The sequence below is a fragment of the Halobacillus sp. ABR2_026 genome (assembly GCF_056158545.1).
The window spans coordinates 952,501-1,010,171 of the sequence record NZ_JBSWTM010000001.1; the positions used below are offsets into that span (position 1 = coordinate 952,501).

General features: G+C 43.8%; 46 protein-coding genes, 1 tRNA gene, 2 pseudogenes and 1 riboswitch (2 of these 50 only partly in view). Of the genes and pseudogenes, 42 read left to right on the forward strand and 7 right to left on the reverse strand.

The genetic code is table 11. The features are described 5' to 3' along the window. Positions 1-1,322, reverse strand: a pseudogene (gene ade / locus ACXADE_RS04895) (adenine deaminase) (it extends 416 nt beyond the left edge of the window). Positions 1,323-1,382: 60 nt separating this feature from the next. Then, a riboswitch (purine riboswitch) is annotated at positions 1,383-1,484 on the reverse strand. Positions 1,485-1,618: 134 nt separating this feature from the next. On the opposite strand from ade, the gene ACXADE_RS04900 reads away from it, so the two are divergent. The 13 genes from ACXADE_RS04900 to ACXADE_RS04960 all read left to right on the forward strand — a co-directional run bounded on the left by ACXADE_RS04900 (position 1,619) and on the right by ACXADE_RS04960 (position 11,876). Next, positions 1,619-2,791, forward strand: coding sequence for a TraB/GumN family protein (locus ACXADE_RS04900; RefSeq protein WP_474979376.1), 1,173 nt, complete (start codon positions 1,619-1,621; stop codon positions 2,789-2,791). Positions 2,792-2,923: 132 nt separating this feature from the next. Beyond that, a complete protein-coding gene (locus ACXADE_RS04905; protein WP_474979377.1) occupies positions 2,924-3,445 on the forward strand; it encodes a hypothetical protein in 522 nt (173 codons plus the stop codon). Positions 3,446-3,469: 24 nt separating this feature from the next. After that, positions 3,470-3,907 carry a hypothetical protein gene (locus tag ACXADE_RS04910; protein WP_474979378.1) on the forward strand — a complete coding sequence of 146 codons (438 nt, stop codon included), beginning with the start codon at positions 3,470-3,472 and terminating at the stop codon, positions 3,905-3,907. Positions 3,908-4,061: 154 nt separating this feature from the next. Continuing rightward, positions 4,062-4,514 carry a hypothetical protein gene (locus tag ACXADE_RS04915; RefSeq protein ID WP_474979379.1) on the forward strand — a complete coding sequence of 151 codons (453 nt, stop codon included), beginning with the start codon at positions 4,062-4,064 and terminating at the stop codon, positions 4,512-4,514. A 682-nt stretch (positions 4,515-5,196) separates the two neighbouring features. Then, positions 5,197-5,270 (forward strand) — tRNA-Gly (locus tag ACXADE_RS04920). A 129-nt stretch (positions 5,271-5,399) separates the two neighbouring features. Further along, positions 5,400-6,392, forward strand: a complete 993-nt coding sequence (locus ACXADE_RS04925) for a P-loop domain-containing protein (RefSeq protein ID WP_474979380.1) — start codon at positions 5,400-5,402, stop codon at positions 6,390-6,392. After that, positions 6,328-7,110 carry a P-loop domain-containing protein gene (locus ACXADE_RS04930; protein WP_474979381.1) on the forward strand — a complete coding sequence of 261 codons (783 nt, stop codon included), beginning with the start codon at positions 6,328-6,330 and terminating at the stop codon, positions 7,108-7,110. The genes ACXADE_RS04925 and ACXADE_RS04930 overlap by 65 nt, the downstream gene beginning before the upstream one ends. 17 nt (positions 7,111-7,127) lie before the next feature. Next, positions 7,128-8,261, forward strand: coding sequence for a tRNA epoxyqueuosine(34) reductase QueG (gene queG, locus ACXADE_RS04935; protein WP_474979382.1), 1,134 nt, complete (start codon positions 7,128-7,130; stop codon positions 8,259-8,261). Between the two features lie 68 nt (positions 8,262-8,329). Further along, a complete protein-coding gene (locus ACXADE_RS04940) occupies positions 8,330-8,878 on the forward strand; it encodes a methylated-DNA--[protein]-cysteine S-methyltransferase (RefSeq protein ID WP_474979383.1) in 549 nt (182 codons plus the stop codon). Positions 8,879-8,963: 85 nt separating this feature from the next. Then, the gene (locus ACXADE_RS04945; RefSeq protein ID WP_474979384.1) at positions 8,964-9,833 is read left to right on the forward strand and encodes an amidase domain-containing protein; all 870 of its coding nucleotides are present in this window, start codon (positions 8,964-8,966) and stop codon (positions 9,831-9,833) included. Between the two features lie 51 nt (positions 9,834-9,884). After that, a complete protein-coding gene (gene trmL / locus ACXADE_RS04950) occupies positions 9,885-10,361 on the forward strand; it encodes a tRNA (uridine(34)/cytosine(34)/5-carboxymethylaminomethyluridine(34)-2'-O)-methyltransferase TrmL (RefSeq protein ID WP_474979385.1) in 477 nt (158 codons plus the stop codon). 293 nt (positions 10,362-10,654) lie between these two features. Continuing rightward, positions 10,655-11,125 (forward strand): transposase, encoded by a 471-nt coding sequence (locus ACXADE_RS04955; protein WP_474979386.1) that lies wholly within the window; start codon positions 10,655-10,657, stop codon positions 11,123-11,125. 469 nt (positions 11,126-11,594) lie between these two features. Continuing rightward, positions 11,595-11,876, forward strand: coding sequence for a hypothetical protein (locus ACXADE_RS04960; protein WP_474979387.1), 282 nt, complete (start codon positions 11,595-11,597; stop codon positions 11,874-11,876). A gap of 42 nt (positions 11,877-11,918) precedes the next feature. On the opposite strand, the gene lipA is transcribed toward ACXADE_RS04960, so the two are convergent. After that, complete coding sequence (lipA, locus tag ACXADE_RS04965; protein WP_474979388.1) at positions 11,919-12,863, reverse strand: lipoyl synthase; 945 nt, start codon at positions 12,861-12,863, stop codon at positions 11,919-11,921. A 19-nt stretch (positions 12,864-12,882) separates the two neighbouring features. Then, positions 12,883-13,698, reverse strand: coding sequence for a lipoate--protein ligase family protein (locus ACXADE_RS04970; protein ID WP_474979389.1), 816 nt, complete (start codon positions 13,696-13,698; stop codon positions 12,883-12,885). Between the two features lie 192 nt (positions 13,699-13,890). Here ACXADE_RS04970 and ACXADE_RS04975 point away from each other — a divergent pair, with 192 nt between their 5' ends. From ACXADE_RS04975 to ACXADE_RS05085, 23 genes are all read left to right on the forward strand, one after another. After that, positions 13,891-14,070 carry a hypothetical protein gene (locus ACXADE_RS04975; protein WP_474979390.1) on the forward strand — a complete coding sequence of 60 codons (180 nt, stop codon included), beginning with the start codon at positions 13,891-13,893 and terminating at the stop codon, positions 14,068-14,070. 754 nt (positions 14,071-14,824) lie between these two features. Beyond that, positions 14,825-16,720 (forward strand): PrkA family serine protein kinase, encoded by a 1,896-nt coding sequence (locus tag ACXADE_RS04980; protein ID WP_474979391.1) that lies wholly within the window; start codon positions 14,825-14,827, stop codon positions 16,718-16,720. Between the two features lie 87 nt (positions 16,721-16,807). Further along, the gene (gene ppx / locus ACXADE_RS04985) at positions 16,808-18,343 is read left to right on the forward strand and encodes an exopolyphosphatase (RefSeq protein ID WP_474979392.1); all 1,536 of its coding nucleotides are present in this window, start codon (positions 16,808-16,810) and stop codon (positions 18,341-18,343) included. A 155-nt stretch (positions 18,344-18,498) separates the two neighbouring features. Next, a complete protein-coding gene (locus tag ACXADE_RS04990; protein ID WP_474979393.1) occupies positions 18,499-20,598 on the forward strand; it encodes an RNA degradosome polyphosphate kinase in 2,100 nt (699 codons plus the stop codon). Positions 20,599-20,853: 255 nt separating this feature from the next. After that, complete coding sequence (locus ACXADE_RS04995) at positions 20,854-23,673, forward strand: 2-oxoglutarate dehydrogenase E1 component (RefSeq protein WP_474982196.1); 2,820 nt, start codon at positions 20,854-20,856, stop codon at positions 23,671-23,673. After that, a complete protein-coding gene (gene odhB, locus ACXADE_RS05000; RefSeq protein WP_474979394.1) occupies positions 23,660-24,976 on the forward strand; it encodes a 2-oxoglutarate dehydrogenase complex dihydrolipoyllysine-residue succinyltransferase in 1,317 nt (438 codons plus the stop codon). Before ACXADE_RS04995 ends, odhB begins: the two co-directional genes overlap by 14 nt. Before the next feature lie 263 nt (positions 24,977-25,239). Then, the gene (gene yhbH, locus ACXADE_RS05005; RefSeq protein WP_474979395.1) at positions 25,240-26,403 is read left to right on the forward strand and encodes a sporulation protein YhbH; all 1,164 of its coding nucleotides are present in this window, start codon (positions 25,240-25,242) and stop codon (positions 26,401-26,403) included. 136 nt (positions 26,404-26,539) lie between these two features. Next, entirely contained in the window at positions 26,540-28,045 is a 1,506-nt protein-coding gene (locus ACXADE_RS05010; RefSeq protein WP_474979396.1) for a potassium/proton antiporter, read from the forward strand. Positions 28,046-28,259: 214 nt separating this feature from the next. Further along, positions 28,260-29,075 carry a pyrroline-5-carboxylate reductase gene (gene proC / locus ACXADE_RS05015; RefSeq protein ID WP_474979397.1) on the forward strand — a complete coding sequence of 272 codons (816 nt, stop codon included), beginning with the start codon at positions 28,260-28,262 and terminating at the stop codon, positions 29,073-29,075. A 102-nt stretch (positions 29,076-29,177) separates the two neighbouring features. Further along, the gene (locus ACXADE_RS05020) at positions 29,178-29,657 is read left to right on the forward strand and encodes a PH domain-containing protein (RefSeq protein ID WP_474979398.1); all 480 of its coding nucleotides are present in this window, start codon (positions 29,178-29,180) and stop codon (positions 29,655-29,657) included. Beyond that, on the forward strand, positions 29,650-30,609 hold the full coding sequence (locus ACXADE_RS05025; protein ID WP_474979399.1) for a PH domain-containing protein: 960 nt from the start codon (positions 29,650-29,652) through the stop codon (positions 30,607-30,609). The genes ACXADE_RS05020 and ACXADE_RS05025 overlap by 8 nt, the downstream gene beginning before the upstream one ends. After that, entirely contained in the window at positions 30,599-31,135 is a 537-nt protein-coding gene (locus ACXADE_RS05030; RefSeq protein ID WP_474979400.1) for a PH domain-containing protein, read from the forward strand. Before ACXADE_RS05025 ends, ACXADE_RS05030 begins: the two co-directional genes overlap by 11 nt. A 384-nt stretch (positions 31,136-31,519) precedes the next feature. Then, the gene (locus tag ACXADE_RS05035) at positions 31,520-32,815 is read left to right on the forward strand and encodes an NCS2 family permease (protein ID WP_474979401.1); all 1,296 of its coding nucleotides are present in this window, start codon (positions 31,520-31,522) and stop codon (positions 32,813-32,815) included. Between the two features lie 135 nt (positions 32,816-32,950). Beyond that, positions 32,951-34,540: a spore germination protein gene (locus tag ACXADE_RS05040; protein ID WP_474979402.1), complete on the forward strand. Its 1,590-nt coding sequence runs from the start codon at positions 32,951-32,953 to the stop codon at positions 34,538-34,540. Next, positions 34,464-35,630, forward strand: coding sequence for a GerAB/ArcD/ProY family transporter (locus ACXADE_RS05045; RefSeq protein ID WP_474979403.1), 1,167 nt, complete (start codon positions 34,464-34,466; stop codon positions 35,628-35,630). The genes ACXADE_RS05040 and ACXADE_RS05045 overlap by 77 nt, the downstream gene beginning before the upstream one ends. After that, complete coding sequence (locus ACXADE_RS05050; protein ID WP_474979404.1) at positions 35,627-36,748, forward strand: Ger(x)C family spore germination protein; 1,122 nt, start codon at positions 35,627-35,629, stop codon at positions 36,746-36,748. The genes ACXADE_RS05045 and ACXADE_RS05050 overlap by 4 nt, the downstream gene beginning before the upstream one ends. A gap of 82 nt (positions 36,749-36,830) precedes the next feature. After that, the gene (locus ACXADE_RS05055; RefSeq protein WP_474979405.1) at positions 36,831-37,328 is read left to right on the forward strand and encodes a hypothetical protein; all 498 of its coding nucleotides are present in this window, start codon (positions 36,831-36,833) and stop codon (positions 37,326-37,328) included. 156 nt (positions 37,329-37,484) lie between these two features. Beyond that, positions 37,485-38,096 (forward strand): SafA/ExsA family spore coat assembly protein, encoded by a 612-nt coding sequence (gene safA, locus ACXADE_RS05060; RefSeq protein ID WP_474982197.1) that lies wholly within the window; start codon positions 37,485-37,487, stop codon positions 38,094-38,096. 122 nt (positions 38,097-38,218) lie between these two features. Further along, on the forward strand, positions 38,219-39,175 hold the full coding sequence (locus ACXADE_RS05065; protein WP_474979406.1) for an ABC transporter substrate-binding protein: 957 nt from the start codon (positions 38,219-38,221) through the stop codon (positions 39,173-39,175). Positions 39,176-39,777: 602 nt separating this feature from the next. After that, positions 39,778-40,797, forward strand: coding sequence for a FecCD family ABC transporter permease (locus tag ACXADE_RS05070; RefSeq protein WP_474979407.1), 1,020 nt, complete (start codon positions 39,778-39,780; stop codon positions 40,795-40,797). After that, positions 40,794-41,786 (forward strand): FecCD family ABC transporter permease, encoded by a 993-nt coding sequence (locus tag ACXADE_RS05075; protein ID WP_474979408.1) that lies wholly within the window; start codon positions 40,794-40,796, stop codon positions 41,784-41,786. Before ACXADE_RS05070 ends, ACXADE_RS05075 begins: the two co-directional genes overlap by 4 nt. A gap of 262 nt (positions 41,787-42,048) precedes the next feature. Continuing rightward, positions 42,049-43,236, forward strand: coding sequence for a NupC/NupG family nucleoside CNT transporter (locus ACXADE_RS05080; RefSeq protein WP_474979409.1), 1,188 nt, complete (start codon positions 42,049-42,051; stop codon positions 43,234-43,236). A 123-nt stretch (positions 43,237-43,359) separates the two neighbouring features. Then, positions 43,360-44,784 carry an aldehyde dehydrogenase family protein gene (locus ACXADE_RS05085; protein WP_474979410.1) on the forward strand — a complete coding sequence of 475 codons (1,425 nt, stop codon included), beginning with the start codon at positions 43,360-43,362 and terminating at the stop codon, positions 44,782-44,784. A gap of 1,185 nt (positions 44,785-45,969) precedes the next feature. On the opposite strand, the pseudogene ACXADE_RS05090 reads toward ACXADE_RS05085, so the two are convergent. Beyond that, a pseudogene (locus ACXADE_RS05090) lies at positions 45,970-47,336 on the reverse strand (MATE family efflux transporter). A gap of 110 nt (positions 47,337-47,446) precedes the next feature. Between ACXADE_RS05090 and ACXADE_RS05095 the strand changes: the two are divergent. From ACXADE_RS05095 to helD, 4 genes are all read left to right on the forward strand, one after another. Beyond that, positions 47,447-48,523, forward strand: a complete 1,077-nt coding sequence (locus ACXADE_RS05095; protein ID WP_474979411.1) for an undecaprenyldiphospho-muramoylpentapeptide beta-N-acetylglucosaminyltransferase — start codon at positions 47,447-47,449, stop codon at positions 48,521-48,523. Positions 48,524-48,724: 201 nt separating this feature from the next. After that, positions 48,725-49,147 (forward strand): ATP-binding protein, encoded by a 423-nt coding sequence (locus tag ACXADE_RS05100; protein WP_474979412.1) that lies wholly within the window; start codon positions 48,725-48,727, stop codon positions 49,145-49,147. A gap of 5 nt (positions 49,148-49,152) precedes the next feature. After that, the gene (locus ACXADE_RS05105) at positions 49,153-49,506 is read left to right on the forward strand and encodes a hypothetical protein (protein ID WP_474979413.1); all 354 of its coding nucleotides are present in this window, start codon (positions 49,153-49,155) and stop codon (positions 49,504-49,506) included. A gap of 242 nt (positions 49,507-49,748) precedes the next feature. Next, positions 49,749-52,016, forward strand: coding sequence for an RNA polymerase recycling motor HelD (gene helD / locus ACXADE_RS05110; RefSeq protein WP_474979414.1), 2,268 nt, complete (start codon positions 49,749-49,751; stop codon positions 52,014-52,016). Positions 52,017-52,070: 54 nt separating this feature from the next. On the opposite strand, the gene ACXADE_RS05115 is transcribed toward helD, so the two are convergent. Genes ACXADE_RS05115 through ACXADE_RS05125 form a run of 3 tightly spaced genes read right to left on the reverse strand, consistent with a single transcriptional unit; the run spans position 52,071 to position 55,782 of the window. Beyond that, positions 52,071-53,201, reverse strand: coding sequence for a Ger(x)C family spore germination protein (locus ACXADE_RS05115; protein ID WP_474979415.1), 1,131 nt, complete (start codon positions 53,199-53,201; stop codon positions 52,071-52,073). Then, complete coding sequence (locus ACXADE_RS05120) at positions 53,198-54,304, reverse strand: GerAB/ArcD/ProY family transporter (RefSeq protein WP_474979416.1); 1,107 nt, start codon at positions 54,302-54,304, stop codon at positions 53,198-53,200. Before ACXADE_RS05120 ends, ACXADE_RS05115 begins: the two co-directional genes overlap by 4 nt. Further along, the gene (locus ACXADE_RS05125) at positions 54,301-55,782 is read right to left on the reverse strand and encodes a spore germination protein (RefSeq protein ID WP_474979417.1); all 1,482 of its coding nucleotides are present in this window, start codon (positions 55,780-55,782) and stop codon (positions 54,301-54,303) included. Before ACXADE_RS05125 ends, ACXADE_RS05120 begins: the two co-directional genes overlap by 4 nt. A gap of 145 nt (positions 55,783-55,927) precedes the next feature. On the opposite strand from ACXADE_RS05125, the gene ACXADE_RS05130 reads away from it, so the two are divergent. Next, positions 55,928-56,944, forward strand: a complete 1,017-nt coding sequence (locus ACXADE_RS05130) for a TIGR00341 family protein (RefSeq protein ID WP_474979418.1) — start codon at positions 55,928-55,930, stop codon at positions 56,942-56,944. 470 nt (positions 56,945-57,414) lie between these two features. Continuing rightward, a protein-coding gene (locus tag ACXADE_RS05135) for an ABC transporter ATP-binding protein (protein WP_474979419.1) crosses the window boundary here: on the forward strand, positions 57,415-57,671 show its start. 1,492 nt of this gene lie beyond the right edge of the window; 257 of the gene's 1,749 nt are visible here — the first part of the coding sequence; it begins with the start codon at positions 57,415-57,417; the stop codon falls past the right edge of the window.

Here is a 57,671-nt window from a genome sequence, read left to right on the forward strand (position 1 = left end):
TTCCGGTACCGTGGTGTCTTTCCACAACGACTAGTTTAGCCTGATCTTTGTCTATGTTTGGTTGAAAATATCCTGACTTCACATCCACACGCTCAATCAGGTGATCGGTCCTGATTTGATTTTTGTTGATCTTAATGACATGAGCTCTGTCCTCCTCGCGAATGGGAATACAGAGGTGTTTCTTTGATAGTTGAGGGAGATGGATGCTGTTGGTCACTTGGGAAGGTTTGGGTGCTTCTGTCTGTATCTCATTCACCAATTTGCCGTTGGAAGCCACCTTTTTCCCGTTTTTGTATACATCATTGACAGTAAGGTTTGCTAAGTCATCGAAAAAAAGGAAGTCGGCGGTGTAGCCGGGGGCAATGGCTCCTTTGTTAGTAAGCCCATAGCATTCTGCAGCGTTCAAGGTGGCCATTTGGACGGCTGATATTGGGTTTAACCCTTCTTTCACCGCAAGGCGTATATGATGATCGATACTTCCTTCTTTCAAAAGGTCATCGATGTGCTTGTCATCTGTGCAAAATAAAAAGCGTCGGGCATTCGTTTCGTTCACCAGGGGAATCAGGGCTCTTAAGTCTTTGGCAGCAGAACCTTCACGTATACTTACGTACATGCCTCGTTGCAGACGGGTTAAAGCTTCTTCTGCTGTGCTGCACTCGTGATCCGTTTGCACGCCAGTCGTGCAATAGATATTGACAGCATCTCTCATCCAACCCTGCGAGATGACCGTCTATAATCCCTTGGGACTGGAGAGTTTGTTCCATTTTATTCAACAACAGAGGTTCTGCGTTTTGCAGAGACGGATAATCCATGACTTCTCCGAGTCCCAGGACCTGTGAATCCTTTAAAAATGGCTGAAGATCAGTTGCTTTCAATTCCGCACCTGATGTTTCGAAAGGGGTGGCGGGTACGCTTGAGGGGAGCATGAAATGAAAGTCAATGGGCTGGTCTTTGGCATCATCCAGCATATATTGAACGCCTGTTGTACCTGCAACATTTCCAATTTCGTGGGGATCTGTTATAACAGTCGTCACACCCCGTGGGCCAACCACTTTGGCGAACTCTGATGGGGGGACCATGGAGGATTCGATGTGAACGTGGGAATCGATGAAGGTAGGGGCCATGTACTGTCCTCGGGCATCAATCAATTCTATTCCCTCATACTGACCGAGCCCTACGATCGCCCCGTCTGAGATTGCTACGTCTTTTTGAATGATCTCTCCTGAAAATACGTCGATGATCCTAGCGTTCTTAATAACTGTATCTGCAGGAATCTCTTTATTGGCAACTTTTATTTTTTTCGTAATTTCTGTATGGTCCATTTTTTCCATTCCTCCTCAGTTTCGCTCATAAGTGTTTGCGTTTGATATAAAGTTGGAGAAGGATAGGAATACCCCTCTCGTAGTCAAACCATTTACGGTGGTTCGGTAGAGACATTTGGACCTTATTTCCAAATTTATACGTAAGGTTGATGTTTCTATAATTATAGGAGATTTTATCCTTCCTAAAGTAACTTGTCAACGGCATGTTTTTACACGAAAGCATTCTCATTTGGACTCATCTAGTTTAATATGAAAAGGGAAAGCAAATAAACCGGAAGTGAAAAAGGAAGGTTTTAATGTCTGCAGTGGAAGAGAATATTACAAGAATACATATAGATGATAAAGAATATGTTCTGATCGGTACGGCACACGTATCCAAAGCGAGTGCAGACCAGGTAAAAGCTGTCATTGAAGAAGAACGACCAGATGCGGTTTGTGTAGAACTCGATGAGCAGAGGTTTCAATCGATTCAGGACGGAGACCGGTGGAAGAACACGGATATATTTGAAGTGATTAAAAATAAAAAAGCCACGTTACTGCTCATGAACCTGGCGATTTCCTCCTTTCAACGCCGGATGGCTAAGCAATTCGGCATTCAGGCAGGTCAGGAAATGATACAAGGCATCCAATCGGCAGAAGAAACCGGTGCAGAGCTTGTATTAGCTGACCGGAATATACAAATTACATTTTCCAGGATATGGGGTAACATAGGCTTTGGTGGGAAGATGAAACTGCTATTGTCTCTATTCTATGGTATTTTCAGTAATGATAAGATTTCCGAGGAAGAATTAGAGAAAATGAAATCTCAGGATATGCTGGATGGCATGCTGCAAGATTTGACAGCCAATTTCCCGAAACTGAAGAAGCCTCTCATTGATGAGCGTGACCAGTACCTTGCTCAAAAAATTAAAGACGCACCGGGGAATAAAGTAGTTGCAGTCTTAGGTGCTGCCCATGTTCCTGGAATCAAACAAGAAATCCATAAAGAGCATGATTTGCAGCAACTAAAAAAGCGTCCCCCTAAATCAAAGCTTCCTAAAATTATCGGATGGAGCATTCCAGTCTTGATCGTATCGATCATTCTCTACACGTTCTTGTCCAATCCAGCTGCAGGCACGCAGCAAACGATCAGCTGGATTCTGTGGAATGGGTCGTTCTCTGCTTTGGGAGCAGCAGCTGCTTTAGCACACCCTCTCGCGATTTTATCAGCCTTTGTGATGGCACCGATTACCTCCTTAAATCCCCTGATTGCGGCAGGGTGGTTTGCAGGAATCGTCCAAGCTTATTTCCGGAGGCCCAATGTGGGGGATTTTGAAACCCTATCGGATGACGTAACGAGTGTCAAAGGCTTCTGGAATAATAAAGTCACACGAATTCTGCTCGTTGTAGTTCTTGCGAATATCGGTAGTTCATTAGGAACGTTCATAGGTGGAGCGGATGTCATTCGATTGTTCTTAGAAAACTTATAATGTCATGGGAAAGAGGAGCGGTTAATGCTCCTCTTTTTTATTTACAGTAATTTCATGTAATGTTACAATCACATTACAAAGAAGGAAATGTCGGAAAACATAAAATAGTTAGGATATAGAAAGGGATGGAAAATGAGTAAGTTTGTTAAAGGTACTTCCATTCTAGGCGTAGTAGCCTTAGGACTTGGGGTTTGGCAAATAACAGAAATCGATCAGGAGCAAGGTGCGGAGGTTGAGGCCTTCGTCAAACAGGAACAGCAATCTTATGAAACGGTGATTATCGATCAACAAGAACAAAAAGAAAATCCGTTAAAAAATAATCAGTGGGTTGATACCCGAACGCTCAGGTCCATTCAGGAAAGCATCCACAAAAATGATGAAATGAAGAAGCTGATCAAAAATCTTGGACGTGGGGTAGAAGCTGATTTAGAACAGCATCAAGTGGATACAGATGAAGAGTGGAAGGCGTTAGAAGAAGATACGAAAGATAAGAAAGCGATGATTAGGAAACTGTTGAAAAGTACGAACCACGAAGGGTTGGAAAATTTAGCTTCCAAGGCGCTTGAAAAATTCGAGCATACAATTCAGTCTCGTGAGTTTACCTCCTATAAGGAAGCCGTCGATTCCTTCAAAGCACTTTCTGATCAATTATAAATATTACATAAGGGAGGAACGTCCGTGCTTATCAATATCTTGGGAGTCGGCGCCCTGTTTATTGCCTTCGTTTTCGTCCTGCCGATTACGAGTGCACATATTGCCGGATATTTAGAAAGAAAGCTGTTCGTTCACCTTCCAAAATGGATCGTCGTCACAAGTACAATGCTTTTGGTATTAGGTTTGGAAGTGCTCGTGACCCTCATGATTTCCCGCCGTTTGGAATGGTCATTTGTAGATGCCCATTTTACGGTGGGTTTTTTAATTTTTATTCTCGTCTGGTTTATGCAATTCAACGAGTTCATCGGAAATCGTTACGCAAACCTTGAGAACAAAGGATATGGGAGCGGCAAAGACCTGTATGATATCGAGTTGTTCCGTTTTAAAGTCAATCCAATATCTATAGCTGCTCTTTTATATTTCCTAGTTTCCATAGCGAATGCCTTTCTCCTTTATTTGTAATTTTTAGGGAGCTTTGTCGAATCTATCAGACAATCGAACCCCTCTCCATGTACGGAGTGGTAAAATTTGTTTATTTTTCCTTAGATATGTTTTTTTCCGCATAAGGAAGGGGATGAGGAAAGTGTACAAAATTTTAAGGAGGGTACTAAATCGCATGTCCATTCTATTGAAAGAAAGATTGGGAACGGAAGAACTAAGTCATTTGAAGACGGCTGCTATTCTTGAGTTTACGGAAGAAGTGTTCGAGTCCGATCAGTACCGTTTACTTGAAGTGATCGAATCGAAAGACCAACAACTGTTTATCGTCAATCGTAATGATCGTACATTGACCGTGCTTACCCTTTCCCAGGACATGTCCTTGAAAAAGGAAACTTTATTTACGGACCGTATTATATCTATGAAAGAATACTTTGAAGATTACAGTCTGTCAGAGAATACACCTCCTAGAAAAATTGAAATCACCTTTATGGAAGGTCGTACGTTATTAATTGAACCAGAGAGTTCCAAAGAGCAAAGTAAAGATTACCAGCGGGAGGATATAAGGAAGCAAGTGGAAGAAGATTTTGAGCACTTGATTGCCGCATTGAAAAGTACTGTCATTTTATAAGAGTCATTAAGGGTATACCTTGAAGAAACCAGGGAGGCTTAAAGCCTTCCTGGTTTTTTATTACACTCCGAATCTGGCTCATGTATAAAAATAATCATTTGAGGAAGAGTATGAAGAAACCATCTAAGACTTTAGAAAACTTTTATTATTCATGACCTCCATTTCTATCATTGCATTCACCAACAGGCTGAAACAATCATTAAAAAGCTTGATAGGGGTGAAAATTATGGCGTCCTCTACTTTACTTGACCTCTTTAAGTTGTTCATCGACTCGGTCCATTTGCTGGCATTTCTCGTGTTCTCCATGATTTATGTATTTCAGTCTAAAAAAAGTTAGTCAAGTACTGACTGGATGCTTTGACACAGGCAGGAGCAGAGGAACTCGGGGTTGCTTCGAAGTGAAGGATCTCGGTTCAAGCTTCTTTTGGGTCCTGCCACATCTTCAACTTTTTAAGAGGGAAGGGAAAGACGCTTCTTGTTTAAGAGATCGGGGATACAGGGATACTAGTGGAAAGAATTCTATGAAGCTGGAAAAGTAAAGAACAAGTAAAATTCCGACAAAAAAACGTAAATTCTATGTTGCGTCGCTAGATTTCGAATGTTATGATTACAAATGTAAACGATAAGAGTTGTCCGAACAACTAATATTTGATCTTCAACAATGTAATCAATTGTTTTCCACGCGGGTGTAGTTTAATGGTAAAACCTCAGCCTTCCAAGCTGATGACGAGGGTTCGATTCCCTTCACCCGCTCCAATGCTATTATTTTATACTTATGTGAACCAACGCAGTGTTTCGTTAAATGGGTAACGAAGCATTGCGTTTTTTAATGATGAAATTTGGATAAACCCTATAATAGACAATCATTTGAGGGAGGAATCCATGATGAAAAAATTGCAGCAGCATCTAAAACAAATTGATGGAAAAAGTTATAAAGGTTATAAACAAATACAAGGGAAATATTCGTTCGATCGATATGATCTCATGATTGATTATGTTCAGGGAGATCCTTTTGCAGCTCCTTCAAAAATCAGAATTTACATTCCCGATACCGAACGGAAAATGGCCCAAGATTGGAAAAAAGGTGCACGTAGGCGCTACTATGCTGAAGATCAAGTGGCACGGATCGTAGCCAAAACGATCCACAAGACACAAACCAGTGTAAAAGGATCTGGTAAGAGCGGTATGATCGCCATTGATCAACCAGGCCAGGAGATCCTTGAACGGACGGCAGTTTCTCTGCACACTGAGGGGATGACGGTCTGTCTTACGGTGGGCCTCCCCGCTAATGGGAGAAGGATCAACGGGAAACAAGCGGAAAAATTGTTCTTTTCTATTATCCCGGAGATTATGAACCAGTCCGTTTTTTCTATGAAGGATAACGAGATCGAGTCCGTTTGCCAGCTTGCCGACCAGCACCAAACGATCCTTGATGAGATGAGAAAGAATGATTGGATATCATTTGTCGCTGATGGTGCCGTCCTTCCTAGGGAGAGCGGCATCAGTCAGAAACCGATGAGAGGTGCCGTCCCTTTTCAAAGTCCTGAAGCCAACAGGGTATCCATCACCCTTCCTTACCGGGATGAGCCGATCACAGGCATGGCATTAAAGCGTGGGATTGTATTAATCGTCGGCGGTGGTTATCATGGAAAAAGTACCCTGTTGAATGCTGTGGAGCGTGGTGTGTATACTCATATTGCAGGGGATGGACGAGAGTATGTTCTGACAGACCCTTCCGCTGTCAAAGTACGAGCAGAAGATGGACGACAAGTGTCCTCAGTGGATATTTCACCATTCATTAAAAATCTACCTCATGGTACAGATACTTCCAGATTTTCTACGGAGAGATGCAAGTGGAAGTACATCACAGGCTGCTAATGTTGTCGAATCGCTGGAAGCTGGGGCGTCAACCCTTTTAATTGACGAAGATACGAGTGCTACGAACTTCATGATCAGAGATGAGCGGATGCAGGAACTTGTCGTGAAAGAGAAGGAACCAATCACTCCATTTATTGATAAGATTAAACAGATGCGTGATGAACTCGAAGTTTCTACCATCCTTGTTATGGGAGGCTCCGGGGACTACTTCCACGTAGCGGATGATGTGATCATGATGGATCAGTATATTCCTTATAACGTGACAGAAAAGGCGCAGCAGATTGCGGATAAGTATCCAAATACCCGGAAGGAATCTTCTGATCTTTCTTTTGGATCCGTGCCGAAACGTTCGTTCGTTTCCCAAACTCTTCAAACACGTAAAGGGAAGAAAGAGAAAGTCCAGGCCAAAGGAAAGCATACGATTCTGATGGGCCGTGAGGATATAACACTGGATTATGTAGAACAGCTTGTCGATGGATCCCAAACGAGGATGATTGCGGATCTGCTTCTTTATCTAGATAAGCAGGGGATTTTGAAGCAGCAGCATTCTATGCATGAACTGCTTGATATCATAGAGGAACAATTCAACAACCGGGGACTTGCTTCATTTGCCCCATTTAAGGATCAGCATCCCGGTGAACTTGCCAGACCAAGGCGCTTTGAAATTGCAGCGACTTTAAATAGGATACGGACAGCGAAAGTGAAAGATATAAGATAGAAAGGAGGTGTGTCAGGGTGGATTTTCATCAATTCAAAGAGGAAGTTATCGCATATAGTAAAGAGATAGGGATTGATAAAATTGGGTTTGCATCTGCGGATGTTTTCGGAGAATTGAAGGCACGGCTGAAGAGACAGCAGGAACTTGGCTATCAGTCCGGATTTGAAAAAGGTTCCGTACAAGAGCGCACAGAACCCGGCAGGCTGGTTTCAGGTGCTCAATCCATTATCTCCATCGCCCTGGCTTACCCTTCCAAAATGCACGATGCCCCAAAAAGCAGAAAAGGTGACCGGCGGGGGATTTTCTGCCGGGCTTCCTGGGGGCAGGACTACCATCATGTACTCCGTGACCGTCTTAACCGTCTAGGTGCTTTCCTACAGGAAAAATTCCCCGAAGTGGAACTGAAATCCATGGTTGATACAGGAGAGCTCTCAGATCGTGCCGTAGCTGAACGTGCAGGGATAGGTTTCAGTGGAAAAAATTGTGCCGTGATCACTCCGGAATTCGGTTCATATGTATATCTTGGAGAGTTGGTTACAAATATCCCGTTTGCGCCGGATGAGCCGGTGGATGACAGCTGTGGAGACTGCAACATTTGTGTGGACGCCTGCCCGACAGATGCACTGGTGCAAGGAGGGCAACTGAACGCTCAGCGTTGCATTGCCTTTTTGACACAGACGAAAGACTTCCTGCCGGATGAATTTCGTACAAAAATCGGGAATCGGCTGTATGGCTGCGACACATGCCAGACCGTATGCCCGAAGAATCGGAAGAAAGATTTTCATAACCATGAAGAATTCGAGCCTGACCCTGAGATCGTAAAACCGAAGTTGACCCCACTTCTATCCATTTCCAATCGACAGTTCAAAGAGAAATTTGGCTTTATTTCGGGTTCATGGCGCGGGAAAAAACCGATTCAGAGGAATGCCATTCTCGCTCTTGCCCATTATCGTGATGAGACTGCGATTGATGATTTGATCCGTCTCATGAAGGAGGACCCACGACCGGTCATTCGTGGGACTGCTGCATGGGGGCTGGGTAAAATCGGAAAACCTGAATGTTATGAAGCCATTGAAATAGCGATGGAAAAAGAAGAGGATGAACAAGTGCTTTACGAAATGGAAAAAGGTGTCCAATTTCAAAACAAGTAAACCAATGTACCTTTTCAATGGGTAGAAGCTCTTGTATAATAGAAAAAACTGTAAAGAAGGGGTTGGATATGAACCATCAATCGTTCTTATACTATGACACTTTTGAAACTCCTTTAGGTTCAATGACTGTACTAGCGAATGATGAAGGGTTATGCCGAATTGATTTCGGTCATTATGAAGACCGGCTGCCAGCCTATCAATCTTGGAAAAAGAAACATTTCCTCAAAGGCGAATTGGTTTATGACCCCGACCACAAATATGTGGCGCAAACAAAGCAGGAACTTACCGATTACTTTGAAGGCCACCGGAATGAATTTCATGTCCCTTTAAACTGTTATGGGACGGATTTTCAGCGCCAAGTGTGGAGAGCGCTGATCAACCATGTTCCTTATGGGGAAACAAGATCCTATAAGGACATCGCTGTATCCATGCATGCCCCGAAAGCGATCCGGGCTGTAGGTGGTGCCGTTAACCAGAACCCTTTTTCCATCATTGTTCCCTGCCACCGTATCATTGGAAGCAATGGTAAATTAGTCGGTTACGCCGGCGGGCTTGATAAAAAGCAGAAGCTGCTTGAATTTGAAAAAGAACATCAATCCATCAAACAAAACCAATAAATGAGCAGCTCCTTTTGAAGGGGCTGCTTTATTCATGTTCATGTCCGACTTTGCTTCTCATATGATGTAAAAGGAGGGGTGAAGCATGGGCGATACATATCAGCTTCAACTTTATTGGGAAAGAATCATGGACCGTCTCTTTGATCAGGATGAACAGCCATGGTTGACGCAAAAATTAAAGGGGATAGAGGAAAGAGGTCACCGTCTGCAGCGTTTGACGTTTCACGTACATCCATATCGGCGGATGGCTTATGAAGATCAAACCCAAATCGAATATCTTCTGACCTTGTCTCTTCTTATAAAATCAGGCCGCCACTATTTTATGGAAGAAGGCCATTACTATGGTTATGCAGGGTTTTTAAAAGGGGAGTTGTTGAATCACCGTGTACTGACTGAAAAGAGCGGGGGAGAACGTATTTCAAAACCATTACTTGTAGAATTTTCAGACTCTCCTGATCGTGAAGGTTTCAGGTTCACCTATGACCGTCGGGAAGCCGTCCGATATGCCGATCGTTGGTGGGATAGCTATAATCCGGCATATCGGAGCTTTGACGTCGATTGTACGAATTACGTTTCTCAATGTATTCGAGCTGGAGGCGGACCGACGTGGGGGTCTCCGAACCGGACAAAAGGCTGGTGGTACGGGAGCAGGACCTGGAGTTACAGTTGGACAGTCGCTCATGCTCTCCGTTGGTATTTAGGAGGAGCAAGAAATGGACTGACAGCTACTGAAGTATCAGACGCCCACCTCCTCTCACCTGGCGATATCATTTGTTATGACTTTGAAGGGGACGGCAGGTTCGATCACAATACCTTTGTCGTCCGGAAAGATGCTAATGGCATGCCATTGGTGAATGCTCATACATCCAATAGCCGGCATCGATATTGGGCTTATGAAGATTCCACGGCCTATACCCCTGACATTAAATACAAATTTTATAAAATTGATGGCTGAAGAGTATGGTATAATAGCGTGGTTGACTAAGATTAGACTGAGGTGAGCCATATGCCTAACCATATTGTACTCTTTCAACCGGAAATTCCAGCGAATACGGGAAACATTGCTCGTACATGTCTTGCGACCAATTCAGAACTCCACTTAATCCGTCCTCTTGGCTTTTCAACAGATGATAAGATGGTCCGTCGTGCTGGCTTGGATTATTGGCATAAAGTACGTGTGCATTACTACGATTCCCTAGACGAGCTTTATGATGCTTTTCCAGAAGGAGAAATCTACTACATTGAAAACTTCGGGACGAAATCGTATGTGGATTTTGACTTTAGTCATACCGAGCAGGATTTATTATTCGTTTTCGGCAGGGAAAGTGATGGAATTCCTAAGGAGCTGCTGAGAGGCGTGGAAGATGGCTGCCTGCGGATTCCTATGACGGATGAAGTGAGATCATTGAACTTAGCGAATACAGCTTCCATCATCCTGTTTGAAGCGTTGAGGCAACAGGGATATCCGAACCTGATCAAATGAGCAGAAAGGCGGCCAACCGGCCGCCTTTTCTGATGGCGTGGGCCAGGTTCAGTGAGTTTCTTTTATGTACCAGGTACGAATAACTTTCTTCCGGGTACCAGGTACATAAAATTCTGTTCACGTACCTGGTACCATTCGTTATCATTTGTGTACCGGGTTTGATTTCAAAAAAATAGGTTCCGATAATTAAGAGGATTTTGCTGCTTTTTGCCGAATAATAGTTACATAAATGTTAGAGAGGAGGAGAGGGCGTTCGAAAACGACGTTATTGGTACCCGGGAGCGATCTTTCATGTGACAGCTCGTGGAAATCGAAAACAAAACATCTTTAGGAACGACTTAGATCGCGGAAAATATTTAGATTTGATAAAGAAAACAAAAGACCTCATCCCATTTAATCTTCATGCCTATTGTTTAATGAACAACCACGTTCATCTTCTGATCGAGACCATCGATCATTCCCCTGGTAAAATTCTTCACCGGCTGCACCTCATGTATTCTAAATACTTCAACAGGAAATACGAACTGGAAGGACATCTTTTTCAAGGGCGTTATCATGCCGAATTAATATTAAACCACCATTACTTTGTGTCTGCCTGTCATTATGTTCATGATAATCCTGATCGTGCAAACCTCGGGCGCTTCACTGACCACCCTTTATGGACTTCGCATTGTTATTATGATGATGAGAACAATACAGGTTTTATTACAACAGAGCTTATGGAAGCACTTCAGCCCATCTATACAAACGTTCATAAACCCTAAAAACCCGAACGGTGTTCCAGGCTTTTAGAGTTTATGAATGTGAATGGATGCACAGCAAACCTGGCACCCAAAATTCCTTTTCTTGTACCTGGAACCACCATAGAGGAACCATCATAGAGGAACCACCGAAGAGGAAAACGCACCAAAATAAAAAGCATCCCCAACGGGATGCTTTTTTTACTGCTTATTTTTTTGGCGAACCTGGTTTTGTATCGTATCCGGCACAAAAAATAGCAGTAATAAATGCGACACAGACAAGAATAATTAATGTAAGATTCATGAGTGGTCCTCCTTTATGTAGCCAGACAAGCATGATTAATTCCTATTATACCCGATTTCTGGATAGATGTGAATTGTTTGTCCAGTTAAAATTATCCTTTACTTGATGACACATGCCTATACGTAAGGGCAGTCGTCTACATAAAGTGAAGGGTAGGTGAATAACCAAGGATGGATTGGAGGATCATGAATGAACCACTATGACTATTACTATGACCCATACCAAGCCGAAGATTTCTTCCGTGAAGAGGATGAGCGTTTCTTCTTTTTAGGGCCTTTTGCTGGTGGGCTGCTCGGCGGTTTTATCGGTGGAGCACTGGCACCTGGTTTTTACGGAGGATTTGGCGGACCACCGCCTCCACCGCCCCAGTATTATGGAGGTCCAGGTCCCTACGGTCCAGGCGGTCCAGGTGGGCCGGGGCCATATGGCTATGGATATAACCGTCCCCCTTATTACGGAGGCCAATGGTAAAAAATAAATGCCCCTCATCAATGATAATGAGGGGCGGTTTTTTTAAAAGTTTGTTGTATCTAACTCTTTCCCTTGGGATTCATACCCCTGCATGTACTTAATTCGACGTTGGGCAGAGGTAGCGTTGACTTGTTCATCTGCATGATAGGACGAGCGTACCATTGGTCCTGCTTCGCAGTGCTTGAAGCCTTTTTCAAGTGCAATTTTCTTAAGCTCTTCAAATTCATCCGGGTGGTAATAACGTTCGACATTCAAATGTTTTTTCGTCGGTTGCAGGTATTGTCCGATTGTCATAATATCGACATTATGTGCTAGGAGATCATCCATGGCTTCGACGATCTCTTCTTTTGTTTCACCCAGGCCGACCATGATGCTTGATTTCGTCGGGGTATTCGGTCGGATTTCTTTTACACGTTTCAACAATTCTAACGAGCGGTCATACATAGCGCGTGCACGGACTTTTTTCGTCAGGCGTCGCACAGTTTCGATATTATGGTTGAAAATGTCCGGCTCACCACCCATAAGAGTATGCAGGCTTTCGTAGTCTCCTTTCATATCCGAAGGGAGGATTTCAACTGTACACCCAGGAACACGCTCGCGGATCGCTTTCACTGTTTCGGCGAAAACAGCTGCTCCTCCATCATTTAAGTCATCACGGGCCACAGCGGTCACTACGACGTGCTTAAGCCCCATGATTTCAACAGAATCGGCGACACGTTCTGGTTCGTCCCAGTCCAGCTCGTTCGGTAGCCCCGTTTTCACGGCGCAGAAACGACACCCTCTTGTACAAGTATCTCCAAGAATCATGAACGTAGCGGTTTTACGTTCACTCCAGCATTCGTGAATGTTCGGGCACCGTGCTTCTTCACATACAGTATTAAGCTTTTTATCCCTCATCAGCTTTTTAAGGCCTGTGTAGGACTTATTCGTATTGATTTTTATCTTCAGCCAGTCGGGTTTTCTTATGTATTCTTGATTTTTAGCCACTTTACTCACTCCTTTTTCGTTATCGGGCATAGTTCCATTCATCGTTGGCATAACGTTCTTCGGCGATCTTCATGACTTCCTTCCATTGGGCGTCTGAAAGCTCGAAGGGTTCTAAATTGACTCCGAGGCCTTTCGCGAAACCACTTTTGAAAGCATCTTTCGTATCATCATAAGTAACAGGTTGATCAAGAATCTGATTGATCGCTACAGCTTTGTCACCAAATGCCTTACGCGCTCGTTCTTTTATTCGTTCATTTTTATATATGAACATATCGAACAGTTTGATGTCATCCACATCAATCGGAATGGAGCCGTGTTGGAGGATGATCCCTTTTTTACGAGTCTGAGCACTTCCTGCCGCTTTTTTACCATCGACAATCAGTTCATACCAGGAAGGTTCTTCAAAACAAACGGCTGATCCTGCCACATCCAGTTTTCCTTCAGGGACAGCAAATTCAGCTTGGATGCCGAGGTTTGTGAATCCTTGGAGCAGCCCTTGCGAGATTACTAAATAGGCTTCTTTAACGGAATCCGGCATTTCCGGGTGATTTTCTGAGACGATTACACTATATGTCAGTTCATTGTCATGTAGGACAGCTCTTCCGCCCGTCTGGCGGCGTACAAGTTCATATCCATGTTTTTGGACGCCTTCGAGATCTATTTTACCTTTGACTTTTTGAAAATAACCAACGGATAAACCAGCAGGCTTCCATCCGTAAAAGCGGAGAACCGGCGGGATCTCACCATTGCGGTGCCATTTCATCAGAGCTTCATCTAATGCCATATTTACAGCAGGTGTACAATGACCTGAATCGACAAAGTACCATTTTTCCATTCGCAGTCCTTCTTTCTTTAGTCGAGCACTTTATCCAATTAAAATATTCCTAACAATTCTAACAAGGGCGGATAATCGTGTCAAAATTTACTAAAAGCTTTATTCATCCCATTTAGGACTACTTACTCATTGCTGAAAAACTGACATACATTCGGATCTGGTTGTTTTATAATAGAGGTAGGAGGGATGAACGTGAACCAAACGATGATTTCCAGCATCCTTTTCTTAATAAGCGCAGCCATTTGGGCATTATTAGCTATCTTTTATGATGATTTTCGGTGGCTGAATCTATTTTTATTCATAGCTTTTTTGATTATGGGACTTTCAAAAAGGCGCAGGTATATACAAGAAAAGGATTACGAAGAGGATTGACTTTATAGTCAGTCCTTTTTTTCTGTCATGAATAGGGGAAGGGGGCATAGGGTTGAGGAGAGGGGATTTCTCCCCTCCCCAATGAAAACTGCTTTTATTTGTTGTCTTCTAGGAGTTTATGGTTTATGTGTTTGATCTGTCCGTAATAGTTTCCCGAAATACGTCTTTATGACTTATAGAGGGAGGCAGGTGGATCATTTCTTCAGTATTTCTCAGTCGCAGTTTCCAGTTGTTCGATGCCGAAAACAATGGCCGCAGAAGTGGACGACCATCTACTCGGTGATCTGTTTTATGCTATTCGTGTCCAGCTCTGGCGCCCGGACGCTCAAGACATAAGTCAGCTGCCTTCGTGGTGAAAGAATGCACCACTGCATCAATTGCCTTATGCTTGTCGTTTCATCCAGGGTGCCGCATCATTTCGTATCAAAGTGTCCAGTCGTAGCGGCCAGACACTCGAGACATAAGTCAACCGCCTCCGTGGTGGAGAACACACCACTGCGCTGTTTGTCTTATGCTTGTCGTGTCTAAGCAGGCCGCTTCCATATTTCTCGTGTAGTTGTGTCCAGCTCCGGCATCCAGACGCTCGAGACATAAGACAACCGCTTCCGTGGTGAAGAAACGCACCACTGCAGCGTTTGTCTTATGCTTGTCGCGTCTACCAGGATGCCTCCACATTTCTAATTTACACATGTTTTACAGTAGCCAGGCATAGGATGTATTAAAATTCGTCTCTTACGACGGGGGAGGTCGCGAAGTGGACATTTTAAAGAAAATACAAGACCACCGGGAACATGAAGAAGAACTGAAGTGGGAAGGTACATTCGCAGAATATTTGGAACTATTGAGAGAGCGCCCATATCTAGCGCAATCCGCCCATTCCCGCGTTTACAATATGATTAAAAATGCGGGGGTTGCTGAGGAGCACGATCATAAACGATACAAGTTCTTTGATGAAGATATTTATGGCTTGGATGAAGCGATGGAGAAACTTGTGGAAGAATATTTCCATCCGGCAGCAAGAAGGCTGGATGTCAGAAAGCGTATCCTGCTATTAATGGGGCCAGTCAGTGGCGGTAAGTCCACTCTGGTTAATCTCTTAAAGCGCGGCATGGAACAATACACTCACACAGATGAAGGGGCCGTTTTTGCCATTAAGGGTTGTCCGATGCACGAAGACCCTCTACACCTTGTTCCGAATCATCTACGTAAAGATTTTCAGGAAGAGTATGGCATCCGGATCGAGGGAAGTTTGTCCCCGCTTAATACGATGCGTGTGGAAACAGAGTATGGCGGCAGGATTGAAGATGTTTTAGTTGAACGTATATTTTTCTCAGAGGATAAGCGTACAGGCATTGGTACCTTCAGTCCTTCTGATCCGAAATCGCAGGATATTGCGGACTTAACTGGATCGATCGACTTTTCCACGATTGCCCAGTATGGTTCTGAATCAGATCCAAGGGCTTATCGATTTGATGGGGAATTAAACAAAGCCAACCGAGGAATCATGGAATTTCAGGAAATGCTGAAATGTGATGAAAAGTTCCTCTGGCATTTGCTCAGCTTGACGCAGGAAGGGAACTTCAAAGCAGGACGCTTCGCTCTTATTTCAGCCGATGAGTTGATTATCGCTCATACGAACGAAGCCGAGTATCGTTCTTTCATTGCTAATAAGAAGAATGAAGCCCTGCATTCCCGTATGATCGTAATGCCTGTGCCGTATAACCTGAAGGTAAGCCAGGAAGAGCGCATCTATGAAAAGATGATTCGTGAGAGTGATATTAGAGACGTTCACATCGCTCCCCATACACTGAGGGTCGCTGCGATGTTTACCATTTTGACTCGACTTAAGGAGTCGAAGAAAGCATCGATTGATGTATTGAAGAAAATGCGTCTCTATGATGGTGAGATTTTGGAAGGGTTCAGCGATGTGGATGTAGAGGAATTAAAGAAAGAGCATGCGGATGAAGGAATGAGCGGCATTGACCCGCGTTATGTCATCAACCGTATTTCTTCTACAATCATTAAAAAAGAACTGACCTCGATCAATGCGCTTGATGTATTACGGTCTTTAAAAGATGGTCTCGGAAGTCACGCTTCCATTTCCAGTGAAGATAAAGAGCGTTACCTCGACTTCATTTCATTGGCGAGAAAAGAGTACGATGAAATTGCCAAGAAAGAAGTTCAGAAAGCTTTCGTCTACTCTTATGAAGAGTCTGCGGTTACCTTGATGGATAATTACTTGGATAATGTAGAGGCTTACTGTAACAAAGCGAAGTTGAGAGACCCGCTGACTGGGGAAGAATTGAATCCGGATGAGCGGCTCATGCGTTCGATTGAAGAGCAGATCGGGGTATCGGAAAATGCTAAGAAGGCGTTCCGTGAAGAGATTCTGATCCGAATTTCCGCGTACGCACGAAAAGGGAAGAAATTTGATTACCAATCTCATGAGCGGTTGCGTGAAGCGATTCAGAAGAAGCTTTTTGCCGATTTGAAAGATGTCGTGAAGATTACGACGTCCACGAAGACACCGGATGAACAGCAGCTTAAGAAAATCAATGAAGTGGTTGCGACCCTCATCGATGAACATGGTTACAATTCGAGCTCGGCCAATGAATTATTGAAATATGTCGGAAGTTTATTGAATAGATAAAAATCTCCTATTTAAAAGCGCCCTCTTCTTCATATTAGAGGGCGTTTTCTTATGGTATAATGGCAAAAAATGAAGTGGGGTGAGATGATGACCAAGAATCATTATGCAATTATCGATATTGGATCGAACACTATGCGTTTAGTCATATACCTGAGAGAAAAGGGTGGACGTCTTCGTGAAATAGAGAACGTGAAGGCAGTAGCCAGGTTAAGGAATCACCTCATGGATGATGGATTATTATCAACAGAGGGCATCCAAATCCTCCTGACTACATTAAAGAGTTTCAAGCAGGTAGCGGAGTCCTATGTTTTAGAGGAAATGGTCTGTGTAGCAACAGCAACGATCCGCCAAGCCGAAAATCAGTCTGAAATCATCCACCAGGTTTCCGACCACACCGGATTCGATATGCGTATCCTCTCTGATCATGAAGAGGCTTATTATGGGTATTTAGCCGTTGTAAATTCTACTCCGATAAGTGAAGGTGTCACGGTTGATATCGGTGGTGGAAGTACGGAAGTTACATATTTTAAAGACAGGAAATTAATCGAATCCCACAGCTTTCCTTTTGGGGCGCTTACACTCAAGCAGGATTTCTTCAACAAAGACCTCCCGACTGAAGACGAGATGTCCAATCTTCGTCATTATTTAATGGAAGAATTTCAATCACTTCCGTGGCTGAAGAAGAAGAACATTCCATTGATCGGGATTGGCGGGGGAGCACGAAACCTTGTTCAAATTGACCAAAACTTGAAAGAGTATCCTCTTGCAGGCCTTCATCAATACAAAATGAAAGACAGCGATCTAGCGTTTATTAAAAATTACCTTTTCACCCTGAATATGAAAAAAATGCAGAAAGTGGAAGGGTTATCGAAAGACCGGGCGGATATAATCCTTCCAGCTACGGAAGTTTTTCACACATTATATGATACGGTTCAATCCTCAGGCTTTATTTTAAGCAGGAAAGGTTTGCGCGACGGGGTGTTTTATGAGCAGTTGACAAGGGATATGGGGACCTCTGTCTTTCCGAACGTATTGGAAGAAAGCATTCAGGAACTGATTAGTGATTATGATTTGAATGTGAAACAGATCCAGCATGTGCAGCATCTGACTCATGATTTATTTCATCAGCTTCATGACAGGGGAATCGGTTCGCTTAAGAAAAAAGACTGGCAGGAAGTGAAAAGAGCGAGCTATGTTTTCAACCTCGGTGAATATATCGATAATGAATCAAGTTCCCAGCATACGTTCTACCTTCTGGCTAACCGGACGATTGACGGCCTTATGCATATGGAGCGATTAAGGATGGCTTTGATGGCGTCCTTTAAAAATAAGACGATTTTCAAGCAGTTTCTTTCCCCCTATAAACAGTGGTTTCTAAAAGAAGAGAGGAAAAAAATTCGACTTCTTGGGTCGATGTTGAAGTTCTGTTATAGTCTGGACAGCACGCGCCGGCAGGTGGTGGAAAAACTGGAAGTCTCAAATGATGGGGACGACCTCAGCATCACACTTACATGCAATGGGGCGTATATGCCGGAGGAATATCAGGCAGAGAAACAAAAAAAACATTTGGAAAAATCCCTGAAGAAGACTATCCATCTCTCTTTTGTGGAAAATAAAAAGTAGTCCGAACCGGGCTGCTTTTTTTTACAATTTTCAACCCTCATCCCAACATTCGACATTTTTAATGCTTTTTTTACAATAAATTAACTTGTTATTAATAGGCGCTCTATAAACGTTTACTAGACTGAATGTGAATACAGGTGTAAAGGGTGTGCGTAATGTCAATTGAACTGAAAACGAAGGAATTGGACAATCCGTTGTTTTATAATAATCGGGAGCTTAGCTGGCTTGGTTTTAACGAGCGGGTTTTGGATGAAGCTCTGGATATGGATAACCCTTTGCTTGAACGTTTGAAATTTTTAGCCATCGTGTCTTCCAACCTTGATGAATTTTTCATGGTACGGGTGGCAGGATTGAAGGACCAGGTGAAGGCCGGATTTAATAAACCAGAAAACAAAGCCGGCTTGACTCCAAAACAGCAGTTGAATCGAATTGCTGAATATAATCATCAGAACGTGGAGAAACAGTATGCAGCGTATCAATCGATGAAACCGGAATTGGAAAATGAGGGGATTTCAATTCTGTCGATCGATGATTTAACGAAAGAGGAGATCGGTCGTTTTGAAACTTACTTTGATGAAGAAATTTTTCCTGTTCTGACTCCTATGGCGGTCGATGCCTATCGTCCATTTCCGATGCTGTTGAATAAGTCCATCAACCTTGCTGTCGTCATACATGATGAGATCGATCGTGAGGGGGAAACGAAGACAGCTATTGTTCAGGTGCCTTCTGTACTGGACCGATTTGTGGCTGTAGATCACAAGGATAAATACCAATATGTCTTATTGGAAGAAATTATCGGGTATTTTATTGGCAAATTATTCAAAGGATATAGAGTGGAATCGATCACTGAGTTCAGAATAACGAGAAATGCTGATATGACGATTCATGAAGAAGGCGCACGCGATTTATTGAAGGAAATCGAGAAAGAACTTAAGAAACGGAAGTGGGGGGCCGCTGTCCGTCTGGAGGTCCGCGACGGGAAGTATGACGAGAAAGTGATCCGGTTTTTGTTGAATGTATTGGAAATTCATAAAGATGATCTTTATATTACGAACGGACCATTGGATTTGACCTTCCTGTTCAAATTCCACAAGACGTTCACAGATATTAAGGACCATCTCTACTATGAAACATTGATGCCTCAGCCGCCTCGGGATCTGGCAAGTGATGAGAATATTTTTGAACAGGTTATGGAACGTGATGTGTTTCTGCACCACCCTTTTGAATCTTTTGAACCTGTCGTTGACTTTGTCTCCGAAGCAGCCGATGACCCTTATGTGTTAGCCATCAAACAGACACTTTACCGGGTAAGTGGAGATTCTCCGATTATCGATGCCCTTAAACGTGCAGCGGAAAAAGGCAAGCAGGTTACTGTCCTTGTAGAACTTAAAGCCCGTTTTGATGAAGAAAATAACGTGCAGTGGGCGAAAGAGCTTGAAAAATCAGGATGCCATGTTATTTATGGGATGACTTACCTGAAAACGCATAGTAAAATCACGCTCGTCGTCAGGAAGAAAGACAAGAAAATTGAACGTTTTGTTCACCTTGGAACAGGGAACTACAATGACCAGACAGCTTCGCTCTACACAGATATGGGAATCATTACGTCCAAGCGTAAATTCGGGATTGACGCGACAGACTTTTTCAATTATCTGAGCGGATTTACGGAAAAACCACAATTTCATCATTTGTCCATGGCTCCATTTGATATCAGAAATGACTTTATTCGGTACATTAATAACGAAATCCGATTTCAGAAGCAGCATGGCAATGGGCATATCATCGCTAAAATGAATTCTCTGACAGATAAAAATTTGATTATGAAGCTTTACGAAGCCTCTCAAGCAGGCGTGAAAATCGATTTGATTGTCAGGGGAATCTGCTGTCTCAGACCGGGAATTCAAGGATTCAGTGACAATATCCGTGTGATCAGTATCGTCGGGCGTTTCCTGGAGCATAGCCGTATCTTCTATTTTCACCATAACGGTGATGATCGTGTCTACTTATCCTCTGCTGACATGATGACGAGGAACATGGTCAAACGTGTGGAACTTCTTTTCCCGATTTATGAACCTGAAATCAAAAGCCGCCTGCAGAAAATCTTAACGGTCATGCTGAATGATAATGTTAAAGCGAGAGAACAGAAAAGCGACGGAACGTATGAACATGTTAAACGCCTTGACAACGCCCCGTCGATCAACAGTCAAATGAAGCTCTATGACATGGCATACCGTGTCTTAGAAGACGAAGAATGACAATGAAATATCACTTTAGTAGCAAAAAGTGAAAAAGGCGTACCCATCGGTACGTCTTTCTTGTTATAATGGATTTGGCAATTCATTAAAAAATTAAGCGAAATTTGTTGAATACGGAAGCGTTTCAATTCTATAATAGTACATGGACTTGGAAACGTTTTCGAGGAAACATTAGCCAACAACTACTTGGGGGTATTCTACGTGTCTAAACAAGGCTCCACTCAAAATTTTTGGGATAATTTCCATGGCCCCAACATGGGGTACATCGAAGAACAATACGAACAATATGAAAACGATCCTAGTGCTGTCGATCCTTCCTTGAAGGAAATTTTTGATGAGCACGGGGCTCCTGAATGGATGGGAAGCGAATCGATTGCTGTAACGAACGCAAATGGATCGGCTTCACCTTCTGAGAAGGACATAGCTAAAATTACCTCAGCTTTGAAACTTGTTGAGGCTATTCGTCGTCATGGACACTTGCAGGCGAACATCTACGCAGTAGGCAGTGATGAGCGACCTAAAACAAATTTACTTGAGTTAGAAACTTATGGACTACAGGAAAAGGACTTGGAAGAGATGCCGGCCGATTGGGTGTGGCCTGATGCCCCAATGAAACTGGATAACGCCTTACAAGTAGTCAAAACGTTAAAAGAACGCTATGCAGGGACCATTTCTTTTGAATTTGGTCATGTCAATAATGAAGATGAAAGAAAATGGCTTCAGGACAAAGTCGATACAGGCTCCTATACGGTGTCGTTGACAGATGAAGAGAAGAAACAACTGCTCTATCGACTTGCAGAAGTTGAAGGCTTTGAGAATTTCCTTGCTAAAACTTTCGTTGCTCAGAAACGCTTCTCCATTGAGGGCTTAGATATCATGGTGCCGATGCTGGATCACATCATTCAATCGGCTTCTGGAGATAAAATCAAACATATTATGATGGGAATGGCTCACCGCGGACGCCTCAATGTACTTGCGCATATTCTCGGAAAGCCGTATGACCGTATTTTTTCTGAATTCCATCATTCACCGGACAAAGAGTTGGTCCCTTCTGAAGGCTCCATGGGCATCAACTATGGCTGGACGGGTGATGTGAAGTATCACTTTGGTGCCAGAAGAGAAATTGAGAATGGTGAACAGTCTGCAACACGTGTCACCCTCAGTCACAACCCTTCCCACTTGGAATACGTAAACCCTGTAGTAGAAGGCTTTACGCGTGCAGCTCAAGATGATCGTTCAGAGCCAGGCTACGCCAAGATGGACGAGGATGAAGCTTTCGGCCTCCTTATTCACGGAGATGCCGCTTTTATCGGAGAAGGTGTTGTAGCCGAAACGTTGAATATGAGTGATCTTCCGGGATATAGGACAGGAGGAACTGTTCATATTATTGCTAACAACCTTGTCGGTTTTACAACGAATCGTAAAGATGGCCGCTCCACTCGTTATGCCAGTGACCTGGCCAAAGGTTTTGAAATTCCTGTCCTGCATGTGAACGCAGATGACCCATTGGCCTGCTTGTCAGCAATGGCACTTGCTTATGAGTACCGTCAAAAGTTCCATAAGGATTTCTTGATCGATCTTGTCGGATACCGTCGTTTCGGCCACAATGAAATGGATGAACCAAGGGCTACCCAGCCGCGTCTCTATAAAGAGATTGACGAGCATCCGACGGTTGCTGCCGTTTTTGAAAAACGTCTGCAGGAAGATTCAGTTGTAGGGGAAGGCGCTCTTGAGGACATGAAATCGGAAGTGGAGAAAAACTTCCGTGAACTTTACAACAATATGAACGAACATCAAACGTCCTCTCCGGATGTGAAAGATCGTCCAAGCGGGGTAGAACGAAACCTTGATGAAATTGATACCGCTATTGACCTTCAACGTCTGAAAGACTTGAATGAAGGAATGCTGAAGCGTCCGGAAGGCTTCAATGGTTTCAAAAAGCTTGAGAAGATCTTGCAGCGACGCAGCAAAATGCTTGATGATGGCCAAAAAGTGGACTGGGCGACAGCTGAAGCTTTGGCTTTCGCATCCATTCTCGAAGATGGCCGTCCAATCCGGATCACAGGTCAAGACACGGAACGTGGGACATTTGCCCACCGTCACCTTGTTCTTCATGACGTGGAAACAGGGGAGACGTATTGTCCTCTCCATGGCATGGAACAGGCCAATGCATCCTTTGACATCCACAACAGTCCGTTATCAGAAGCGGGTGTCATCGGCTTTGAGTATGGTTATAGTGTCCAGGCACCAGAATCCCTGGTCCTTTGGGAAGCGCAGTTTGGTGACTTCGCGAATGCGGGACAAGTCATCTTCGATCAGTTCGTTTCAGCCGGCCGGGCCAAATGGGGCGAAAAATCCAACATGGTCTTCCTGCTTCCACATGGATATGAAGGTCAAGGGCCGGAGCACTCAAGTGCCCGTCTGGAACGTTTCTTGCAACTGGCTGCAGAAAATAACTGGACAGTCGCCAATGTTACGTCTTCCGCTCAATATTTCCATTTGTTAAGAAGACAGGCGGCCATCAGTAATCAGGAAGAAGCGCGTCCTCTTGTATTGATGACTCCGAAGAGTCTTTTGAGGAATCAAAGAGTGGCCGTTGCCGGAAGCCAGTTCAGTGATGGACGCTTCCAGCCGATTATGAAACAGCCGATTTTATCTGAAAATAAGGATAAAGAAAAAGTGAAATCGCTGCTTCTTGGAAGTGGTAAGATCATGGTCGATATCGAAGATACAGTAGACAATACAGATCAAACCTTTGAAACCATTGATGCTGTTAGAATTGAGCAGATCTATCCGTTCCCTCAGGAGCAATTAGCGGAGATGCTGGAATCCTATCCGAATTTAGAAGAACTAGTATGGGTCCAAGAAGAACCTCAGAACATGGGTAGCTGGTATTTCGTCGAAGGAATCCTGCACAACCTCTTGAAAGAGGGGCAGATTCACCGATTCGTCGGTCGTCCGCACCGTGCTTCACCTTCCGTCGGAGAGCCGAACATCCATAAAACAGAGCAGAATCGAATCATTCATGAAGCGCTACAGATGTCTAAAGGAGGAGAAACAAATGAAGGAAATTAAAGTTCCTGAATTAGCTGAATCCATCACAGAAGGTACAATATCAGAATGGCTCGTTAAACAAGGGGATCAAGTGGAAAAGGGAGACCCGATTCTCGAGCTTGAGACAGATAAAGTAAACGTGGAAGTGAATGCAGACGCAAGTGGAGTCATTGCAGAATTGTTAAGAGAAGCAGGTGACGACGTGGAAGTCGGCGATGTCATTGCTAAAGTGGATGAAAATGGCGAAGCTGGAGGTTCAGGTGAAGATACTTCTTCAAAAGAGGAAGAATCAGAGCCGGAAAGTAAGAGCGAACAATCCAACGAAGAATCCGAGAAACAAGAAGAAAAGCAACAATCTGCGAATGAGCAGAAAGAGACATCCAGTAATAACACCAAGGACGTCATTGCGACTCCAGCTGCTCGTAAACGTGCACGTGAACTAGGAATCGACTTGAGTGAGATTTCTGCCCGTGACCCTCTTGGCCGTATTCGTCCGGAGGATGTTGATGAAGCCGCTAAAGGCGGAAATAAGCAGGATTCAAAAGGGTCTTCCAATTCTTCTGATGAGAAGCAGAAGAAACAGGAGAAGAAAAAGGAAGAATCCAAGAAAACTGAATTTGATAAACCGGTCGAGCGTGAGAAGATGTCCCGCAGACGTCAGACAATCGCTAAACGCCTGGTTGAGGTTCAACAGGAGTCTGCTATGCTTACTACTTTTAATGAAGTAGATATGACTAATGTGATGAAGCTTAGAAGTGACCGGAAAGAGTCCTTCCAGAAGAAACACGAGATCAAGCTTGGATTCATGTCCTTCTTTACGAAAGCTGCTGTAGGCGCTTTGAAGGAATTCCCACTGCTTAATGCCGAGATTCAAGGCAATGAAATTATTAAGAAGCAGTTCTATGATATCGGCATGGCTGTTTCCACCGATGAAGGCCTTGTGGTACCAGTTGTCCGTGACGCGGATCGTCTGGACTTTGCCGGAATTGAAAAAGGCATCGCTGACCTGGCTACGAAAGCCCGCAATAAAGAATTAGGCCTTGAAGACCTTCAAGGGGGGTCATTTACGATCACCAACGGCGGAATCTTTGGGTCCATGCTATCTACACCGATCTTAAATGCACCTCAAGTCGGTATTCTTGGTTTACACAACATTGAAAAACGTGCGAAAGTCATGCCGGATGACACGATCGAAGCTCGTCCGATGATGTATATTGCCCTTTCTTACGATCACAGAATTGTAGATGGTAAAGATGCCGTCCAGTTCCTGCGTAGAATTAAAGAAATGATTGAAGATCCATACGACTTATTGCTTGAAGGTTAATGCTAATCCCCTGCCACAGCGGCAGGGGATTTTTTTATCGGAAATTACGGAGTGTCCTGTTGGCTAAGAAGCGGAAGCCCCCTTTAGTGTTGTGATTCTCATGCCAGAAAGGGCAAGAACCTTCCGTTTTCCATATTGATAGGGCAAAGATAGATAGGTGGAGTAGGCAAAAAACACAAATGTTCCATGCATATCTCAATATCTTTCATCCATTTCAGTGGACCTGCATACGATAGAGTAATACTCGAGGAGGAGGGAATTACATGGATGAAGAGAAGAGTTTCGTAATCGCCGAAGACGACTGGTCCCTCCATCGGAAAGGCTACGACGATCAACGGCGACATCAAGAAAAAGTGAAGGATGCGATGAGTAAGCAGTTACCTGATCTCATTACTGAAGAAAATATTGTGATGTCGAATGGAAAACGTGTCGTGAAAATTCCAATACGTTCACTTGATGAATATAAGATTCGTTATAATCATGAAAAGAATAAACATGCAGGACAAGGTGAAGGGGACAGTGAGGTCGGTGACGTCGTTGCACAAGCGCCACAGCCTTCTAAAGGCAAGCCAGGCGATGGAGAGGGTGCAGGCGATCAAGCTGGTGAAGATTATTATGAAGCAGAGATTTCATTAGCTGAGCTTGAAGAAGCGTTGTTCAAGGAGCTGACGCTGCCCAATTTGGATGAGAAGGAAAAAGACAATATCATTCACACGGATATTGAATTCAGTGATATTAGAAAGACCGGTTTGACAGGGAATATCGATAAGAAAAGGACGATGCTTGAAGCGTATAAACGGAACGCTCTCGGCGGGGAAGCCTCTTTTGCGCCGATTTACCCAGAGGATATCCGCTTCAAGACGTGGAATGAGAAGACGAAACCAGAATCAAAAGCTGTCGTCATTGCAATGATGGATACCAGTGGATCCATGGGTCAGTGGGAGAAATATATGGCCAGAAGTTTCTTTTTCTGGATGACTAGATTTTTAAACCGGAATTATGAAACCGTGGAAATTGAATTCGTGGCTCACCACACCCAGGCGAAAGTTGTCAGCGAGGATGACTTTTTCTCTAAAGGAGAGAGCGGGGGGACCATTTGTTCATCAGCTTACCGCAAGGCCTTGGAATTGATTGAAACAAAGTATTCTCCAGAGCGCTATAACATTTACCCGTTCCATTTCTCGGATGGCGATAATTTAACATCAGATAACAAACGATGCCTCGGTTTGATCGAACAGCTGATTGAGGTTTCTCAAATGTTTGGGTATGGAGAAGTCAACCAATATAATCGTTCATCAAGTTTAATGCAGGCGTATAAATCAATTGATCATCCGAAGTTCCGATATTATATTTTGAGAAGAAAAGCTGATGTTTTTCATGCGATGAAACAATTTTTTAGTGAGCAGGTAGAAGAAATGCTGAGCTGATGTTGCAATGGAGCCAAGCGACATCGTGTTGCTTGGCTTTTTTTGTGTTCTAAAAACATGGACGAGTATTTTTATTACGTGCGTCAGAGTCATCCTTGTTATAATAGCGTTAAACTTTGTAAAAGGGGAAAAATCCATGATTCAGGAGATCTTAGAGTCCAATCAATTTATCATGTTGATGGCTCTACTGCTTATTGTAAGTATTATTGTAACCAAGTTTTCATCCAGGCTGGGTGTACCATCTCTTGTCTTGTTTATCGCTGTAGGCATGCTCGTAGGGAATGATGGTCTCGGGCTGATCTATTTTGATAACCCTGAAATTGCCCAGTTGATTGGTGTCATTGCTTTGATCGTTATCTTGTTTGAAGGGGGAATGCTGACCAAGTGGAAGGATATCCGTCCCGTCATTGCCCCTTCCATTACACTTGCTACTCTCGGGGTGGTGCTAACGACATCCATTGTCGCCCTGGCAGCCAAGTTCATTTTACATATCGGATGGCTCGAAGCCTTTTTAGTAGGTTCCATTGTAGGATCCACGGATGCAGCTGCCGTTTTTGCTGTATTGAAAGGGAAAAATGTTCGTCCTAAACTAGAAGCCACGCTTGAGGCAGAATCAGGCACCAATGATCCGATGGCCGTTTTTTTGACGATTTCATTCATTCAATTGCTCACGATTGATGAGGTCAACATCGTTGGGATGATCGGCTCCTTCTTCTGGCAAATGGGAGCGGGTCTTGCTGTTGGTGCAGGGATCGGTTATATAGCAAGTCAATCGTTAAATAGGATTAACCTGGATTCGAGTGGGCTGTATCCGTTATTCGCTTTAGGTTTTGCCTTCCTATCCTACAGCTCTAGTTCACTTCTCCAGGCAAGTGGTCTTTTAGCGGTTTATGTAACGGCTGTAGTGATTGGAAATGCGGAATTGGCGTACCGTTATTCCATTCTGCGTTTTCACGAAGGTTTTGGGTGGATGGCCCAAATCCTCATGTTTATCATCCTTGGGTTATTTGTGTCTCCAACCGAGGTATTTACTTGGCCGGTCATGGTCGACGGTCTTCTCATCGCCCTGGTGTTGATTCTATTGGCACGACCTGTAGCAACCCTATTGAGTCTTGCAGGTTTTTCCTTCACCTTGAAGGAAAAATATTTTCTATCATGGGCTGGATTGCGAGGGGCTGTACCAATCGTTCTCGCCATTTTCCCAATGCTTGCGGGCATTCAAAACAGTCAGCTGATTTTCAATGTAGTATTCTTTACAGTACTTACTTCAGCACTCGTTCAAGGGTCTTCGATTACAAGGATTGCGGAACGGTTTAAATTGGTCTCTGAAAAGCTGGGGAATCCAATACATTCCCTTGAGTTGATATCCATCGGGAAAGCGAATGTGGAAATGATCGAGTTTGAAGTAACAGAGAGAAATGCGGTTGTGGGTCAGACTTTGGAGAATATGGAATTACCGGATCGCGCCTTGATCAATGCCATTATCCGTGACGGGGATGTCATTACTCCTTATGGACAGACTGAAATCAAAGCCGGGGATACGTTATACATTCTTGTCGAAAGAAAAAATAAAAAAGAAGTGAAGAAGCTTCTTGAAGCGATTCGCGAAGAGGAAAAGGAACACGAAAAAAGCCGAGCTTAAGGCAGCTCGGCTTTTTTCGTAGCAGCTATGATATTTTGGGCGTTTCTTTATGATATGAAGAATACAGTTATTATTATAGGTAAGACAGGCGGGTTTGTAAACCTTTTCTAGAAAAAACATGTAATTTTTACTAGATCTACAGTGGATATTGAGTATAGAATTGTACGTTCGACATTCTTCCTATACAATAAGAATCATCAAGGAGGGATGTACGGTGAATAAACGTATAGGTTTCATCGGGTGTGGCCAAATGGGACGGGCAATGATTCAAGGCATGATTGATGCAGGCCTTGTTAGAGCGCGGGACATTGCCGCGACGGCTTTATCAGATGAAACGATCGATTTTGTTACAGATCAATATGGAATCAATATTTCCAATGATAATAAACGAGTGGCAGCAGAAAGTGATCTGCTTTTTCTGGCGGTCAAACCTTATGTTTATCAAGGAGTCGTCCAGGAGATTAAGGACGAGGTCCCTGAAGATACAGTGGTCGTCACCATTGCTGCAGGCATCACTCTGGATGCAATGAAAGAAGCCTTCGGGCGGAACGTAAAAGTGATTCGCTCGATGCCGAATACACCGTCTCTTGTCGGTGCAGGCATGAGTGTACTGTGTCCCAATGATTTTGTTACAAAAGAGGAATTGGCTGACGTGATGGAAGTGTTTGAAAGTTTCGGGGAAGCGGAAATCGTTGAAGAAAGATTGATGGATGCTGTTCCAGCAGTCAGTGGATCTTCTCCAGCATTCATCTATATGCTGATTGAGGCCATGGCAGATGCCGCTGTTCAACAAGGCTTCCCTAGAGAAAAGGCCTATAAAATGGTTTCCCAGACGGTACAGGGTGCCGCTCAAATGGTCAAAGAAACAGGCCGCCACCCTGGGGAATTGAAAGATGCAGTCTGTACACCGGGAGGGACTACGATTGCTGGTGTGACAAAACTTGAAGAAACTGGTTTCAGGAATGCGATTATTCAGGGCATGACGGCTTGTACTGAGAAATCCAAATCCTTATCTGAAGGAAAGAATTAAAAAAATACGCCGGGCAGTTATGTCCGGCGTATTTTGGCAGTACGTGTGGCTGATGGAACATTTTGGCACACTCATTCGTATAGCCATGCAGGGGGTGGAAGTATGGAACAACAACCAACACAAAGAATATCTCAACGTGCGCTGAAGTTGTGGAGAATCTATGGGTGGATTCAAGTGGGGATCCTGCTGCTCATAAGCATTGGACTTATCGTCGCTGTTTCATTATGGGACTGGCCATGGTGGGTCATTGCCATTGGATTAGGGATCACACTAATCGAACTGATTGTTTTTGTCTGGATTGTACCAAGTCTTAGGTGGAAACGTTGGAGGTATGAGGTCACAGAAAAAGAAATCGATTTACAATACGGTCTTTTAATTGTTACACGTACACTTGTCCCAATGGTCCGAGTCCAGCATGTCGATACAGAACAAGGCCCTTTATTAAGGAAATTCCGATTATCAACGATCAGTATTTCCACGGCTGCCACTGTACATAAAATTCCTGCCTTGGATGAGCAGGAAGCGGAGCGGCTGCGTCAATCCATTTCCTCATTGGCAAGGGTGGCAGAAGATGATGTTTGAGCCGAAAAGACTCCATCCGGTTTCAGCCATCATCAACTTTGTCAAAACCCTTAAAGATGCCGCTCTACCATTGATTATCGTCCTTGTATTAAATGGAAACATCTTCAGTGGAGACATCGAATGGCTCCCCCTTCTTATTTGGGGTAGTGTCCTCATTCTGGTACTCGGGGCAGGGATCATTCGCTGGCTTCGTTTTACCTACCGTATGGAAGAAGGGGAGCTGCGGATCGAATATGGATTGATTTTTCGTAAAAAGAGATACATTCCGATTGACCGTATTCAGAGCCTGGATTTCTCAGAAGGAATTTTCCACAGGCCATTAAACCTTGTGAAAGTCTCGGTGGAAACGGCTGGTTCTACAGGCAATGACCAAGCGGAGGCCGAGTTGACAGCCATCAGGAAAGAAGAAGCAGATGAGTTGGAAGAGGCGATTTTCCAAGAAAAGCGTCGTCATGAGGGAACAGAAGAATCTCTGGACCAGGAAGGACTACTGGAAACCTCCGAGGAATCCACCCGGGAAAAAATTTATGGCATGTCTATGAATGAAATTCTCATGCTGGCCGTCACGTCTGGAGGGGCCGGGGTAGTCATCTCCGGGGTCGCTGTCTTTTTCTCTCAGTTTACAGACGTATTGCCACTGGGAACGATGTATAATGAAATTCTCGATTGGATTCAAGTGGGAATACTGGCGATTGCTGTGATTGTTTTTGCCATTTTGCTTGTGGCTTATGGGATATCCATTGTGATGACCATTTTCAGGTATGCGAACTTTTCTGTCTTCCTGGAGGAGGATGATTTGATTATTACCCGTGGCTGGCTGGAGAAGAAGCAGATGACCATTCCTTTGAACCGAATCCAAGGGATTGTAATGGATGAGAATTTGATTCGGCAGCCTTTGGGATTTGCATCTGTTACCTTGATCGAGCGCGGGAGGGTCGGTGTTGAAGAATGATGAACATCAATTGCGGCTTCTGCCTATGATCAAAAAAGAAAAAGTGGCGGAAATCCTGAAGCAGGTGCTTCCGGATTATGAAGTGGCAGATGATTTCCATCAGCCACCGAAAAGGTCTATCTTCCGTTATATTCTCAGGCATTCATGGTTTGGCTTCCTTGCTTCGATTCCTGTCAGCTATTTCTTTTATCCTTTTGGTCTGCTTTCTATTCTGGCATGGGTGTTTCTCGCCGGTCTTGGTTGGCTCGCCTATCGGGATGCAGGTTGGAATATATCCGGCGATCAGCTGACTTTACGGTCTAGAGGGATCATAAAACAAACCTACCTGATGAAAAAGTACCGCATCCAGGCTTCTTATGAAAAACAAACCTATTTCCAAAAAAGAAAGCATCTTTCAAGCATAGAGGTCATGCTGAAATCAGGAGGCGCTAGATCCATCGCGTCCTGTTATTACCTTGAAAAGAAAGATACAGAAAAAATGATGGAATGGTATAGAATCAAGCGTGAAAAACCAGAAGAGGTTTAATCCTCTTCTGGTTTTTTTATTCGGAGTAGAGTGTCCGATTGCTGGTCCTTATGAATGCTTGGAGAGAAGGAGGAATCAGCCACTTTTCGAGAGGCTCACACGAGGTGGGGGCTGGCCCAGGACGTGACGTGCTTAATCGAGCATCCTTTTTCATTTGAGTCTCCTCGGTATATGTTATCCGGAGGGTCCAGTTTTCCTATTGCTTTAATCCTGGTAAAAGTCTTCGCATGGATAGAGTGTTTTTTTACAAACCTTTACGCAGTTTTTAGAGGGTATTGACTATTACCTTGAAAAACGAACAATTTAACATTAGTGTTGATTTTTGTTCGTGAAAATAATAAGATAGTATCGTTGTAATTCTTATTGAAAGTTTGGTGTTTCCAAATGTTAGACAAATGGTTTCGTTTAAAAGAAAATCATACAGATGTTAAAACAGAAACTCTTGCCGGAGTGACGACCTTTTTGACAATGGTTTATATTGTGGTCGTGAACCCGGCTATTTTATCGAGTGCAGGTGTTCCATTCGATCAAGTGTTCATGGCGACCATTATTGCTGCAGTCGTAGGGACTTTGATTATGGCATTTGCTGCGAATTATCCAATTGCTATTGCTCCAGGGATGGGACTGAATGCTTATTTTGTCACAGAAGTCGTCCAACAGGATGTCAGTTACTCCGTAATCCTTGGTACCGTCTTTATATCTGGTATACTATTCGTTCTTCTAAGCTTAACGAGTTTAAGAAAAACCTTGATTACAGCTATTCCTCCCTCATTAAAGTATGGGATTACATCGGGAATCGGTTTATTCATTGCTTTTCTCGGCTTACGCATGTCCGGAATCATTGTACCTAGTGAGGAGACATTGGTCACTCTCGGTGATCTAACTGCAAAGGGGCCACTGTTGACTGTATTCGGTCTTTTCTTCACATTAATTCTTATTGCAAGGAATGTAACGAGCGGGCTATTCATCGGCATGTTTGTAACAGGAATCATCGGGTTCTTTACAGGACAGCTTCAAATTGAGAAGTTTTGGGATGTGCCGCCGGCTCCTGTGTTTTGGGATATGGACCTGGGAGCTGTATTCAGTAACGGTCTTTACACCGTCATTTTTGCCTTTCTGCTGGTTACAATCTTTGATACCACAGGAACGATGATTGGTGTAGCTGAGCAAGCAGGCTTCATACGAAAAGATGGAAGCCTTCCCCGAGCGCGGGCGGCTTTAATGGCTGATGCGTCTGCGACGACTGTAGGGGCCATGTTTGGCACAAGTCCTTCATCGGCTTATATTGAATCGTCATCTGGTGTTGCTGCAGGAGGAAGGACAGGCTTGACAACAACAGTAGTGGCGCTATTATTCATCGTTTCCATGTTCTTCGCCCCTGTAGTAGGTGCTGTTTCAGGCTTGCCTGCCATCACGGCTCCTGTATTAATCATTGTCGGCTGCTTTATGATGGGCGGACTTGCAAAGGTGAACTGGGGAACGTTTGATGATGCATTCCCTGCTTTTATCATAATTCTGTCCATGCCCCTTACTTCAAGTATTGCGACAGGAATCTCATTCGGCTTCATCACCTACCCGATGTTGAAGCTGGTGACAGGCAAAGGGAAGGAAGTTCACTGGATCTTGTATATGTTCGCGATTATTTTCATCTTGCAAATGGTCTTCTTTCCGGGCCATTAATCATAACTAATCCTATGGCAGAAATGCCATAGGATTTTTTTGTCCAAGGTTACTTGGTTATGGCGTTTTGCTGATGGAGATTTCTTTCGTATATTCCGAATTATTCGTGGCAAATTAAGGGTAGGTGATGCGAATATGGGAATCTTTACGCGACTCTTTAGAAACAACCGTGACGGGTTGACAGACAGACATCTGTCTTCCCCTTCCGGTGATAAAGAAATGCCAAGTACAAAGCGTCTTTCCGAAAATGTGGAGTATCTATTGAAAGCTTTCAATCAAACCAATGATTTGAAAATACGTGTTTTGAAAAAGGGAGAAGCGGCTTTATTATATTTCGAGTCATTAGCCGAGCATGAAAAGATTCAGGAAAAAATATTTGCACCCCTGGAACTAGGGCATAACGAAAGCATCTTTCATCTTCCGAATGCGAAACATACGAATGATTTAGAAGAATGTGTCCGTACGCTTCTTCGGGGACATGCGCTTTACATGGAAGAAGGAAGAAGAGAGATTTGTCAGTTCAGTGTGACCTCTTCGTTCGGACGATCTCCTGAAGAGCCTCAGAATGAAAAAGTTACCCGTGGTGCTCATGATGGGTTCATCGAGAATATGATGACGAACCTCAACCTTCTTCGAAAAAGAGTGGAGCATAGGGATTTGACCGTCAAATACTATAAGCTTGGCAGGAAGACGAACACGAATATTGCTGTTATCTATATGGACGGGATTGCCGACCCTACGCTGGTCCAGGAGATTGAAACACGGATCCAATCCGTGGATTCGGATATGATTCACAGTCCAGGACATGTCGAAGAATTCATCGAAGATCAGGCGAGCTCGCCATTTCCTCAAATGTTGAATACAGAACGCCCGGACCGCGTGGCGGCAAACATCGTAGAAGGAAGAATTGCTGTTATGGCAGAGGGAAGTCCGACGACCCTCATTATGCCTGCGACGTTTTTTATGTTCTACCAGGCGCCGGATGATTATAACATGCGGTGGTATTCAGGAACGTTCGTCCGGTTGATGCGCTTATTTAGTTTTATTATTGCCGTGGGACTTCCCGCATTTTATATCGCAGTAGTGAGTTTTCACTTTGAGGTTATTCCTGACGAATTAATCATCCCTGTAAAAGCTTCTATCAATGAAATTGCCTATCCTCCGATATTGGAGGCGCTCGTGATGGTCGTCATTATTGAACTGATCAGGGAAGCCGGTATGAGGCTTCCGGCTCCGATCGGTCAAACGATCGGGATTGTCGGGGGTTTAGTTATCGGGGACGCTGTTGTCCGGGCAGGGCTGGTTTCCAATTTGATGGTCATCGTCGTAGCTCTGACAGCAATCGCATCCTTTGTCGTCCCTTCTAATGAAATGAGTACAACTTTGAGGCTGTTGACCTTTCCACTGATTATTCTCGCAGGGACGATCGGTTTCATCGGCATCGTCTTCGGGATGTTATTTATTTTCATTCACTTGACCCGGCTTCATTCATTTGGTGTTCCTTATTTTGCCCCGCTAGCCCCGTTAAGTCTGGCCGACTTGAAAGATACGTTTGTTCGTCTGCCTATGTATATGAACAAGCGGAGGCCTAAGGATGCCCATGCTGTTAAAGCTGTTACTTTGGACCCTTCAAGGGAGTGGAAAAACCGTGAAAAACAAAATCAAACAAAGCAAGGAAACGGAGGCGGTGAGCCATCCTCCTCAGGAAACGACACAAACCAATAGTCAGAAGTTGTCCCAACGACAGTTTTTTTTCATCATCATCCAGACTCAAATAGGGGTGGGTGTACTTTCCGTACCGTTTGAACTTCATAGTGCCGCCAAGCAGGATGGTTGGATTTCGTTGCTGTTGGGGGCGACAATCATCCAACTTCTTCTGTTTGGTATTTGGGCGGTCGCGAAAAATTTTCCACATGATACGTTATTTACTATTAACGATAAACTATTCACAAAATGGATCGGGAGACCACTTTCCATTTTATATATTCTTTATTTTGTCGGGGTCGCAACACTGATCGTTCTTTTATTCTGCAGGATGATCAATGTATGGGTGCTGCCGAACACGCCTTTGTGGGTGACAGCCTTTCTCATGGTCAGTGTGTGTATGTATATGGTCGACGGTGGACTGCTTGTTTTAGGCCGTCTGTACACGATGCTTTCCTTATTACTGGGCGTGCTGATTATCCTTATGATATTCGGGTTGAAGGAAATGGAAATCATGTATTTGTTTCCTGTGTTGGAAACAGGGTGGGGGAAAATATTCTCCGGTATTAATAAAGCTACGGTCTCATTTTTTGGTTTTATCATATCTCTCGTCATATTTTCAAAAGTGGAGGGGGCGCCTAAGCAAAAATTAAAGACGATTGTATATGCGCACAGCTTTGTTACCCTCTTTTATTTGTTCACCGTACTAGCGAGTTTCACATTTTTCAGTTCCAGTGAGATGCCACTTGTGCCAGAGCCGATATTATATATGTTGAAATCATTCTCCCTGCCAGTCATTGCCCGCATTGACTTGTTTTTCATTTCAATCTGGGTCATTAATGTTGCAACATCCTTAGCTACTTACCTTTATTTGTCGAGCTGTGGGCTTTCAGAAATATTCAAAAAGCCTACCCAGGGGCACTTTATCATGATCGTAGGCGTTATTATATTTTTCATCAGTATGTACATTGGCTTAGATATTAATAAAATGGAATTCTTTAATAAAGCCGTTGTAAATGCAGGATACATTTTTTCGTTTTTATTGCCTTTAGTGATGGTTCCTTTAAGTTTTTTACGCAGGAAAAAAGACGAAGGAGCGGGTGGATCTTGAAGAAACTCATGATTGTCATACTGTCAGGTCTCTTGTTCCTGAGTGGATGCTGGGATGAAAAACAGTTTAAGAACGTAAAATTGGTGCTGGCCCTGGGGATTGATCAAGGAGAGGACGGAGAAATTGTCCAAACCGTCTCAATCCCAACGGTCAGCAGAGGGTCGGAAGGACCTGGAGAAGAAAACCTGCAAGTTCTTTCCACAGGCGCAAAAACTCCACTGAATGCAAGAAATAAAATCGACCATATGATTTCCGAATCGTACGACCCGTCTAAAGTAAAAGTAATTGTATTAGGAGAAGAACTTGCTAAAAAGAACATTTACCCAGTCCTTGATGACATGTATCGGAACCCACGAAGTAACTTGAATGCCTATTTGGCGGTAGTAGAGGAAGGGACGGCAAAAGATGTGATCAGCATGGAGCATAGCGGAGAGACAAGAATCAGCAATTATATCGGTGGGATGTTGGAAGCCGCCATATCTTCCACCCATGCCACGGGGGAAAACCTTCAGCTGCTGTGTGCGGAATTACTGGAACCGGGCATCGACTTTTCCGTACCTATGCTTAAGATAGAAGATGATGGGAATCTGCTCAGCTTTAATGGGATGGGGTTATTTCATGACAAAGCCTATACAGGTGAGAAAATCAACGCTGAAAAAACGACGTTATACATGCTCCTTCAAGGGGTTAAAGGTAGAGTTGCCCGACTGACTGAAAAAATTGATGATAACCGTAAAGAAGAGATTCTGGATTACGTTACCGTAGATGTCGCCCAAAACAAGCGGAGAATGACCATCGATACGAAAGGTGGAGAAATTGCCGTATCCATCCATATGGATCTGAAAGTGAAAATTGTAGAATATCCTTCCGACCATCTATATGTAAAAGGGAGAGTCAAAGAAATCGGTGATAAACTTTCTACGACACTAACAGAAGATTCCGTGGATATCATTCAGCAGGTTCAAAAAGCGAACAGTGATGTCTTTGGGATTGGCCGCAGAATCAAGGCTTATCATCCTGAAATTTGGAAGGAGATGGACTGGAAGGAAGAATTTCCGGAAATATCTATTGAACCAAAGGTGAATGTGGAAGTTATCCAGCATGGGATCATCAATTAATTTTTTCTTAGATGGATGAAACTTTTACGTAGGTTGTCTCGTCTCTATATTAGAAACAAAGATATGACGGGGGAAAAGAGTTGTGTGGAAAAGGTTAGGTGTTCTATTCGCTTGTTTGTTGTTGATCAGTGCCTGTAGCAGTAAGACTCATGCGGTACCGAACGGTTATCATTCCTACGATAGGGAGATGGTAACATCAGCCGTAGAACAATTGGAATTTGACCCGGAACTTCCGGCGTCCATTCCTGTACCAATGATCAGTGTCGTTTCAGATATTTATCAGGATAACGGTTCAGAAATGCTTGATTTGAGTTTTTATACACCTGATAATGATTTGTTGACCATCCAATTTTCCCACAAGGATATTGATACCCGCTGGATAGAGCCAGAAGTGGTTTCCCTCCGGCAAGGCAGCGATGCCACATATGAAGATAATCGTTTCTCAAAAAAGTTGAGTTGGAAAAAAGACGGTGTCACCTATTTGATGACCTACCGTGCCAGCGCGTCTTCGAAAGAAGTTAATGAACGTAGTGTGACACGACGACAATTGATCGAAGTGGCGCGCTCGTTTCATTCATAAATGATTATACCTCCCCTATGGTATAGCCCCTGCCGACTGACCACCGGCGGGGGCATTTTCATTCCCTAAACTTTTCCTTAATATACATAATTTAATAGAGATCGGCCAAACTACATCTGACACTAAAAAAAGGAGTGAGAACACTTGAAAGTATGGATGTGGTTAGGCGTCATTATTTTTACAGCGGTGTTGTTTGTTCAGGCCCCGCAGATCACTCACGCAGCAACGGATACTTACACGGTAAAAAGCGGGGATACTCTGTGGAAAATTTCACAAAAGTATAAGATCGGCCTGAGTGAAATCATCAATGCCAATCCCCAGTTCAACAACCCTGATCTCATTTATCCAGGAGATAAGGTGACGGTACCTCTGAAATCGGATATCAAATCTGTAGAAAGACAAGTCATCGATTTGACAAACCAGGAAAGAGCGAATAATGGACTACCCGCCTTGAAAGCAAACTGGCAGTTATCCCGCGTGGCGCGTTATAAGTCCAGGGACATGGCAAATAAAAACTATTTTTCCCATACGTCTCCTACTTATGGGTCCCCATTCGATATGATGAGAGACTTCAACATTTCTTATAACCGTGCTGCTGAAAATATCGCTGCTGGACAACGCACCCCTCAGGAAGTGGTGAATGGCTGGATGAACAGCCCGGGCCACCGTAAAAACATTCTTGACCCGAATTTAAGACAGATCGGTGTGGGATATGCTGAAGGTGGAAGCTACGGTCATTATTGGACACAAATGTTTATTACCCAGTAAATGAAAGGACTGGTCACTCGAGAGGTGCGCCAGTCCTTTTCTATGCCCTTTACAACCTTCAGCGTTTTAAGTATGATAAAAGAGGTTTGATAATGATTATCACTATTAATGGAGGTATACATATGAAAAAACGTTTGTTTTCAATCTTTATGCTTGTTTTTATTCTATTGTTAAGTGCATGTGGAAGTTCATCGGACAATCAGCCTTCCGATGATCATCAAGAAGACAGTAGCCAGGAGGCGGAAGATACACGTGTGATTCAACATGAAATGGGAGAGACGGAAATCAAAGGTCAGCCTGAAAAAGTCGTCGCTCTTGAGTTTTCATTCGTAGATAATCTGGCTTCCTTAGGAGTTTCGCCAGTAGGGATTGCTGATGATGATGATTCAGAACGAATCATAGCACCTATTCGCGAGAAAATCGGAGACTATACGTCAGTTGGGACAAGAAAGCAGCCTTCTTTGGAAGTGATCAGTTCCCTTCAACCGGACTTGATCATCGCAGATATGAAACGTCATAAAGATATTTATGATCAGCTTTCTGAGATAGCACCGACGATTATCCTGCCTTCCCTGGCAGCCGATTATGAAGGGATTCTATCAAGTTTCGAGACGGTATCCAAAGCTATGGGAATGGAAGAAAAAGGTCAGGAAGTATTAGGGGAACACAAAGCAAAAATGGAAGAACTTCGTGCCCAGGTCCCAGAAGATGAAGAACGCACAGTCCTTCCTGCTGTTGTAGCTGACAGCGGTTATTTCGCCCATAATATGGAATCATATACGGGATCTTTACTGGAGTCGATCGGTTTGAAGAATGCCATCCAAAGCGGAGACGAGCGTTATAATAAGATTAATCTGGAACAGGTGGTAGAATTTGATCCAGATGTGATGTTCCATATGGTTGCAGGTGATCAAACGGTCGTTGATGAATGGGAAAGCAATGATTTGTATTCAGACATTTCTGCGGTGAAAGAGGATAAGGTCCATGAAGTCGACCGAAACATGTGGTCCCGTTTCCGAGGATTGATTTCATCTGAAAAAATTCTGGAGGATGCGATCCAATATTTATATGAACAGTAAGGATGGAAAGAGCGGAGGAGCACCTTCGCTCTTTCTTATGGCTCTGTTAAAGTTTAATGTTGCTATTACTGCAAAAAAGGAACTTCGAATTTTATGGAGGTTCTTCATTTTTATATTTGGCTTATTCAACGAAAGCTCCCTTTTCTTGAAGACTCAGCTTCGAGATGTTTGTGTGATTCTAGGGGCTCCGGGAAAAGGTTCGCTTTCCATGGGGCGGGCGGTGAGCCTCCTCAGGCTACGCCTTCCGGGGTCTCACCTGTCCCACACGTCCCATAGGAGTCTCACCGTTTCCCTCCGCAGCCCCTATTCACCACACAGAAGTCTCGAAATCAAGTCTTCAACAATCCTGCCATTTAGCTTAAGACTCCGTTTCGAAATCATAATCCAACAAGATTCAATGGTTACATCGTGAAAGGAGATCATCTAAAGGTTTCGACACTTGGGAATAAGTTCCTTTATACCATTCTATCATTGACATTGTCACTTCCATCCGTTGATGCAAATATCAACACCAAACTTTAACAGAGCCTTTCTTATTGTAAAAAGACGCTTTTCCATTGTTTATGATAAGGTGGATAAAGTATGAAAATAGGAGAATTCATGTGCAGCCTTCCATTCAACAATCATCAAGCAATAAAATAAAAATGATCCTTCTGATCGTTACTGGCCTGGTCGCTCTTGCTGCAAGTTTCACAGCGAGTTTGAGTGTCGGTGCCTACGCTATTCCGTTCTGGGAGGTGGTAGAGCTGTTGTTTACTCCCGATGATGGCAAAGCAGCGTCTATCATTCATTCCATCCGATTACCACGAGCCCTTGTGGGGATCATCGTCGGGGCATGTTTAGCTATCGCAGGTGGAATCATGCAGGCAATTACCAATAACCCTCTGGCTTCACCACAAGTGTTCGGAGTTAATGCAGGAGCTTCATTAATGGTTGTTGCCGGGGTCGTCCTTTTTCCGAGCCTTGGTTCATCCACCCTCGTTTATTTTGCCTTCTTGGGGGCGGCTGTGGGAGGAGCGATCGTGTATTCTCTTTCTTCCAGTGGAGGAGGAATGACTCCTGTGAAGTTAGCCCTCGCCGGGATTACGGTTCATTTATTTTTGTCCTCCCTGATCGAAGCGATAGTGCTTTTTCATGAAACATCCACTGAAGATGTTTTATTTTGGCTGGCAGGCGGCATAGATGGACGTAATTGGCAAGATGTCCAATTAATGGTCCCGTGGTCGCTTGCAGGTTTGATCGGCGCATTGTTTTTAGGGAAAGGTCTTACCATCCTCGGTTTAGGCGACGATGTGGCGAAAGGGCTGGGTCAGAAGGTGGGTTGGATTCGTGCATCAGCAGCTATTCTGGTCATCCTCCTCGCCGGAATTTCCGTCGCTGTTGCAGGGCCAATCGGGTTTATTGGGCTTATTATACCGAACATCGTCCGCAAGCTGATTGGGTCTGATTACCGGATGATTCTCCCTGTTTCAGCCATCTTCGGTTCAGCTTTGTTAACCATTTCAGACGTGTTGTCCAGGTTTATTTCATTCCCTGCAGAATCACCTGTAGGAATCGTGACCGCCTTGCTTGGAGCTCCATTTTTCCTATATTTAGCAAGTAAAGGGGGTCGTGGAGCATGAAAATAAAAATCATTCATCCGATAACTATAATTATTTTTCTTTCGATACTAGTCGTTGCCGGCGGATTTCTTTCCATGGGGGTAGGAGCTGTCTATATACCTCCTGGTGATCTATTTGACTATTTGCGGGGCAGTGAAGCCGGAGGGAATGGGTATATTATCGAAAACTTCCGGCTTCCACGTATCATCATGAGTGTGTTGGTCGGAACAGGTCTTGGAATCTCAGGAGCGATTTTGCAGGGGATTATCCGCAACCCTCTGGCTTCCCCGGATGTAATAGGCATTACAAAAGGTGCAGGACTTGCAGCTGCAAGTGTAATCATTCTCTTTCCTTCATTACCTGTGATCGCTTTGCCGATCGCTGCTTTCGCAGGAGCAGGAATCGTGACCGCAGGCCTTTATCTTTTTGCATTCAGGAAGGGCGTGCAGCCAGCCACGTTAGCTTTGGTAGGAATCGCATTAGGAGCGATTTGTCAGGCAGGCATCCAATTCTTGACTATCAAATTTCCCTTAGAGACGAATGCAGCTCTCGTTTGGCTGACCGGGAGTCTGTGGGGGAAAGATTGGACAGATGTGTGGATGCTTCTTCCATGGATTGTCATCGTCGTGCCAATCGTTGTTTTATTTGCTAAGAAACTTGATGTCCTCGGGCTTGGAGATGATGTGGCCGAAGGTTTGGGAGAGTCTGTCAGGAACGCACGGCTCCTGCTGCTGATTCTTGCGGTTGTTCTCGCAGGTGCATCTGTTGCTGTCGTTGGAACACTTGGATTCGTAGGATTGATCGCTCCTCATATCGCCCGTCAATTGGTTGGGAACCATCATAGATATTTGCTCCCCGTGTCAGCTCTTACAGGTACGATTCTGTTAATGATTGCAGATGGACTCGGTCGTGGTTTGTTCCCGCCTACTGAAGTTCCTGCAGGAATTTTTACGGCCATCATAGGAGCTCCGTACTTTTTGTATTTATTGAGGAAAATGAACAAATCATAAGAAGCGCAGCTGCGCTTCTTTTTTATTCTGAAGACATATGTCTTGTCATCTGACAATTTTTTTATAAAAATGTAAAACAGGCATAAACCCTTGGAATTAAAGCCATATTAGACCATAGGACAGGTGTCATAGGACGATTTGATAACTTTTCCGTTCAAATAAACCTTGCATGACGTCTGACAACCTGATAAAATCCATAGTGGAATTACTTGTGAAAGCATTTTCATAAATATAATATTTACCATTAAGGGGAGGACTTATTGTGGGTATACTTTTAGGCATTCTTGCTGTTGCGATCATTCTTGGTATCGCTTTTCTGATGTCCAACGATCGTAAGAACATTAACTTCAAAGGTGTCGCAGTCATGATTGTCGTTCAGCTTCTGATTACGGCGTTCATGTTCAATACAACGGTCGGGAAAATGATCATTGATGCGATTTCCGCCGGATTCAACAAATTGATTGAATTTGGTACTGTCGGTGTTGATTTCGTTCTTGGGGGCGTACAAGTAGGAGATAACGGTGTGTTCTTCTTCAACGTCCTGTTGATTATCATTTTCTTTGCAACGATTTTATCAGTCCTGACGTATCTTAAGATTTTGCCATTCATCATTAAATATTTAGGCTGGGGACTTTCTAAAATCACCGGTTTGCCGAAGGTAGAATCTTTCAACGCCGTAAACAGTATCTTCTTCGGTCAGTCCGAAGCGCTGATTGCGATCAAGTCTCAGTTCCACAACTTGAATGACAACCGTCTGTACATCGTGAGTGCATCAGCGATGGGTTCTGTATCTGCATCCATCGTCGGAGCCTACCTGGGGATGCTTCCTAGTGAATATATCCTTGTCGCACTTCCGTTAAACATGTTCAGTGCTTTGATTGTTTCTTCCATCATTGCGCCTGTCAAAGTTTCTAAAGAAGATGATAAGGTAGACATTCAGGATGTCTCTAACGCGAAAAGCTTTTTCGAAGCTATGGGTAACGGGGCTTTGGATGGCGGTAAAATCGCTCTAATCGTTGCTTCCATGCTTATTGCATTCATCGCTTCTCTGGAGCTTGTGAACTGGGCGTTCGGAGCGGTCTTCAACGGTTTCACACTTCAAGAGCTTCTTGGATATATCATCGCACCGATCGGACTGTTGATGGGAATCCCGGCAGCTGAAGTTGTTGACGCTGGAGCGATCATGGGTACGAAGATCGTAACCAACGAATTTGTTGCAATGCTTGAGTTCTCCAGTATGCTGGATAGCGTATCTGAGAAAACAAAAGGAATTGTTACAGTCTTCCTTACAAGTTTCGCGAACTTCTCTTCCATCGGTATCATTGCTGGTACTGTGCAGGGAATCGATGCTGAAAAAGGTGGACGAGTGTCCGGCTTCGGTATGAAGCTTCTCATTGGGGCAACACTTGGATCTATGCTTTCTGCAACAATTGCAGGATTATTCCTATAATGTGCCGAAAAGTCTGAATGGAGGGAAACCTCTATTCAGGCTTTTTTTATTTCATCTCGGTTTTATTATTAGTGAATGATGAAATGAGGAAGCCCGGGAAACTATCGAAAAGGAGAGAAATTTATGGATCTTCATAAACTCTATATCAATGGAGAATGGATGGACACCAATGATCGACTGGATGTAGTAAACAAATACACGCAGGAGACCTTTGCCCAGGTCGCGAAAGCTTCTGAAAAGGAAGTGGATATTGCGATTGCAGCAGCTTCGGATGCCTATAAGAATCATGCGATGACCCCTTACGAACGGTTTGAAATATTGAAACGTGTGAGCGAACTCCTCAAAGAGAAACAGGAAGATATGGCTAAAACCATTACACAGGAAGCAGGGAAGCCAATCAAACAAGCTTTAACGGAGGTGGACCGCGCCGCACAAACGTTTGAACTAGCAGCGGAAGAAGCAAAACGAATTCATGGGGAAGGGGTGCCGGTAGAGGCAGCACCTGGATCTGAAAACCGTATGGCTTTCACCATCAAAGTACCGGTTGGAGTGGTCGGTGCCATTAGTCCTTTCAACTTCCCTGTTAATTTAGTCGCCCACAAAATTGCCCCTGCCATTGCAGCGGGAAATGCAGTCGTCTTGAAGCCTGCAAGTAAAACCCCTGTTTCTGCTCTGAAATTGGCTGGTCTATTCGAAGAAGCGGGGCTGCCGAAAGGTTTTCTGAATGTAGTGATCGGTTCAGGATCTACGGTAGGAAACCAGATGATGAATGATGAACGGATCCAACTGTATACATTTACTGGAAGTGCGGAAGTTGGTTTGAAGTTGAAGCAGAATACAGGGCTGAATAAACTTGTTCTGGAGCTTGGGAATAATTCGCCTGTTATTATTGATAAGGAAGCCGATTTGGATGCCGCCGCGGAAAATGTGGCGGCTAAAAGCTATGCCTTTGCGGGGCAGGTATGTATTTCAGTCCAACGTCTGTATGTCCATGAAGAAATTCAAGAGGAGTTTCAATCGAAGTTTTTGCGAGCCATTGAGAATTTAAAGGTAGGGGATCCCAACGATCCAAATACAGATGTCGGACCAATGATTAGTGAGGAAGAAGCGGAGCGGGCTGAACAATGGGTGGAAGAAGCAAAAGCGGCAGGTGCCACGGTCATGCATGGTGGAAAACGTGAAGCTGCTTTGTTTCACCCGACCGTCTTGACGGACGTTCACCCTGACATGAAAGTTGTCTGTCAAGAAATCTTCGCACCTGTGGTAAGCATGATCCCTTTTACTGACCTTCATAAATGCATTGACGAAGTAAATGAATCGCCGTATGGACTGCAAGGTGGAATATTCACGCAGAATATCGATACCGCTTTCTATGCAGCTAGAAATGTAGAAGTCGGGGGGCTGATGGTCAATGATTCCTCTCAATACCGGGTCGACCTCATGCCGTATGGTGGCGTGAAAGATAGTGGCTGGGGGAAAGAAGGACCCAAATATACGATAGAAGACATGACCGAAGAACGTCTCATTGTTTTAAATTTAAAATCATAGCTCTGTTAAAGTTCAGTGTTGATATTTGCATCAACGGATGGAAGTGAGAATGAATGGTAGGGTGGTGGGGAAAGGGATTTATTCCTAATTGCAGAAACCTTCAGATAATCTACTTTCACGATGTAACCATTAGAATCTTGTTGGATTATGATTTCGAAACTTCTGTGTTGTGGATAGGGGCTGCGGGGAATGACTCGCTTTCCGCGGGAGCGCGGTGAGCCTCCTCGGACTACGTCCTGCGGGGTCTCACCAAGCACTCTCTTGCTCGTAGATATCCGGTTTCTGCGCCTAGCGGCTAGTGAGACTTCCCTCGCTTCTGTACGATAAGTCAACATCGAATCCCTTCGTTCTTCGTGTTTCCTTTATCTCCTCCAGCTCAGTCCAGTCCATACGCCGCTGAACGAGGCGCCCGCACACTTAAGATAGGAGTCTCGCCATTCCCCTCCGCCCCTTTGCCATATAAGTGTCTCGAAACCACTACTTAAAAAATCAGCTTGTATGGGTAAGAGAAGGGAATGATATAATCTCTACCCCATGAACGTTTAGCATACGCAAATGCTTGATACTACGCACAATCTGCCCGCCTAGGGGAGAAGAATTGTAAACTTACGAATCCATACAGATGTTCGAACCTCAACCATTCAAGCTCACCTTTTTAAAGTGGCTTCGAGACACTTATAAGGGAAAGGGGGCGGAGGGAAACGGTGAGACTCCTATGGGACGTGTGGGACAGGTGAGACCCCGGAAGGCGTAGCCTGAGGAGGCTCACCGCCCGCCCCATGGAAAGCGAACCTTTTCCCGGAGCCCCTAGAATTACACAAACATCTCGAAGCTGAGTCTTCAAGAAAAGGGAGCTTTAGTTGAATAAGCCAAATATTAAAAAGAGGAAATTCCATAAAATGGAATTTTAATTTTGCAGTAATATCAACACTAAACTTTAACAGAGCCAAAATCATAAAAGCCGGAAAAAAGCGTCCTGAGAACGGATGCTTTTTTCCGGCTTTTCATAGAATCTGTCTAAGTTTCATGTTGATTGAGCAATACGGTGAGACTTCTATGGGACGGTGGATCAAGATGAACCTTTTTCCGGAGATCTCCATTAGACAAACCTCTCGAAATGGAGTCTTTTAATTGGGAATATCAACTCTCGCCTTTAACAGAGGCGATCCGAAATAAAGAGGAAATTCAGGCTCCCGTCTGTTTCATTTGGTGACTCCTGTCTCTTTGGATGAGCAGCATTCGAATGAGAAGGGTCAATGCGCCTGCGGTGAGTCCAATCGTCAAGCTCAGCCAATATCCGTAAGGACCCAGAGCCGTATAGTTGGCAAGCCAGTAACCGCTTGGGAGCCCTATGCCCCAATAGGAGATAAACGCCATGATCAGGGTGATGTTCACATCTTTATAGCCGCGGAGAATGCCTTGTAAAGGAGCGCCGAATCCGTCAGAAAGCTGAAAGAATATGGCATAGATGATGAAATTCTTAGTCAGGTCAATCACTTTTTCGTCTGTGCTGTACAGTCGGGCAATCTGGTCATCAAATAAGTACAGTATAAGTCCTGCAAAAAGACTCATGGTTACTGCTGAAATGATTCCTAGGTAAGAATAGGTCCTTGCTTCATTGGGTCTCCCGGCACCAACTTCGAACCCAACGGCAATTGTCAGGGTGAAGGCGATGCTTAAAGGAACCATATACAACAGGGAAGCAAAGTTGATGGCTGCCTGGTGGGCGGCAATCGTCTCTGTATCATAAGCGGTCATAAAAAAAGTGACCGCAGCAAAGATACTTGTTTCAAAAAAGATAGCAAATCCGATGGGAATGCCGATTTTCAACTGAGATACCCATTCTTTCCACGCAGGAGTCAGCCATTGTTGGAAAATCTTATAAGAACTTAATGGACGTACATGATGAATGATGGAAATGAGGATCAATAAAGATACCCAGTAAGTAAGGGCCGAGGCAACACCTGCCCCGATCCCCCAAGCTCAGGTGCACCGAAACGCCCGAAGATGAACATATAATTGAAAAGGATGTTCAGGGGTAATGTCATCAGAATGACTGCCATGGATATTTTCGTCTGTCCCAAAGCATCAACGAACGATCGAAGTATGTTAAAGACGAATAAAGGGACGATTCCGATTCCAAGCGTTATGAGGTAATATTTGGCTACATGGCGGACTTCCCGGGTGATATCAAGCATTGAAAGAAGAGGATCTAACAGGAAGAAGCCGAAGGTACCGATCCCGACGGCCAGCACTATGGATAAATAAATGCCCTGTTTAACGGAATAAGAGATTTCTTTTTCTTTTCGCGCCCCTTTTAATTGCGCAACAATTGGGGAAATAGCCATAAGAATGCCATTCAATCCTGTGAATACGGGCATCCAGATACTTGAACCTATCGCTACCCCTGCCAGTTGGTCCGGACCGGACTGCCCGGCCATGATGGTATCGAAGAAGTTCATTAAATACATGCCGATCTGTGTAATCAATATAGGGATAAGAATAAAAGAAAATAACCGGATTTTTTCCTTTAATGTCTTGGTTTCATACATAGGTTCCACTCTTTTCTGGTACAATTCTCTTTAGAGGAATACGAGGATTATAGCATAGATATACAACTAGACCCACACCGGAGGACCTCGGAAAGGACGTTGATCAACAAATGAGTCAGAAACGAATTTTATTTACAGGTGGAGGTACAGCAGGGCACGTGATCGTTAACCTTGCCCTCATTCCAGAATTCCAGAAACAAGGCTATACTATCGATTATATCGGTTCATATGAAGGCATCGAGCGGAAACTGATCGAACCTTTAGAAGGGGTCACTTACCATGGCATCTCTACAGGGAAGTTGAGAAGATATATGTCGAAGGAAAACTTCAAAGATCCTTTTAAAGTATTAAAGGGTTTGGCACAATCCCTTCGTATTATTCAGAAAAGAAAGCCACAGGTCATTTTTTCAAAAGGCGGGTTCGTATCCGTTCCAGTGGTTATGGCTGCAAGGTTGAAAAAGGTACCGACGGTTATTCATGAGTCGGACTACACGCCGGGGCTTGCTAATAAGTTGTCCTTCCCGTTTGCGAAGAAAATTTTGGCGACTTTCCCGGAGACGATGACCCACCTTCCGGAAGAAAAAGGACAATATATTGGAGCGGTTGTACGTGAAGAGTTGTTTGAAGGAGATCGCTCCAAGGGGTTGGCGCTATGTGAATTTCATAAACAAAAACCTGTCGTCATGGTTATGGGGGGAAGTACAGGATCAAAAGTAATCAATGATGCCATTCGCGGTCAATTGGATGAACTTCTTCAAGAAGTTCAGATCGTTCACATATGCGGGCACGGTCACAAAGATGCGTCCATCGATAAACGGGGCTACGCGCAATTCGAATATGTACAGGATGAACTGAAAGATTTATTTGCTGCAACAGACTACATCGTTTCAAGAGCAGGATCCAATGCCATCTTCGAATTTTTAGCCTTAAAGAAACCGATGCTGCTCATTCCATTGTCCCGTAAAGCGAGTCGCGGAGATCAGATTTTGAATGCGGATTCTTTTGTCAAACAGGGATATGCCCTTAAACGGGAAGAAGAAGGACTTTCAGGTGAAACTTTACTCCATGACCTCCTTAAGCTCATGGAAGATCGCGATCAGATTCTGCAATCCATGGAAAGTTATCAAAGTGAACAAACAAAGGAAAAAGTCATCGACATTATACAAAGTCACGAAAAAAGCAAGTGAGGCACTCACGAAATTAGTGGGTGGACAGCATTACAATCATGGGAAAAGGGATGTAAACCAATCTTCTCATTTTTCCATATTTATGAAAAAGTGTGTTCCCACCCTTTTAAGTCATTTGGATATAGGGAATAGAACTATGAACAAATCCATTTGATAAGGGAGGATTCTGTACATCCCCCTTAGAAGAGGAGAGGCTGAATGATGAAGGCATCCATTGAAGCCAATATCAGACATCCCAGAGACCTTAGAGATGTCCGGAGGAAATACTCCCCATCCCTGGCCAAATATTTTGGAAATGACCAGCTGCTAGTGGACGCTTCCATTACTGAAGCGGTGTGGAATGCATGGTCGCATGGACATGGTGGAAAATCGGATTATCCTGTATTGTTAAAAGTTCATTTTCTGCATACACGAATCGTTGTCAGGGTTTATGATCATGGAGACGGGTTCGACTGGCGTCCATACCAGGTGAGCGGAGATGTAAAGCACTGGTTTCCAAGTGTGGAAGACCTTGATGAACGCGGGCGTGGAATTACATTAATGCTTAGAGTCATGGATATTTTGCGATATAATGAAAAGGGCAACGAGTGTTTGCTGATGAAAAAATATTTCAATCAGGGGTAGATTTCGTGAACACAAACATCTGTCGGTATTGTTACAAGAAAATTCGTGACCGCGACGAACTCGTCACGGCCTCCAACTGGTTCAGAATACGGCCCTATCACTACCGTTGTTTTGAACTTTTGGAACAAGATACAACGACTATTGCAGGGGCATGGACTCCTATCAACGGAAGAGTAGGGCTGATAACGGTCCTGCTTATGCTCGTTTTGTCTATTGTTCTTCTTTTCACTGATCTCTTAGGGGGGATCGGTGATTTAATAGGGGTTCTTGCTTTGTATCCCGTTCTATTACGCCTTCTTTCCTATTTCATTTTTGAAGTCCATCTTCCGAAATACGTGGAAAATAAAAAACGACCGTGAGCGTTCACAAACAGCCGTTTCAATCAGGTGCAGGCTTAGCCGTAAGCTGCCAGATGAATCGGCTGTTTTTTTGATTGTCCAGGAAATGAAAAATCCTCTTTCATGTTTGCGCTTCCACGCCGGTTGTGGTATCTTATTGTTTCGTTGCTTTGAATAACTACATGAAGAGCCAGTGCTTACACGTCATTCCATCACTCATGTTCTGAACAATACAGAACGACAATAAAGGAGGAATGGCTCAAATGACGAAACGTGATCCGGAATTTGAAAAAGAATTAGACCGGTTGTCATTTACAAAAGTTTATATGGATCGTTTGATTGCTTCCCAAGAATCCGGACAGGAAACTTTGAAACGACAGCAGGAGGACACTCTCGAAAACCTCAGTTTCAAAGACAGCAGTCTAAGATATCAGGAAATGCTTTCGCACGCCAACTTCATGAAAATGTCCAAAGAACAGCTCGAGAACCTCAAACATCTACGAAAGAAGCCGTATTTTGCCCGCATTGATTTTCATCAGAAAGAAAAGTCCGAACGAGAATTATTCTACATTGGAAAGACATCCCTTTTCGACCGGGAATCCCAGTATCCGATTATTCTGGATTGGCGCTCCCCCCTCGCCAATGTTTATTATGAAGGTCGTTTAGGTGATGTGAGTTACGAAGCCTTGGGAGAAAAATATGAAGGAGAGGTCTCTTTAAAGCGTCAGTATCAAATCGAGAATGGAGAACTCATAAACTACCGGGATATTGATTTAACAACGAAAGATGAACTGCTTCAGGAGTCATTAGCTCAAAACGCTGAAAACCGTTTGAGTGAAATCGTATCCACCATTCAGGAAGAACAAAATAAAATCATTCGTGCCGATTTGCGGAAGCCGATTATCGTTCAAGGGGCGGCCGGGAGTGGGAAAACCACGATTGCTCTTCATCGAATCTCATATTTCCTGTACACAATGAAAGACATCTTTCGTCCTGATGAGATGCTGATCCTTGCTCCGAACAAATTGTTCATTCAGTACATATCTGAAGTTCTGCCGGAACTCGGGGTGGACAAAGCAAGGCAAACGACTTTTTATGACTTTGTCCAGCAGGTGACAGGAATACACAGACCAATCATTTCTCAACATGAAGTACTCATGGAAGCATTAGAAAAAACGCAAGGTTCTAATGCTCTCAAAGGAGCAGAATTGAAAGGGTCAAAACGGTTCAAAAACCTGCTGGACCGTTATATGCAAAAGTGGAAGAAGACATATTGGGTGAAGGAAGATTTTTCGCTGTCAGGCTTTAAAATCAAAAGCGCAAAAGCCGTTAACCACCTCTTTTTTGAAGAATACAGCTATTTCCCTTACGAAATACGTGTCCAAAAAATTAAAGCCGTCCTACAAAGTGAACTAAGAAGAAAAAAGAAGCAGATCATGGACAAAATGGCGGCAAAATATGATGAAGCCCTCGATGACGCGTTGTACGGAATGAAAGATGCTGAAAAGCGGAAGATACGTGTGAGTTTCCTCATCACCCGGAAAGAAGAAAGGCTGGAGGAAGTGAAAAAAGCCTCCAGGACTGCGGTACAGCGCTATATGAAAAACTTTCCTAAAGCAGATCTCTGGAGCCTTTATGAAAAGTTGTTCACGAAAGACGTATTTTCCACTCTTCTGCCCGATGGAGACTTTTTGAGTTGGGAACCCATGAGGCTGGATACGAAAAAGATGCATGAACGTGGAAAGATTTATGCAGAAGATCTCGCTCCACTTTTATATATGAAAACATTCCTCACAGGGCTGGAGCCTGATGATCGAGCTAAAAAAGTCGTCATCGATGAAGCGCAGGATTACAGTTTCATGGAAATCTACAGTTTAAGAAAAGCGTTTCATACAGATTTATTTACAATTGTCGGCGACTTGGCCCAGGGGATCTATCAATATCGTGGTTTGAAGAACTGGCAAGTCCTTCAACATGACATTTTCCCATCTGCCAATTATCTGGCCTTGCAGAAAACATACCGGACGACGATTGAAATTATGAACTTAGCAAACCTTCTTCTGGACGAAATGCCTGAAGAAGTTCCAAAAGCCGATCCTGTCGTCCGTCATGGAGAAAAACCTGCGTTTATTTATGGTGAAAAAAACTGGAGGAGACAGCTGAACCATTTGCTGGAGGATCTGGTGAAAGAGGGAATGAACCGTTTTGCATTTGTCACCAAAACAAAACGCGAAGCTATTCACCTCTCACATGAGTTTCCTTCCTTCAGGCTGATGGAAGAGAGTGAAGACATACTTGGAGATCGAGTAATTTTACCTGCCTACCTCGCCAAAGGGTTGGAATTTGATGTCGTTCTTCTGTATTGTAAGGACCGCCCTTATGAGAGGGAGGCGCTTGATGTAAAATTGCTCTATGTGGCCATGACGAGACCTTTGCATCGGTTATATATGATAGGTAATCAACCGGAGGATTTCCTTCTTACCGATAAAGAAGACAGCTGGCACTATTATACGGAAAGAAACAAAGAATAGTTGAAATAACAAGCTCGATGGAGAATACGGAAATTTTCCATCGAGCTTTTTTCTTTATTCTGTGACACCATACCGAAGGAGTTTGAAGGAGACATCAAATTCCACCTGAAGGTCGGAAATTTGTGCTCTCCAGTTTTCTTTTGTGACTCGGTTAGTTCTATTCTCTGAATTATACTTTGCTCCAAATCCGACCGGGTCGACCTGATGTTCGATTAATATAGTTAACGCTTCCTGAAGCCGTTCTTCAATTTTTACCTCAATTTGCTTCTCTAATGCATCTACCGCCTCTTTGCTTTTCAGGTCGATTTCCTGGGTGATTTCAAGTAGTCGGCCGTCCATTTCCAAACGGAGGGTTTGTTTTGTTGGATTTCCTTTTTCAGGGTGGATCTTCCGTTTTGTTTTTAATTCGTGCACCGATACGTGTAATGGACCTTCGCCTGGGGAATCAATGCTCTCTTTCTTATGATACTTTTTTAAAGCATCGTCTTTTAACTGAATTTGGAATTGTCCATGCTTGATATCCTGTTTCATCAGCATGATATAGAAGGTGCTCTCATTGGAAGTTGTATGAGTAAATCGGTCGTCTTGAAATAGACTGATTCCATTGATCACTGCCTTATCCTCCTCCAGTGTTAAGGAAGGGAGGATAGGGTCTTTGCCGACATCATAATAATCATGGAGGAACATTGTCAAAGCGGCATCAGGGATGGTTTCATCCTTGATGCTTTTTTTAATCAGCTCCTGAATGTAATTTCCTGTATTCGGACGGTCTTCATCATTTTTTGATGCGAGTAGTTCTTCAGTAGGAACTTCACTTGTAGCTAAATATCCCATATCTGAGACCGCTGCATCTCTTTGGAGAGTGTCCATATATTTCATCATTCCTCGTTCAGCCAGCTTGTTTTCGAATATTTCCAGACGTACCTGGCCGGAGACGAGTTGGTGACTGGTCAATCTGCTAGTAGAGAAGCGTATCCCTTTCGATGTATCAGCCTCTCCTGTCACAACTTGTGAAGTACTTGTTTCAGCCGGATCGAACTGGTACATGACAAGGGTGCCCCGTATGCGCTGATCCTCGGTCAAATCATACCCTACAGCTGTAATGATACCCAAAGTTTCGATGTACGACTTAGGAAGACAGCCTGTTAATAAGCAAAGGACGATCACTAAGGATGGCCACTTCATGAAGTTCCCCCCTTTTTCATACGTTTTTTAATGAGAACCATCAAGTATAGGATCAATGGATAGACGAAGACAATCCAAAATCCTATTTTCCCTGTCCAGTTCGTCAATTCGTTCAGGAAGACTCTTTTTTCAGCAAATACAGAAAGGAGAAACAATAGAAAGGCCATCCCATATAAGGTGGGCTTCTTAGGGAAGTCGAACATTCGTTTCAAAGAATGGACCACCATCCAACCGAAGAGGACGATATTCGGGATGACGACCATCATCCATAAGGCAACAGCTATATAATCAAATCTCTCCAACACTGAAAAACTGATGATCTTAAACAAAGACAAAGTTGCCCATACCGTTGCCTGCAATTGATCAGGGCTGAAATAACCGATGGAAACGACCGTTACCAAAAGGATTAGACATGTCGTGAAGAACACACCGGCATGGATGGGGAAGGAGACTCTTTTTTTATCCTGGATAAACGGATAAACAAACAGGAGAATTTCCAGTCCAAGAACTGAAAACGTGACTTGCTGTGCGCCTCGTAGTAAATCATCCATCGGAGTCATGAGAACGGGCGTGAAGTGCCCCCAGTCCATCAGGGAGATCGGCTTATAAATCATGAATACCAGCCAGATGGTCAGAAAGAAGAAAACGACACTTGTACCAACTACCACGCGGAATCCTCCTGAAATGCTATAAACCATCAAGGAAAGCAGGAAGAGAGCCATCAGCCAAATCGGCATTTCCGGGAACACGAAGACTTGAACGACCTCGATATAGTTTTTTAAGACCGTTAATAACAGGAGGAAAATGTACAGCACATAGATCGTACCGAGCAATTTTCCCACCCACATACCGAATAGGTCGCATTGAATTCCTAAAATATCCGTGTTTTCATAAGCTCTTAAGAGTTGAAGCATGACAAAGACGATGATGTGTAAGTAGAGTCCTGCAATTAAAACGGAGATCCATGCATCTACACCAGCTTCAAAGAATAAGATTCTCGGAACCCCCATTAATCCAGCCCCGATTTGAGAGGTATGAACGATAAAGAAAAGATAGAACGCCTGCACAGTATGGTCTGGACGGAAGGGAATATTAATTTTCATGACCCTTCTCCATCCTTGTGTTCAGACGCTTTTGACTTGTTGAACCTGGTCTTGTCTTTTGTCATCAGACCTTTAGAACGATCGGCATTCTTTTGAAAGGGCACTCTGAAGAAGGATTCATTGAAATCCGCCCATTGCAATGGGTAGAAAGGAGCCAGGTAGGGACGTCCCAGGGATTTCTGTTTCAACAGATGGATGACCAAAAACGAAAGGGCAAAAACGATTCCGATGATCCCCCATGCCCCAGCGAGAAGAATCATCGGGAAGCGGATAATTCTGATGGCTGATCCCATAAGATAACTTGGAGCCGTAAAGGAAGCCAAAGCACTGAGTGCAATAATGATAATCAGAATATTACTTGTAAAACCTGCTTCAACGGCAGCCTGTCCAAGGACAATACCTCCAACAATACCCATCGTCTGACCGACTTTTGTAGGAAGACGAGCCCCTGCTTCCCTGAGGAGTTCGATCAATATTTCTAATAATAGTGCTTCTAGAACAGGGGGAAAGGGTACGGTCGATCTCGACTGTCCAAGAGATACAAGCAGTGTACTTGGAATGATTTCATAGTGGAACGTAAGGGCTGCCACATACATGGGCGTAAGGATGATGGACAAAGCCATGGAAACCAGCCTCAACAATCTGATGAAGGTTCCCATGTTCCAACGCATATATAAATCTTCGGTAGACTCGAAAAAACTGAAAAGGTTCATAGGGCCGATTAACATGGTAGGGCTCTTATCAACCATAACGCCTACACGGCCTTTAGATATCGCATTGCAGAAACGATCGGGAAGTTCTGTGAAAATTAACTGAGGAAAAACGGTGCTAGAGGAGTCTTCGATCAGTTGTCCAAGGACACTCGTATCCTCCACTTCTGCGATTTCCAAATCACTAATTCTCTGTCTCATTGTGTCAACATTTTCTGTATTGGCAAGAGACTTTAAATAGACGATCCTTACTTCCGACTGAATCCGTTCTCCGACAATCAATTTCTCCATGACAAGATCAGAAGTATCAAGCCTCCAGCGTACAACATTCAGATTGGTGATGAGTGACTCGGTGAATGAAACCTGCGGTCCAAAGACGAGAGACTCTGTCTCTGCACGGTTTAATGAACGGTGCTCCTGTTTAGGGATGGCAAAGAGTACGGCTTTTGCTTCTCCTTCAATATAAATGCTCACACTGCCCTGAATCATCTGCTTAACGATCGCTTCGAGTTCAGATTCCTGGTTTGTGGATGTCATGGGGATTTTATTCAGCAGCTCCTCGTTTGACCATGTACGCGTGGAGTGAGTGATGGCTTCAAGTATTTCATCTTCCAGCTGAGCTTTATTCACTTGGTATTGGATGAACTGGACGATGATGTTCCGTCCTTTGTGGACGAATACTTTTTGGACAAGGTCCGGGCTGTCATTTAGTAGAACCTTCGTAGATGCTATATACTCCTCTTCTTTCAATGGGAGTAATAGAGACATAAGCGAACCTCCTTTCCAGTAACCATAGGTAGAATTAGTATGTGGAAAATAGGAGACATTATGAAGGAGGTTTGAATTGTTGGAAGAAAAAGAATGATGGAGGCTTGTCCGTGTTAAAAACTGATCCATTGGAGGCGGAGGTCCTATGAATTTGCAGCTGATCGAAGTATATATCCCCGATCAACATTTCAAGTCCATTGATGAAAAGTTAATAGAGTATGACCACCGTTCCTATTGGGTATCCAGTGAATCAGAGGAACGGATGCTCGTTCGCATTCTTGTCGATAAAAGCGAAGTGGAAAATATCCTGAATTATTTAGAGGAAGTTTCGAACGTGATCGAAGGATTTGAGACGATGCTGATTCCTGTTCAAACCTATCTTTCAAAGGATACCATCCACGAAGAATCCAAGGAGGAAAAACAAAAGGAAGAGGAAGAAGAGAAATCAAGGTTGCTGCGTGCAAGTCGACATGAATTGATGAACGCGGCCGAAAAAAACAGCCACATTACAATGAATTACACATTGCTCATTTTATTGTCCGCCATCGTGGCGACGGTCGGAATTATCAAGGACAGCGAAGCGGTGGTCATTGGAGCTATGGTCATTGCTCCGATGATCGGTCCGGTGATCTCTGTTGCATTTTCCGCCATTCTTGGGGATTATAAACGTCTTGGAAAATCAGCGCTTACCTCACTTTATGGAATAGCCATCGTATTGGTTATCTCCATCGCTTTTGGTTATTTTACTGATGTGGGCATGGAAAATGTCCAGTACCTCGATCGGACGATGGTCACCATGATTGATATACCATTAGGCATAGCTTCTGGGGCTGCAGGAGCTCTCGCGTTTTTGAACAGGCTTTCGGGAAACTTAGTAGGGGTGATGGTGGCTGTAGCTTTACTTCCGCCTTCTGTAGCTATGGGGATGTCTATTGGCGATGGATCTATGGCGGCAGCATACGGAGCGTTCTTATTAGTTACGGTAAACATCATGTCCATTTTATTGGCGGCGGTCTCCATCTTTTCCATCAGTGGTATCCGACCTGTTCGATGGGAAGAAGTTCAAAAGGCGAATGTATCCCGTCCGCTTTCCATCGTGTTTGTTATCTTCATTGTTTTGGTTCTTGCTTTTGTTATTTTGGAAGGTCAGGATCTTATTTAGTCATATTAATGGCACCTATGCTCCATTTGGAATAGTTTCCTGTTTCGCAAACTGGTATGGAGGCATTTTTTTAAGAAATTAGAGTAAAAAAATAGTTGATTTAAAATTCAGATAAATATATAATATATAATCATTGATACAAAAGGAGGTCACGATCATGAAAAAAGAACGTCAGCAAACCACAGACAACTTCATATGGATCGTGACTGGGAGACATTCGTTCCGTTGACTTTATAACAACAGGAGCGTTGACAGAAGGGTCACGTATGATCGTGCCTTTTTTTATGTATGGAAGCATACGTCAAAGGACGTATGCTTTTTTGTGTTTTTATTAGGAATCGGTGATTCACCGGTTTTTATAAATCAAAATTCTAGGAGGATTTATGATGATTCACTACAAAGATCAGAAACATTGGCAGGATGAATGGAAAGAGAGTGGCTAGCGATTTCGGCAGAGAGGATGAGGAATGATGTTTAGTGTGTTGTTTAAATTGCGTTGGTTTTTCAGGTTGTATTGGAAACGTTATACCCTGGCTATCGTAGCTTTAATTGTTGTTAGTATGGTTGATTTAATACCACCGAAGCTCGTAGGTGCAGCGATTGACCACATTCAATTTGACACGATGACGACCAATAAATTAATGGAGTTGTTGTTGTTATATGGAGTCATCATCGTGGCCAGTTACAGTATTTCCTATCTATGGGACTACACCCTTTTCGGTGGAGC

Excerpts from the sequence above, each read along its gene's own strand:
- ACXADE_RS04900 (WP_474979376.1), top strand. The coding sequence starts at position 1,619 with ATGTCTGCAGTGGAAGAGAATATTACAAGAATACATATAGATGATAAA.
- ACXADE_RS04905 (WP_474979377.1), top strand. The coding sequence starts at position 2,924 with ATGAGTAAGTTTGTTAAAGGTACTTCCATTCTAGGCGTAGTAGCCTTA.
- ACXADE_RS04915 (WP_474979379.1), top strand. The coding sequence starts at position 4,062 with ATGTCCATTCTATTGAAAGAAAGATTGGGAACGGAAGAACTAAGTCAT.
- ACXADE_RS04925 (WP_474979380.1), top strand. The coding sequence starts at position 5,400 with ATGAAAAAATTGCAGCAGCATCTAAAACAAATTGATGGAAAAAGTTAT.
- ACXADE_RS04930 (WP_474979381.1), top strand. The coding sequence starts at position 6,328 with ATGGTACAGATACTTCCAGATTTTCTACGGAGAGATGCAAGTGGAAGT.
- ACXADE_RS04940 (WP_474979383.1), top strand. The coding sequence starts at position 8,330 with ATGAACCATCAATCGTTCTTATACTATGACACTTTTGAAACTCCTTTA.
- ACXADE_RS04945 (WP_474979384.1), top strand. The coding sequence starts at position 8,964 with ATGGGCGATACATATCAGCTTCAACTTTATTGGGAAAGAATCATGGAC.
- trmL (WP_474979385.1), top strand. The coding sequence starts at position 9,885 with ATGCCTAACCATATTGTACTCTTTCAACCGGAAATTCCAGCGAATACG.
- ACXADE_RS04960 (WP_474979387.1), top strand. The coding sequence starts at position 11,595 with ATGAACCACTATGACTATTACTATGACCCATACCAAGCCGAAGATTTC.
- ACXADE_RS04970 (WP_474979389.1), bottom strand. The coding sequence starts at position 13,698 with ATGGAAAAATGGTACTTTGTCGATTCAGGTCATTGTACACCTGCTGTA.
- ppx (WP_474979392.1), top strand. The coding sequence starts at position 16,808 with ATGACCAAGAATCATTATGCAATTATCGATATTGGATCGAACACTATG.
- ACXADE_RS04990 (WP_474979393.1), top strand. The coding sequence starts at position 18,499 with ATGTCAATTGAACTGAAAACGAAGGAATTGGACAATCCGTTGTTTTAT.
- ACXADE_RS04995 (WP_474982196.1), top strand. The coding sequence starts at position 20,854 with ATGGGGTACATCGAAGAACAATACGAACAATATGAAAACGATCCTAGT.
- odhB (WP_474979394.1), top strand. The coding sequence starts at position 23,660 with ATGAAGGAAATTAAAGTTCCTGAATTAGCTGAATCCATCACAGAAGGT.
- yhbH (WP_474979395.1), top strand. The coding sequence starts at position 25,240 with ATGGATGAAGAGAAGAGTTTCGTAATCGCCGAAGACGACTGGTCCCTC.
- ACXADE_RS05010 (WP_474979396.1), top strand. The coding sequence starts at position 26,540 with ATGATTCAGGAGATCTTAGAGTCCAATCAATTTATCATGTTGATGGCT.
- ACXADE_RS05020 (WP_474979398.1), top strand. The coding sequence starts at position 29,178 with ATGGAACAACAACCAACACAAAGAATATCTCAACGTGCGCTGAAGTTG.
- ACXADE_RS05025 (WP_474979399.1), top strand. The coding sequence starts at position 29,650 with ATGTTTGAGCCGAAAAGACTCCATCCGGTTTCAGCCATCATCAACTTT.
- ACXADE_RS05035 (WP_474979401.1), top strand. The coding sequence starts at position 31,520 with ATGTTAGACAAATGGTTTCGTTTAAAAGAAAATCATACAGATGTTAAA.
- ACXADE_RS05040 (WP_474979402.1), top strand. The coding sequence starts at position 32,951 with ATGGGAATCTTTACGCGACTCTTTAGAAACAACCGTGACGGGTTGACA.
- safA (WP_474982197.1), top strand. The coding sequence starts at position 37,485 with ATGTGGTTAGGCGTCATTATTTTTACAGCGGTGTTGTTTGTTCAGGCC.
- ACXADE_RS05065 (WP_474979406.1), top strand. The coding sequence starts at position 38,219 with ATGAAAAAACGTTTGTTTTCAATCTTTATGCTTGTTTTTATTCTATTG.
- ACXADE_RS05075 (WP_474979408.1), top strand. The coding sequence starts at position 40,794 with ATGAAAATAAAAATCATTCATCCGATAACTATAATTATTTTTCTTTCG.
- ACXADE_RS05085 (WP_474979410.1), top strand. The coding sequence starts at position 43,360 with ATGGATCTTCATAAACTCTATATCAATGGAGAATGGATGGACACCAAT.
- ACXADE_RS05095 (WP_474979411.1), top strand. The coding sequence starts at position 47,447 with ATGAGTCAGAAACGAATTTTATTTACAGGTGGAGGTACAGCAGGGCAC.
- ACXADE_RS05100 (WP_474979412.1), top strand. The coding sequence starts at position 48,725 with ATGAAGGCATCCATTGAAGCCAATATCAGACATCCCAGAGACCTTAGA.
- helD (WP_474979414.1), top strand. The coding sequence starts at position 49,749 with ATGACGAAACGTGATCCGGAATTTGAAAAAGAATTAGACCGGTTGTCA.
- ACXADE_RS05115 (WP_474979415.1), bottom strand. The coding sequence starts at position 53,201 with ATGAAGTGGCCATCCTTAGTGATCGTCCTTTGCTTATTAACAGGCTGT.
- ACXADE_RS05120 (WP_474979416.1), bottom strand. The coding sequence starts at position 54,304 with ATGAAAATTAATATTCCCTTCCGTCCAGACCATACTGTGCAGGCGTTC.
- ACXADE_RS05125 (WP_474979417.1), bottom strand. The coding sequence starts at position 55,782 with ATGTCTCTATTACTCCCATTGAAAGAAGAGGAGTATATAGCATCTACG.
- ACXADE_RS05130 (WP_474979418.1), top strand. The coding sequence starts at position 55,928 with ATGAATTTGCAGCTGATCGAAGTATATATCCCCGATCAACATTTCAAG.